The 57,671-nt window shown below is 57.2% G+C and carries 39 protein-coding genes and 2 tRNA genes (2 of these 41 running past the window's edge); 19 read left to right on the forward strand and 22 right to left on the reverse strand.

The window, feature by feature from the left end; translation table 11 throughout:
- The 4 genes from SH410x_RS19535 to SH410x_RS19550 form a co-directional block, all read right to left on the reverse strand.
- Positions 1–1,352, reverse strand: partial view of an acyl-CoA dehydrogenase family protein gene (locus SH410x_RS19535; RefSeq protein WP_473670088.1) — the 5' portion only. The gene continues 655 nt to the left of window position 1, outside the view; only the first 1,352 of its 2,007 coding nucleotides appear in the window; it begins with the start codon at positions 1,350–1,352; the stop codon falls past the left edge of the window.
- A complete protein-coding gene (locus SH410x_RS19540) occupies positions 1,349–3,592 on the reverse strand; it encodes a 3-hydroxyacyl-CoA dehydrogenase NAD-binding domain-containing protein (protein WP_473670090.1) in 2,244 nt (747 codons plus the stop codon). Before SH410x_RS19540 ends, SH410x_RS19535 begins: the two co-directional genes overlap by 4 nt.
- 132 nt (positions 3,593–3,724) lie before the next feature.
- Complete coding sequence (locus tag SH410x_RS19545; RefSeq protein WP_473670092.1) at positions 3,725–5,029, reverse strand: thiolase family protein; 1,305 nt, start codon at positions 5,027–5,029, stop codon at positions 3,725–3,727.
- Positions 5,026–6,828 carry an AMP-binding protein gene (locus tag SH410x_RS19550; RefSeq protein ID WP_473670094.1) on the reverse strand — a complete coding sequence of 601 codons (1,803 nt, stop codon included), beginning with the start codon at positions 6,826–6,828 and terminating at the stop codon, positions 5,026–5,028. Before SH410x_RS19550 ends, SH410x_RS19545 begins: the two co-directional genes overlap by 4 nt.
- Before the next feature lie 524 nt (positions 6,829–7,352).
- On the opposite strand from SH410x_RS19550, the gene SH410x_RS19555 reads away from it, so the two are divergent.
- Complete coding sequence (locus tag SH410x_RS19555) at positions 7,353–8,312, forward strand: Gfo/Idh/MocA family protein (RefSeq protein ID WP_473670096.1); 960 nt, start codon at positions 7,353–7,355, stop codon at positions 8,310–8,312.
- 333 nt (positions 8,313–8,645) lie between these two features.
- Positions 8,646–9,680 carry a DUF1207 domain-containing protein gene (locus SH410x_RS19560; protein ID WP_473670098.1) on the forward strand — a complete coding sequence of 345 codons (1,035 nt, stop codon included), beginning with the start codon at positions 8,646–8,648 and terminating at the stop codon, positions 9,678–9,680.
- Between the two features lie 394 nt (positions 9,681–10,074).
- Here SH410x_RS19560 and SH410x_RS19565 read toward each other — a convergent pair whose 3' ends face one another.
- Both SH410x_RS19565 and SH410x_RS19570 read right to left on the reverse strand, forming a co-directional pair.
- Positions 10,075–12,183, reverse strand: coding sequence for an esterase/lipase family protein (locus SH410x_RS19565; RefSeq protein ID WP_473677356.1), 2,109 nt, complete (start codon positions 12,181–12,183; stop codon positions 10,075–10,077).
- A 267-nt stretch (positions 12,184–12,450) separates the two neighbouring features.
- A complete protein-coding gene (locus SH410x_RS19570; protein ID WP_473670100.1) occupies positions 12,451–14,355 on the reverse strand; it encodes an AAA family ATPase in 1,905 nt (634 codons plus the stop codon).
- 206 nt (positions 14,356–14,561) lie between these two features.
- Between SH410x_RS19570 and gyrA the strand changes: the two genes are divergently transcribed.
- Positions 14,562–17,462, forward strand: coding sequence for a DNA gyrase subunit A (gene gyrA / locus SH410x_RS19575; protein WP_473670102.1), 2,901 nt, complete (start codon positions 14,562–14,564; stop codon positions 17,460–17,462).
- A 203-nt stretch (positions 17,463–17,665) separates the two neighbouring features.
- On the opposite strand, the gene tgt is transcribed toward gyrA, so the two are convergent.
- The 3 genes from tgt to SH410x_RS19590 form a co-directional block, all read right to left on the reverse strand.
- Positions 17,666–18,775, reverse strand: coding sequence for a tRNA guanosine(34) transglycosylase Tgt (gene tgt / locus SH410x_RS19580; RefSeq protein ID WP_473670104.1), 1,110 nt, complete (start codon positions 18,773–18,775; stop codon positions 17,666–17,668).
- Positions 18,776–18,780: 5 nt separating this feature from the next.
- Positions 18,781–20,112 carry a tetratricopeptide repeat protein gene (locus SH410x_RS19585; protein WP_473670106.1) on the reverse strand — a complete coding sequence of 444 codons (1,332 nt, stop codon included), beginning with the start codon at positions 20,110–20,112 and terminating at the stop codon, positions 18,781–18,783.
- A 98-nt stretch (positions 20,113–20,210) separates the two neighbouring features.
- Positions 20,211–20,284, reverse strand: a tRNA-Thr gene (locus tag SH410x_RS19590).
- A gap of 205 nt (positions 20,285–20,489) precedes the next feature.
- Here SH410x_RS19590 and SH410x_RS19595 point away from each other — a divergent pair.
- Positions 20,490–20,563: transfer RNA gene (locus SH410x_RS19595), tRNA-Arg, on the forward strand.
- Positions 20,564–21,072: 509 nt separating this feature from the next.
- Positions 21,073–21,345, forward strand: coding sequence for a hypothetical protein (locus SH410x_RS19600; protein ID WP_473670108.1), 273 nt, complete (start codon positions 21,073–21,075; stop codon positions 21,343–21,345).
- Positions 21,346–21,354: 9 nt separating this feature from the next.
- Here SH410x_RS19600 and SH410x_RS19605 read toward each other — a convergent pair whose 3' ends face one another.
- The 5 genes from SH410x_RS19605 to SH410x_RS19625 all read right to left on the reverse strand — a co-directional run bounded on the left by SH410x_RS19605 (position 21,355) and on the right by SH410x_RS19625 (position 27,002).
- Positions 21,355–23,838: a S8 family peptidase gene (locus SH410x_RS19605; protein WP_473670110.1), complete on the reverse strand. Its 2,484-nt coding sequence runs from the start codon at positions 23,836–23,838 to the stop codon at positions 21,355–21,357.
- A gap of 15 nt (positions 23,839–23,853) precedes the next feature.
- Complete coding sequence (locus tag SH410x_RS19610; protein WP_473670112.1) at positions 23,854–24,840, reverse strand: AAA family ATPase; 987 nt, start codon at positions 24,838–24,840, stop codon at positions 23,854–23,856.
- 7 nt (positions 24,841–24,847) lie between these two features.
- A complete protein-coding gene (locus SH410x_RS19615; protein WP_473670114.1) occupies positions 24,848–25,132 on the reverse strand; it encodes a hypothetical protein in 285 nt (94 codons plus the stop codon).
- Positions 25,133–25,437: 305 nt separating this feature from the next.
- Entirely contained in the window at positions 25,438–26,559 is a 1,122-nt protein-coding gene (locus SH410x_RS19620) for a transposase (RefSeq protein WP_473670116.1), read from the reverse strand.
- 86 nt (positions 26,560–26,645) lie between these two features.
- Positions 26,646–27,002: a hypothetical protein gene (locus SH410x_RS19625; protein WP_473669212.1), complete on the reverse strand. Its 357-nt coding sequence runs from the start codon at positions 27,000–27,002 to the stop codon at positions 26,646–26,648.
- Positions 27,003–27,193: 191 nt separating this feature from the next.
- On the opposite strand from SH410x_RS19625, the gene SH410x_RS19630 reads away from it, so the two are divergent.
- From SH410x_RS19630 to SH410x_RS19640, 3 genes are all read left to right on the forward strand, one after another.
- Positions 27,194–27,418: a hypothetical protein gene (locus SH410x_RS19630; protein WP_473670118.1), complete on the forward strand. Its 225-nt coding sequence runs from the start codon at positions 27,194–27,196 to the stop codon at positions 27,416–27,418.
- Positions 27,396–27,893 carry a hypothetical protein gene (locus tag SH410x_RS19635; RefSeq protein WP_473670120.1) on the forward strand — a complete coding sequence of 166 codons (498 nt, stop codon included), beginning with the start codon at positions 27,396–27,398 and terminating at the stop codon, positions 27,891–27,893. Before SH410x_RS19630 ends, SH410x_RS19635 begins: the two co-directional genes overlap by 23 nt.
- A gap of 116 nt (positions 27,894–28,009) precedes the next feature.
- Entirely contained in the window at positions 28,010–28,483 is a 474-nt protein-coding gene (locus SH410x_RS19640) for an HNH endonuclease (RefSeq protein ID WP_473677357.1), read from the forward strand.
- Between the two features lie 191 nt (positions 28,484–28,674).
- Here SH410x_RS19640 and SH410x_RS19645 read toward each other — a convergent pair whose 3' ends face one another.
- Positions 28,675–28,935 (reverse strand): hypothetical protein, encoded by a 261-nt coding sequence (locus tag SH410x_RS19645; protein WP_473670122.1) that lies wholly within the window; start codon positions 28,933–28,935, stop codon positions 28,675–28,677.
- A gap of 719 nt (positions 28,936–29,654) precedes the next feature.
- Between SH410x_RS19645 and SH410x_RS19650 the strand changes: the two genes are divergently transcribed.
- From SH410x_RS19650 to SH410x_RS19670, 5 genes are all read left to right on the forward strand, one after another.
- Positions 29,655–30,791 carry a hypothetical protein gene (locus SH410x_RS19650; RefSeq protein WP_473670124.1) on the forward strand — a complete coding sequence of 379 codons (1,137 nt, stop codon included), beginning with the start codon at positions 29,655–29,657 and terminating at the stop codon, positions 30,789–30,791.
- Between the two features lie 210 nt (positions 30,792–31,001).
- Positions 31,002–31,565: a hypothetical protein gene (locus SH410x_RS19655; RefSeq protein ID WP_473670126.1), complete on the forward strand. Its 564-nt coding sequence runs from the start codon at positions 31,002–31,004 to the stop codon at positions 31,563–31,565.
- Positions 31,562–32,347: a DUF1573 domain-containing protein gene (locus SH410x_RS19660; RefSeq protein WP_473670128.1), complete on the forward strand. Its 786-nt coding sequence runs from the start codon at positions 31,562–31,564 to the stop codon at positions 32,345–32,347. The genes SH410x_RS19655 and SH410x_RS19660 overlap by 4 nt, the downstream gene beginning before the upstream one ends.
- A gap of 23 nt (positions 32,348–32,370) precedes the next feature.
- On the forward strand, positions 32,371–34,122 hold the full coding sequence (locus SH410x_RS19665) for an ArnT family glycosyltransferase (protein WP_473670130.1): 1,752 nt from the start codon (positions 32,371–32,373) through the stop codon (positions 34,120–34,122).
- 50 nt (positions 34,123–34,172) lie between these two features.
- The gene (locus SH410x_RS19670; protein ID WP_473670132.1) at positions 34,173–35,117 is read left to right on the forward strand and encodes a DUF1559 family PulG-like putative transporter; all 945 of its coding nucleotides are present in this window, start codon (positions 34,173–34,175) and stop codon (positions 35,115–35,117) included.
- A 512-nt stretch (positions 35,118–35,629) separates the two neighbouring features.
- On the opposite strand, the gene SH410x_RS19675 is transcribed toward SH410x_RS19670, so the two are convergent.
- Positions 35,630–37,456: an SLC13 family permease gene (locus SH410x_RS19675; RefSeq protein ID WP_473670134.1), complete on the reverse strand. Its 1,827-nt coding sequence runs from the start codon at positions 37,454–37,456 to the stop codon at positions 35,630–35,632.
- 437 nt (positions 37,457–37,893) lie between these two features.
- Positions 37,894–40,938: a c-type cytochrome domain-containing protein gene (locus tag SH410x_RS19680; RefSeq protein ID WP_473670136.1), complete on the reverse strand. Its 3,045-nt coding sequence runs from the start codon at positions 40,936–40,938 to the stop codon at positions 37,894–37,896.
- Positions 40,939–41,539: 601 nt separating this feature from the next.
- On the opposite strand from SH410x_RS19680, the gene SH410x_RS19685 reads away from it, so the two are divergent.
- The 4 genes from SH410x_RS19685 (at position 41,540) to SH410x_RS19700 (ending at position 47,646) form a co-directional block, all read left to right on the forward strand.
- Positions 41,540–43,774 (forward strand): DUF1549 domain-containing protein, encoded by a 2,235-nt coding sequence (locus SH410x_RS19685; RefSeq protein WP_473670138.1) that lies wholly within the window; start codon positions 41,540–41,542, stop codon positions 43,772–43,774.
- Between the two features lie 10 nt (positions 43,775–43,784).
- Positions 43,785–45,128, forward strand: a complete 1,344-nt coding sequence (locus SH410x_RS19690; RefSeq protein WP_473670140.1) for a DUF1501 domain-containing protein — start codon at positions 43,785–43,787, stop codon at positions 45,126–45,128.
- Positions 45,128–46,864, forward strand: a complete 1,737-nt coding sequence (locus tag SH410x_RS19695) for a PPC domain-containing protein (protein WP_473670142.1) — start codon at positions 45,128–45,130, stop codon at positions 46,862–46,864. Before SH410x_RS19690 ends, SH410x_RS19695 begins: the two co-directional genes overlap by 1 nt.
- Before the next feature lie 149 nt (positions 46,865–47,013).
- The gene (locus tag SH410x_RS19700) at positions 47,014–47,646 is read left to right on the forward strand and encodes a DsbA family oxidoreductase (RefSeq protein WP_473670144.1); all 633 of its coding nucleotides are present in this window, start codon (positions 47,014–47,016) and stop codon (positions 47,644–47,646) included.
- A 324-nt stretch (positions 47,647–47,970) separates the two neighbouring features.
- On the opposite strand, the gene SH410x_RS19705 is transcribed toward SH410x_RS19700, so the two are convergent.
- Positions 47,971–49,695, reverse strand: a complete 1,725-nt coding sequence (locus tag SH410x_RS19705; protein ID WP_473670146.1) for a LamG-like jellyroll fold domain-containing protein — start codon at positions 49,693–49,695, stop codon at positions 47,971–47,973.
- 47 nt (positions 49,696–49,742) lie between these two features.
- Positions 49,743–50,282, reverse strand: a complete 540-nt coding sequence (locus SH410x_RS19710) for a sigma-70 family RNA polymerase sigma factor (RefSeq protein WP_473670148.1) — start codon at positions 50,280–50,282, stop codon at positions 49,743–49,745.
- A 240-nt stretch (positions 50,283–50,522) separates the two neighbouring features.
- Here SH410x_RS19710 and SH410x_RS19715 point away from each other — a divergent pair, with 240 nt between their 5' ends.
- Positions 50,523–53,510 (forward strand): DUF1553 domain-containing protein, encoded by a 2,988-nt coding sequence (locus tag SH410x_RS19715; protein ID WP_473670150.1) that lies wholly within the window; start codon positions 50,523–50,525, stop codon positions 53,508–53,510.
- An 8-nt stretch (positions 53,511–53,518) separates the two neighbouring features.
- Positions 53,519–54,961, forward strand: coding sequence for a DUF1501 domain-containing protein (locus SH410x_RS19720; RefSeq protein WP_473670152.1), 1,443 nt, complete (start codon positions 53,519–53,521; stop codon positions 54,959–54,961).
- Between the two features lie 277 nt (positions 54,962–55,238).
- Here the strand turns inward: SH410x_RS19720 and SH410x_RS19725 are convergent, their stop codons facing one another.
- The 3 genes from SH410x_RS19725 to SH410x_RS19735 form a co-directional block, all read right to left on the reverse strand.
- Positions 55,239–56,078: an alpha/beta hydrolase family protein gene (locus tag SH410x_RS19725; protein WP_473670154.1), complete on the reverse strand. Its 840-nt coding sequence runs from the start codon at positions 56,076–56,078 to the stop codon at positions 55,239–55,241.
- A gap of 105 nt (positions 56,079–56,183) precedes the next feature.
- Positions 56,184–57,314 carry a mandelate racemase/muconate lactonizing enzyme family protein gene (locus SH410x_RS19730; protein WP_473670156.1) on the reverse strand — a complete coding sequence of 377 codons (1,131 nt, stop codon included), beginning with the start codon at positions 57,312–57,314 and terminating at the stop codon, positions 56,184–56,186.
- 57 nt (positions 57,315–57,371) lie between these two features.
- A protein-coding gene (locus tag SH410x_RS19735; RefSeq protein WP_473670158.1) for an MFS transporter crosses the window boundary here: on the reverse strand, positions 57,372–57,671 show its final stretch. The gene runs 945 nt beyond the window's last position; 300 of the gene's 1,245 nt are visible here — the last part of the coding sequence; its start codon lies beyond the right edge, outside the window; it ends in the stop codon at positions 57,372–57,374.

Raw genomic sequence — 57,671 nt, forward strand, 5'->3', positions numbered from 1 at the left:
TCACCGAACAAGTGACCTTTGAGGAATGACCTTCCCCCGTGCGTTTTCATGAACAACTCGATCGCGGCTTCCTTTTGCATTTCACTGCCAAAGATCTTGGCGATGATGCACTCCATTTCACCCCGATATCCCTGATCGAGCAGCCCCGAACACCAGGCCGTGAGGGCGTCGCAGGCGACGATCATACCGGCGAGCCTGCCGACGCGGCGACGAACCAACTCGCGACGCTCAATCGCCAGCCCATAGGTTTGTCGGTATGCCGCCCACGGCAGTATCTCAGCGAGCATCCAACGCATCGCCCCCGCCGCATTGGCACAGAGTGAAACCCTGCCCAGGTTCAGCCCATGATAGGCAATCGTCAATCCATCTCCCTGGTGTGGGATAAGCAGATTTTCCTTGGGCACGCGAAAATTTCGGAATACCAATCCGTTGTTATGCGCCCGACGCAGGGCGTAGATATCGTACTGATTCAATGAGAAACACTCATTGGTCTGCGTCGGCAAGTCTACAATCAGAACACTCGGTTCACCGTCAATCTTGCAAACCAAGCCAATCGTGCGGCCCGGGATTGCGTTGGTGATGAAGAGTTTTTCCCCGTTGACAACATAGTCGTCGCCGTCGAGTACTGCCGTGGTCCGAAGCGCCGTCAAGTCGCTACCCGCACCGGGCTCGGTAAGCGCGAACGCGGAGAGCGCGCGACCATCGGCGAGTTTTGGCAGAAATCGAGATTTCTGCTCTTCACTACCGAACGAGCGGACGGGATCAACTGCGCCAATGCAGCCGTGAACCGATGCCAGTCCCGCGACGGTGGGATCGATCGTGGCCATCCGTGTGATCATATCGGCAAACTCTCGCATCGTCGCGCCGCTGCCGCCGTACGCGCGATCAACTAACAATCCCCAATAGCCTACCGATCCCAACTCCGCCAATACTTTATTGGTGATTTTGCCATCGGTGCCGAATAGGGTTTCCTCGTCGCGGTGTTTGCGAACGATCGTAAGCGCTTGCTCGACGACCAGCGCGACCGACGGCGTCGATCGCAGCGGTGCCGACTCGAAGAGGGCGGTGTCGTTCTGTTTCTCCCATACCGCTCGATGCACCGGGCTGTTGACGGTTTGATAGCGGGGCGCGAAGAGCGCCTCGACCTCATCATCGGCGTTGTCCAACACCCCCGTTCGCTTGGCTTCATCCGCCGAGGCGCCACCGAGGCGCAAGGCGACTTCTGCGAAGGAATCGCCCCGGGGCGTCTTCCCAGTCGTGTCAGTCGGTGCCGCGGATCCGCTCGCCCCCGAGATAGACGATCCCGGTGTGGCGGGTTCAGCCGCTGGCTCTTTTCGGAAATCAGTACTCATCGCAAACCCCTTGAAGAAGAAGACCCGTTACCACGTGTCGCACGCTTCGATTCCGTCGCATCGATCGAACAATCTCGAACATAAAACCGTTGGTCCGCTGCCACCATCGCCGCGATCGACTCGGGTGGTGAGAAGCGTTTGCCGTGCATCACCTGAAGACGTTTTAAGTTCTCGTGCACGGATTTCACCCCGATGCTATCGATCACTCGCAGCGGTCCACCGCGATGCGGTGCGAACCCGGTCGCCAGAACCATCGCAAGATCGATCATCCAATCTTCCCGGACGATTCCCTGTTCTTTGCAGAGTACGGATTCGCGGAGCATCGGATAGACCAATCGGCGTTGGATCACGCTCAGCCCATCGTCGGTGAAGCCATCACCGGCTTCGGAAGAATGTGGCGCCGACAACGCGGCGACTTTGTGCGGGATCGCTTTCCCATCCTGATATCGATAGAACCCACTGCCTGATTTCTTACCGAGTTGACCGCGTTGAACCATTTCGGTGAGGACGTCAATGACCGGGTCGAGCCCTTCAATCACGTCTCCGAGCGAAGTGGCGACATGTTTGGCAATATCCACACCGACCTGATCGATCAGTTCGAGCGGCCCCATGGGCATCCCAAAACGCCGTAGCTCGCTGTCGAGTTCCGAAGGCGAGTAGCCTTCCCCGAACATCATCACGGCCTCGCCCAAATACGGAAATAAAACCCGATTAACGAGGAATCCGGGGGCGTTCTTGGTGACAATCGGTGTCTTGCCCAGCGAACGTACAAACGCGACCAAACGAGTGATGGTGTCATCGTTGGTATGCTCGCCACGCACCACCTCAACTAATTCCATGCGATGCACCGGATTGAAAAAGTGTAACCCTGCGACTCGCTCAGGATGCTCCGTGGCCGTCGCGATCGCGTCCACCGAGAGCGACGAGGTATTCGTCGCGAGTATGCAATCGGTGGCAACGAGCCCATCCAAACGGGAGAAGATCTGCTGTTTGACGTCCAGTCGTTCGACCGCCGCTTCGACGACGAGGTCACACAGTACGATCGCATCATCGTCGGTCGACATCACAATCCGATCACTCAGCTCCCGCCGCTGGTCGGCGTCCAACCGATTGCGATTCGAGTACGTCTTCATCAGCGTTTCGACACGAGAACGGCCCTGCAGCACGGCGGACTCGTCCACCTCCCGAAATGCCACGTCGTACCCGCGGGTGGCCGCAAACTGCCCGATTCCTGCCCCCATGGCACCAGCGCCGATGACGCCGACTCGGCGAATTTCATGGAAATGAATGTCCGCTCGGTCCGGACGGGTCGCCCACGTCTTGATGTCTCGCGCCGACTCCCGAGCGAAAAAGAGATTCAACAGATTGCGACAGGTGGGCGTGGCGAGCAGTTTGACAAACTCGCTGCGCTCGGTCACATAGCCGGCGCCCTGTTTCTGTAGCCCGGTCTCGATCGCACGGATCGCCGCCGGCAGGGCGGGGTACTGTTCGACTTGGGACCGGATTTTTGCACGCGCTTTGTGGAGTATCCAGGTACGGCCCGGTTTCGTGAATTCTAAAAACCGCCTCGCACGCATCCGCAGCGTTCGATGGGAGCGCAGGTTGCCTCGCAACACATCCGCTATAAACCGCTCGACGCCGTGTTCCCAGTCGTCGGGCGAGATCGCCCGATCGATCAGTCCGATCTTGGCGGCCGTGTGGGCCGACACCATTCTGCCTTGCAAGATCATGCCGAGACTTTGGACGAGCCCCACCTGACGCGGCAATCGTTGTGTCCCGCCCCAACCAGGAATCACCCCAAGTTTGATCTCGGGCAGACCGATCTTGGTGCTACTGTTGTCCCGCGCAATGCGGTAGTCACACGCCAGAGACCACTCCAGCCCTCCGCCGAGGCAGGGGCCATGGATCACGACCAAGGTCGGCGTTTTCAGATGATCGATGCGGTGAAAGAGTTGTTGCCCCGCATCGATCAACCGGCCCGCTTGTACCGGTCCATTGATCGCCGCGATGTCACGCACATCCGCGCCAGCCATGAATCCACTTTCCTTTTCGCTACGGAAAACGACCAAACGAAGGTCGGAGCGAGATTCGATATCGCTGACGATCGCTTCCAGCTCTTCCATCACGTTTAGAGTGAAGACGTTCATGGGCCGCTGGGGAACGTCGATTGCCACAGTCATCACCCCCTCGGCGTGGGTCGTGACGTGAAAGGCCTCGTATTGTTTCTCATTGGGATTCATGATTCTCTCCTGCTGGTAGGATACGCCTGCAAATTAGCTGCCAAACTTTCGATTTCGATGCGGCGGAGACGCTTGCCGGCGTCTGACCGCACTCGTCGCATCGGACTCGGATCGATGGGGTGTGCATTCGATTCACCGCGCCTCGACAACGATGGCGACTCCCTGGCCACCGCCGACGCAGAGCGTGGCGAGTCCTCGGTGTTTTCCTTGCTTGCGAAGTGAACGGAGCAACGTCAGTACCATCCGTGTGCCCGTTGTGCCCACGGGATGGCCCAGAGCAATTGCCCCGCCGTGAATATTGACGCGGTCCATCGGCAGTTCCCCCACCGCTTTGTCTTGGCCGAGTTCCTTTTGAGCAAACGATTTCGACGCCATGGCACGCTCGCAGGCAATGACCTGGGCAGCGAAGGCTTCGTTAATCTCGATCAAGTCAAAATCGGCTAGCGACAGACCGGTTTGACGAAACAGTTTCGCCACCGCATAGACAGGCCCCAGCCCCATACGTCGCGGGTCGCAACCCGCAATCGCGTAAGCCGTCATGTAGCCGAGTGGTGGCCGCGAAAAACGTTCGAGGCCGGACTCCGATGACAAGACGAGCGCCGCCGCCCCGTCAGTAATCTGGCAGCTATTCCCTGCCGTGACGGTACCGTTTTTAGCGAAAATGGGCCGTAGTTTCGCAAGTTTCTCGACCGTCTGCCCCAATCGAATCCCATCGTCCTTCTCGAACGAGCCACCATCCGCCAACGCGACGGGCGTGATCTCGCCCGAAAAGAAGCACTGTTCCTGCGTCTGCGCCGCTTTGACGTGGCTGGCCGCGGCAAATTCATCTTGCTCGGTGCGGGTCACGTTGAACTCGGTGGCCACCAACTCAGCGGTTTGGCCCATACTCATCCCGCTGACCGGATCAGTCAGCCCCAACTCAATGCCAACGATCGGTTTGAAATGATGGGGCCGGAAGTCTTTGAGCACCTTCAGTCGAGCCATCATCGTCTTCGCACGCGAGAGTCGTGTCCACAATCGGGCCGCTTCCGGGCTGACCAGCAGCGGGATCTGCGACATCGACTCCGTGCCTCCCGCAACGACAGCAGTGGCTCCCTCATAATGAATCGCGTTGCCCCCCGCGATCAGCGATTGCATCCCCGAGGCGCAGTTCCGATTCACCGTATGTGCGATACGCGACTGCGGCACACCGGCCTTCAATGCAATCACCCGCGCGATGTTCGCCGCGTCCGCGGGCGATGACACATTCCCAAAGATGACCTGGTCGATCGCCTCAGGTGCCAGCCCACAGCGGCTGAGTGATTGCTCGACGGTGATGCGTCCCAATTCCACCGCCGAGACGTTGGCGAGTGTGCCGAACGCTTTGGCGAAGGGTGTGCGAATGCCGTCGACAATCGCAACGGGGTGAAAGGCTTTCATTGTTCCCGGGGTGGTCATGAGCTTGCTCCTGGACGGTTCACGGGTTCCGTTTCTCGCAGTTTTCTACGAATGACTTTGCCTAGAAAGTTCTTGGGAAGTTCATCCGTGCAGTGTTGGTAGACGCGAGGTTGTTTGTGCTTGGAAAGATGCAACTGGCAATGTTCACGCAGCGCTTCCTCGTCCCACTTCACGCCGGGTTTCAGAACCACGATGGCTTTGACAATCTCCCCACGCTGCTCGTCGGGTTGGCCAACCACTGCGACTTCCGCGACGCCCTCCGCCATTTGCAACACCGCTTCGACCTCAACCGGATAGACGTTGAATCCCGACGTGATAATCAAATCTTTCTTGCGTCCGACAATCGTGTACCGGCCACTCGGATCGCGTGTCGCGAGGTCTCCGGTGCGCAACCATCCATCGTCAATGACAGCGTCCGTATGCTCGGGATCTCGCCAGTACCCGAGCATCACCTGGGGTCCGCGGATGATCATCTCGCCGACCACGCCGCAGCCCAGATCGTCGAGGGACCCATGTTCATCAACAATTCGGCATTGTGTTTCGGGCAGCGGCAGACCGATCGTGCCGTAACTCGGTTCCGCGTACAGATCGCCGACATGCGTGACCGGTGAGGCCTCGGACAATCCGAACCCCTCGACGACCAACGCACCGCAGTGAGACGCGAATTTCTCGCCAATCTCGGCGTCCAGCGGCGCACCTCCGGAGATCACCCAATGGAGCGACTTCAGATCGGCAGGGTAATCATCGAGCCGTTCATTCATCGCCGCCAGCATCGCTGGCACCGCATGCAGAACAGTCGGCCGATGCTCGACCATTAACGAGATCACTTGCCGAACGTTGAAGCGGTGATGCAGCACCAGCGTCGCCCCCATCGCAGCGCCGCCCATCACCATCGCCGACATCCCATAGCTGTGAAAGAACGGCAACACCGCCAGCATGGTGTCTTCGGCGAATCGCCTATGCGTCCAAACCAACTGCTGCCACGCATTGGCGACCATGTTCTCATGGCTCAGCGTGACCGCTTTCGGGGCGCCCGTTGTCCCGCCGGTCGGCAAAATGTACGCGGGATCCTTGTGGGGATCGATTGGCACCGCTTTCCACTCCCGACACGTGGTGGCCATTTCTTCACGCAGCCAATGATGAGTATTGTCCGATGGCAGTGACCATGCCCCCAGTCGCTGCTGGCGCATCCAGAGATAGCCGATCTGCTTGAAGGCTGGCAAATGCTCGCGGATGGAAACATAAAACGTATGCTCCAGTTTCGCTTGGCACGGGGTGAGCAAGTGTGCGAGCATGTCCAGCGTCACGATGACCTTGCAGCCGGTTTGCTCAACGAGCTTGTCAATCTCCCCGGCTGCCATCAACGGACTCAGCGCCACCGTCACGCCGCCCGCTCGCCAGATCGCATTGGCCGCCACGATGAATTCGGGAACGTTCGGCAACAGCAATCCGACGCGATCACCGGGCTCGATACCGTAGGCTTGAAACATCGCCGCACAGCGAACGATGTCAAAGTTGAGCTCCTCGTACGTCCAACTCCGTTCCCCATAAATCACCGCAACGCGGTGCGGAATCACTTCGGCAGCGTGGCGGACCAATCCATATGCCGGCAGACCTTCGTAATGCTCGATCGCCGCGGGAGGCTCAGCCTGCCTGCCCACGGGCGCGGCCCGGTCCAGACCCTTCGCCCAAACCACCTCATGCAGACCAACGGCTTCCTCGGCCCCGCGGCCCTGAGAATTTGCAATCGCGCTGGATGCGGGAACGACACCGTTTGCTACGGGAAGGAGATCACCCATCATTCGACTCCTACTCAGAGAGTTGGATCTATTCGAAAGAGTGGCTAGACCGTTCACCATCGATGCGATTTCACGCCCCTGCGGCGGTCGCTATCAAAGCCGGGCCCATTTCGAATACGGGTCTTCCGTGACGTTCTGCGGCAAACGAGCCCGCTTGATGGACGGGTCCGCTCCGCTCCTGTGGCGGTGTCCAGCGAGGCGAACCCAGTATTCATCGAACCGTGAAGGCTCAACTTGCTGAACATCTCACTATACGCAGGCAACACCACAAAGGGAAGTAAAATTCCTTAAAAAACCGACTAGGAGACAATCAGCAACCGCAACCACACATCCCAACTACCTGTGCAGCAGCGTTTTCAGAAAAACACGCGGCCGAACATGCCAGCGGTCGGAATCACCGACCGCGCCGGATGGGACACAAAAAATCAGGCCGTGATTTCCCGCTCACCCGCCGGGTAGCCTACCATGGCCCATTTCCAGGCTCGATCGATGCGAGCCGCAGCATCACTGAGGAACAAAACAGAATGACCATTCGCTGGGGACTGATCGGGGTCGGCGACATTGCCAATAAACGCGTCGCGGCAGCCATCCAAGCGGACCCCCGCTCCGAACTGGTGGCCGTTTGCCGCCGCAGCGAGACGCCGTTGCATCAGTTCGCCGACCAATTTTCAGTACCCGGTCGCTTCACCAACGCTGACGACTTGCTGGCGATGGAGGGCATCGACGCGGTTTACATCGCCACGCCGGTAGACTGCCATCTGCCGCAGACCATCGCCGCCGCTCGCGCTGGCAAACATGTTCTCGTCGAAAAGCCGATGGCACTCGATCCTGACCAGTGCGAGCAAATGATCGCTGCCTGCGACGACGCCAACGTGCAGCTCGGTGTGGCATATTACCGCCGCTTTTATCCCGTGGTGCAGCGGATCGAAGGGTTGATCAACTCGGGGAAATTGGGACGCATCCTGTCGATCGCCTGCGTCACCGGAAACCCCAACCGATTTCCCGCTGATGATTGGCGTGTGAACCGAGAACGCGGCGGTGGCGGGCCACTGATGGATATCGGCAGCCATCGCATCGATGTGTTTCTGCAGCTGATGGGAGACGTCAAAACCGTCCAATCGAGCATGATGGGCTCACCCGACTTCGACGTCGAGCAGGTCGCGACGGTGATGGTCGACTTCCAAAGTGGTGCCCACGGACTGCTGCAGTGCTACTTCGGTACCGTCGACACGCCCGATCGACTCGAAGTCATCGGCACCGACGGCCGCATCACGGTGGAGGATCTCAATCAGGGTGAGATGACGCTGTACACGGCCGCCGGGCAAACGCGAGAATCACACCCGCCCGCGAGCAATCTGCATGGCCCGTTAATCGAAGATTTTACATCCGCCGTTTCGCAAAACCAAAGTCCAGCGATCACGGGGCAAATCGGAAAAAAAACGAATCTTATCCTGCAGTCGGCATATGAGAACGCACAGGGCTAGGCCCCTTCGCAGGGCCCCCTGCGCGGCCCTTGTAGGCCCAGGGTGTGTGCGATTTATTTCCTGAAAATACTCACGCAGGCCACCCAAACCGTCCGACCATTACAACCAGACTCACCTCGGTAACGACGGGAAATCTTGCCGGATCGTTGTGTTTGTCTTGAGGGAAAATCTGGAAAAGTGTCGGATTGCTTGTACCGAGCAATCCGCATTCTTACTCGGCACGTCGCAATCCTGTGCAACGTGCGAACCTAGAAAACCGAGAGGTTCGTAACGATGGCAGATGGGAGCATGCGACGATCGACGCTACCGCTGATGTGTCTTAGTCTCATTGCGATGACAACGGCGCTCGTGGCTGCGGACACCGCCCCATCGAGCAGCGATGAAAACCTCGCCGCCAGCGACGAGCTACCGTTATTGTTGAGCAAGAATGCGTCTCCGCCAGAGATCGTCTTGGTGGCGCCGCTCCCCGATCCCGTCACCCCGCTGGTGGACGAGCACTTCGGGGCGCATCTCGACACGAGCGTTGATGGCGCCATGCCACAGCGTATCGACGTCAGCGAACAGGTTTTTGAGCCGGCGGTCGCGGCGTCTCACCGGGCGGACGAAAACTGGGAGTGGATTCTCTTGCCCGATGGCTTGCTCTGGCACTCATACCTCGCCGGGCCGCAGGAGCCGCGCATCTCAGCGTTGTTGTTCGGGGACGACAAAGGCGGGTACTTCTGGGATGCCACATTGGGCGGTCGTGTCGGATTTCTGCGATACGGGACCCCGGGTGCCAAAGATCCACACGGTTGGCAGTGGGATCTCGAGGGGGCCGCGATCACTCGCTTGGACCTCGATCAGCAAACGGATATTGAATCAGTCGATTATCGCTTTGGCACGGAATTGACTTGGGCGGAGGGCCCGTGGGCGATGAAGGCCGGCTATTTTCATATCAGCTCACACGTCGGCGATGAATATCTCGTTCGGAATCCAACCTTCGATCGCATCAACTACGTTACCGAATCGTTGATCTGGGGCGTCAGCTACAAACCGACCGAACCGACGCGGGTGTACGGCGAGGTCGCCTACGCCGTGCACCGATCCGGTGGTGCCAGGCCGTTTCAATTTCAAACCGGGGCGGAGTGGACGCCCGCGCCGACGCGACCACGCTGGCTGGCGCCCTTCGCGGCGGCTAATTTGGGATTCTTCGAAGCGACCGACTTTCATATGCAGACGACGCTCCAGGCCGGATGGGGATTCCAAGGGCCTCAATCCGACAATCGGCTGCGGTTCGGATTGCAGTACGGCGACGGCCCGAGCAACCAGTTCGAGTTTTACAACCGCAGCCAGGAGTATCTTGGCTGGGGCATTTGGTACGACTACTAACGGCGTGCTGATTTCATGAGCCGAGTCGCCCACGGGGCTCGCATGGCCCCGATGCCGTGCAGCACTCAGCTTCCCCATTGCCGGTCGAGCGTCGACTCAGCCAACAGCCTGCTGCGCGACCGCGAATGAATAACCCGAGTCGCTACGTTCGCCAGAACGTGGATTCCACCGTCTCGCGACGGTAGCTAGTTTTGATTCGACGCGTATTTTTGTCTCGTTGTCGCTACGCAGACCGGACGGCGATCTGCTCGCGAAACCGAGTCGGCAGCGGCCCAAAAGATGCCGAAGGGCGAGTCCCGCTGGGCTCGCTTTCTGTTTCCATGCCCCGCTTTAATCGGATGAGCCCTTTAATCGCGGGGATTCGCGTTTGGGGTATGCGGGGGCATCCCTGCATCTAGCGCAACGACGCATCCTCACGAAGGGTGCCGCTGATCTGGAACGCAGACTTTTTCTCAAACCGAAAACGAGGGTCTGAGATCAGCCCGGCCGCGCCTTCGGCCACCAGTGGCGAGCGGTTTGGCGCGTCCCAGGCCAAGCGATCCTCAGAGTCGACCTCTTCGAGATGCTCCAAGAGAATCCGCCGAACCTCAAAGATCGATTTCCCCGTCATGTGGATGCTCGTATGGGTCGCGTCGACGACCAACTCACTTTGCACGTCTTCCATTTTGGCGCTGGCGTATTCAACCACACCGTCACCCTTGTAGTTCCGCCCCGCCAACATCGGTGGGTCATGAAGCACGCCGATGATGTTGTGGTAGCGAATGTCGGGCGACGTCTTCGCACGCAACATGACTGGGAAGATGGGTGAATCCGGTGCGAGTGAGTCGACCGCATTGGCTTCCGTGAGCAGCCTCGTGTCGCGAAAGAAATTTGGGTTGGCGCGAATCAGGCGCGTGCTGGTCGAGAGCGCCATTTTCGGCAACTTAATGATCTTGCCCGCCAACCACCGTGTCGCACTATTCGCCAGATCGCTGCCCCGATGGGGGGTGCCTATCGTGATCACACGACTGATCGATTGATTGGGACGAAACTCCAACGCGCTGACGAGTTTGTTCACGTCCTGCGGCGGTCCACGCAGCTTCTCTTTGGGTTGGTTGCTAACGATGTGCCAGAAATCATCACCACTGTCGATGGTTTGCATCCGCGAAACCAACCCGCCCATGCTGTGGCCGACCAAGACCATATTGTCGACCGCTCGGTCCTGTCCGGTCGCATCAAACGTTTGACGCATCGCAAATAGATCACTCCGCAACTGCGTGGCACTCAACCAAAACGGCTGCCCGGAAGGATACAAATAGAACCAAAACTGGTAACGCTCGCGAATCTCGGGGAAACTCCGCAGGTCATTGAACATATCCATCCAGGTCAGGGGACTCGACCAGAGTCCATGCACCATCAGCACGGGAATGCGATTGGGATCATACGGTTCGAGCATGTACAACCCACGCTTCTGCTGGGCATCGTCGGGATCGAGCAACCCTTCGGTGGCCCGGTCTCGCTTGCGATATTCCGGGCTATCAAGAAAATACGCTAGTGGCGTCGTTAAATCGGTTTCCAGGGGCACCCAGTCACCGCCGAGCTTGATCTGATTGGCTCGCAACGGATCAAAGAACTCCAACACACAAACAGGCGTTTCATTGGGATCGTCAATCGCCGGAGTGACCCTCGGTACTCGGTGGTTGGCCAAGCGAATATTTGATTTTGATTCCGGCAGCAACTCTCCCGTCGCCGCATATTCCGACCCGATCTCCGCTTCGGTCGAACAACGCAGCAGCGCTGTCACGGCATAACTCAGCCCGTCCGGATAATAGTTCTCACGAGCGTTGTCGCCCCCGCGAGGTTTTCGCACCGCGATCAGCGGCACCCCCAGCCCAAACGTCGTGTGACGGTTGCGCAGCGTTTTAATATCGAAATCACTGACGAATTCATAACGATCGAATTCATCCGGTTTCCACCCACCACGCATCTCGGTGCGAATCACAAACTTGCGATCTGCGGTCTGGATCGTGTAGGTCTGCCCCGGACGCAGTTGATTCTCGGCGCACAAGATTCGCAGCAGGTCCTCGAGTGATTCGTTGTATAGATCACAAACAGAACGGAACTGTGGATCATATTGATTGCGAACATCGGCGAGCTGTTGACCAAACAGATACCGATAGCTCGTCGTCAGCGCGATACCGTAGTGGTTCATCGCGGTACTGGTTTCGCCATTGCGTTCGGCAATTTTCCCCTCGACGTAGGCTAGCTCGGAGACCGCATAGGTCAGCTCGGGATCAAGGTTCTGCCGATTGAGTGTCCGCAACTTAGCAATGCAGACATCACTATTGCTCTGATAGGTGTCGCTGAGCCCGTAGCGGCGGAGGGTGTGTTGGGTGCGCTCGCTGACCTCAGGCCCCTGCCGGCCCAATAGCTGTAGCGAACTTTCAAGCGCATTGGCACGGATCGGCCGGTCTTGCAAATATCGCGCAGTGACGCAGCCTGTCGACATCCCCATCAACACCATCGCCGCGGCGCATACCAACCACAGCACGCTCGCACGTGGGGGAGGTGAGGTTCGCTGGGAGGGTGTGGGACAGTCCATGCGCGAGACCTTAGAGAAAAGTGCCACGCCACGTCAACGAAAGATAGGCAATCTACATCAGCAATTCTCGTATCTCTGTTTTCGGATCGATTGCCTTTCGCTTCGGTCCCGCGTCTCGCGTCCCGTGCCTCGCGCCCCGCGACGGGCGCCTCGCGACGGGAGAGGGCGTGGACGGTTTCACGATCCGATTCAGCCCTCCGACTCTCCATTCGGCAGGGCCTCTGCGACCCGTGCGGCTGGCTCGGGCACCTGGCGGTCCACGACGGGGCTCCCCCAGCTGACCATGAAGTCCTCTTTGCACGCCGAGCACGGCACCTCACTCCCGAGAGTTTTGTCGTCGACGACCTGCGGGGCTTCGCAGTGATCGCAGAGCACACGGATCAGCCCATCCGATTCGACGAGCGCCGCGAGTTGTTCGTCAGTAACGTCCGGCACCTCAATATCAACGGCCTGCATGGTCATCAACAATTCCCGCGTGATTTCGGGAGCCGACGCGATCCGGTTGGCCAGCCGGCGGACGCTTCGCTCAAACGAATTTCGCGACATCCGCCCATTGCCAAAGTGGCGATCGCGATTGATATACAGATGAGTGAATCCACGCAGCAGGCGCCGCCGTGTCTCGCCAGGCAGTTCATACTTGGCTTTCGAAGCAATCAATTCAAAAATTCGGCACAGGGCTTCGGGGTCGTAGTCATCGAAATGCATCGTCGTGCCGACACGCGAACTCAGCCCCGGATTGCTGCGGATCATCCCCGTCATTTCACGTGGGTAACCGGCCAGAATCACGACGAGACGCTCACGCTGGTCCTCCATTCGCTTCAACAGCGTCTGCACCGCTTCACGCCCATACTGGTCCTGACCGTCCTCGTCGACCAACGTGTAGGCTTCATCGATGAACAACACCCCATCGAGGGCCTCGTCGATTTTCGCGTTCGTTTTGGGCCCCGTCTGACCGGCGTATTCCGCCACCAGACCGCTGCGATCGGTCTCGACCAGGTGCCCCTTTTCGAGCACGCCCAGGGCACCATAGATCTCGGCGATAATCCTTGCGACAGTCGTTTTGCCCGTGCCAGGGTTACCCACGAATGCCATGTGCAAACTCGGACGCATCGTTGGCAGCCCCAGCTCGGCACGCTTGCGTTCCATCTTGAGAAAGTTCGCCAACGTCTGGATTTGATTCTTGATCGCATCGAGGCCAATCAGCCGATCGAGTTTTGCCCGTGCACCGGCGAGCCGCTCTTCAGCGGTACGCTCGTCGACCTCCCGCTCAGCAGGCTCCTCCCGCTCGGCTGGCACGGCCTGCTCGGAGTGGACCGCCGGGCCCGGCGTGGGACGTCTGCCATCGATTGACCGGGGCGTCGACGGGCCAGCCTCATCTGGGCTGGCCCCAGATCGATCGGGGTTGCCCTCGCGCAGTCGTTTCGCTTCACCGCGCAGCCAATGGATGGCGTCGCGGGCTTGGTCGATGTCGGCCTGGTGATCGCCCTTGACGGGCGCGACCGTCGGCGTCACGGCGTGCTCCCTCGGCGCCCCGCGTGAAGACGTGTGTCCCGAATTTGCCTGTTGCTCGGCGGACTGCAAATCGCTCTGAATCTTTCGCAATCGATCACGGTCGGCTGCATCCTCATCGCCATCGATCACCGCGATCATCGTTGCCAAGCGGGCTGCCATCGTTTCCACCTCGCCCCATGAATCACGCAGCGATGGCACTTCGAGAAACGGTCGAACAACGTCATACCAGCTCAAATCACGCGCCGTCTGCAGCAACCAATCCATCGATTCACGAAGGTGGCTGCCCATCACCGGTTGATTCCAAAGATGCTCCAACAACACGCGTCCGAGTTGCCGCTGCTGCATCGTCTGCACACTCGGGCCGGGCAGCGTCTCGGCGAAGACCTTCATCACAAATCCCTGATGCAGATCGTCCATCTGCGCCGCCATGCTCGATGTGTTGTCAGCCTCAGCACCGGCTAACCACCCGTAGCTGCCATCGGCGAGTCGGCCGGCCTCGACATAAAGCTGCCGCGTTTGCTCAAGCGCTTCACGAAACAAACGGATCGAACGCAGGATGGTTTCGTCATCAGAGCCAGACATGAACATGGACTTCCGGAATTGAGCGGCGGTGGTACGCAAATCGCGAGGCCCTAAGTATTTGAAAACCAAGACCTTGCGTCAATCACACAGAGTGTCCGTCCCGTTGTGAACGCGACGCCGATCAGCTATACTCTCATGCTCAACCGCGGGTGACATTCGCGGCGATTTTGACCTTCTTTTCTCACGCATTTCTACCGAGCAGACACTTGGCTGACGACCGCGATAACTCAGACGACATCGACAATCTCGACGACGACTCGGGCGTCAACGGCGATGCCAACGCCAACACATCGGGCGACGACCAGCCGGGCGACACAGCGTCCGATGACACCGCATCGGCTGGCTTTGGCTCGCTCGGTGGCGGCGGAGGTGCGGGCGGTGCTCCACCGCGAGCCGGGTTCCCCGGCGATGGCACCCCCGAGGGTGGGCGGGATGAATCCGGTGGATTCGGCGCCTTGAGAATGGTCGACTTGCCGATCGAGGACGAACTTCGCGACAGCTACCTGACCTACGCGATGAGCGTTATCGTCAGCCGGGCACTGCCGGACGTTCGCGACGGGCTCAAACCGTCCCAACGCCGCATCCTCGTGGCCATGAACGACCTCAACCTCGGCCCGGGCAGTAAACGCGTCAAATGCGCCAAAATCTCCGGCGACACTTCGGGTAATTATCACCCGCACGGCGAAAGTGTGATCTATCCGACCCTCGTCCGGATGGCTCAAGAATGGAATATGCGGGCGCTGCTGATCGACAAACAGGGTAATTTCGGCAGCGTCGCCGGTTTGCCCCCCGCCGCCATGCGGTATACCGAAGCGCGGATGTCGGCCGTCGCCGCCCAGATGCTCGACGACCTCAAACTCGACACCGTCGATTTTGTGCCGACCTACGATGAGGCCCGCACCGAACCCACGGTCCTGCCGAGCCGGTTCCCCAACCTGCTGATCAATGGCTCGGGCGGGATCGCCGTCGGGATGGCCACCAGCATCCCGCCTCACAACCCAACGGAAGTCTGCGACGCGCTGATCAAACTCGTCGATGATCCCGATACCACGATCGACGAACTGTGCGAAATTATCCCCGGACCTGACTTCCCAACCGGCGGCATCATCTGCGGCCGGGCCGGTATCCGCCGCGCTTACAAAACCGGGCGCAGCACGATGGTCGTGCGCGCTAAATGCCAAGTCGAAGAAATGCGGGGCAACCGCAGCCGTATCGTCGTCACCGAGATCCCGTACCAACAATACCGTGACCGAATCATCGAAAAGATCGCGGCGCTCGTTAACGGCGATCGCATCAAGGGTATCTCGGGGATCCGTGACGAGAGCGATCTGAAGGAACCCGTGCGCCTGGTCATCGAACTCAAACGCGGTGAAGATCCGGACGTCATCCTGAACCAGCTCTACCAGTTCTCGCCGCTGCAGGACACGTTCTCGCTGATCTTCCTCGCACTCGTCGATGGCAAGCCACGTGAACTGACCATCAAAGAGATGCTCACCGAGTTCCTGCGGCACCGCGGGACCGTCATCCGCCGCCGCACCCAGTTCCTGCTCGCCCGCGCTCGCCGCCGCAAACATAGCGTCGAAGGCCTGCTGCTCGCACTGGCCAATATCGACGAGATCATCCGCACGATCCGCACCTCACGCACCCAGCCTGAGGCCAAAGAACGGCTGATGGAAATCCAGTGCCCCGCCGCCATGCTCGAACGGGCACTCGGCGAGGATGGCTTCAAACAATTCACCAGCGAGCGCGGCAAGGCCGACAGCTACACCCTGACCAGCGTTCAAACGGATGAAATCCTGCGGATGCGACTCGGCCAATTGGTCAACCTCGAGCAAGAAAAACTCTCCGCCGAGCATGCGGAACTGCTCAGAGAGATCATCGATTACCTCGATATCCTCGCGACCCCGCAGCGCGTCAGTAACATCATCAAGGAAGACCTTGAGGAGATGAAACGCCGCTTCGGTGATAAGCGGCGTACCGAAATCAGCCACGAAGAACTCGGCAATATCGATCTCGAAGACCTGATCACCGAAGAACCGATGGTCGTTTCGATCAGCCACCGCGGCTACATCAAACGGACCCCCACGAGCGTCTACAACACCCAGCGACGTGGCGGCAAAGGCCTCAAAGGCGCCAAAAGCGATGACGAGGATCCGATCGAGCACCTGTTCGTCGCCAGCACACACGCCTACCTGCTGTTCCTCACGACAACCGGCAAAGTCCGCTGGCAAAAGGTATACGACATCCCGCAACTCGCCCGTGACGCCAAGGGCCGCGCGATCGTCAACCTACTGCAAATGGAACCGAACGAACAAATCGCCCAGTGCCTTGCCGTTCGTGACTTCAACCAACCCGGGCACTATGTCGCAATGGTGACGCGGGGTGGCCTGGTCAAGAAAACTCCGCTCGAACAATACAGCCGACCCAAACGCGGCGGGATCATTGCCATCAAACTACGCGAGGATGACGAACTTATCGATGCCGTCGTCGTCGGCCCCGGCGACGAGATGATGCTCGTGACCGCTGCCGGAATGGCGATCCGATTCCGGGAATCCGATTCCCGCCCCATGGGCCGTAACACCTCCGGCGTCAAAGGCATCTCACTGATTGGCGATGACCGTATCGTCGGCATGGTCGTGACCAACCCCGATGCCACGCTCCTGACCGTTTGTAAAAACGGCTACGGCAAACGAACCCCGTTTGGCCCCAATGCATTCGACGTGCCCGATACCGGCGAGGGCGATGAAGACGCCGCCGAAGCAAACGTCGACGACGAAAACTCCGCCACCAGCGGGTCGGCTCGCTACCGGACCCAGAAACGCGGCGGCAAAGGCTTGCGGGACATCAAGACCAGCGAACGCAACGGCAACGTCATCGGCATCGCCCGCGTGACAGACGACGACGAACTCTTCATGATGACCGCTAAAGGCAAACTGCAGCGCATCGCCGCGTCGGACATCAACGTCATCGGACGCAACACTCAAGGCGTGCGAATCATGAGCGTCGACAAAGACGATGAACTGATCGCAGTCGTCCGCGTCCCCGCTGAGGAAAAATCCGAAGACGCCGCCCCAATCGCACCGGCACCAGAAACGTCGCAAGAATAGCCACCCGTAGCTCGGGACCATTGTCCCGAGCGAGCCACCCCGCGACTCCCCTCATCACGCCAACAACCAGGCACCCACGCGCCCCCCCCCGAGCAACCGGCTAAGGGAACGAGCGGGAAACTACCGCCTGATACTGTGGCCGAACGCTCCGTGGTCGACCCTTCCGACCGCGGAGCGTTCGGCCACTTATCTTCCGACCGTTCCTAAACCACCGGCTCAAAACCCCAGCCCGTGAGCTTCCCGCTCGCGAACGCACCAAACTGCCCGGCTTCAATCGCCGCGCGAGCCTCACGCATTAGCCGACCGTAGTACATCAAATTGTGATGCGATAGCAGGATCGGCCCCAGCATCTCCTTGGCATTGAAAAGATGTCGCAGATAGCCTCGGCTATGGCGACATGCCAGACAGGGACAATCGTCCATAATCGGGCGAAGGTCTTCACGATGCACCGCATTCCGCAATTTCAGTGGCCCCTCGTCCGTAAACGCCAGAGCGTTGCGTCCATTGCGAGTCGGCATCACACAGTCGAACATGTCGATGCCCCGAGCAATGTTCTCGATCAGATCACGAGGCGTCCCCACCCCCATCAGGTACCGCGGCTTGTCGGTCGGTAAATAACGCGTCGTCACCGCTGCGGTGGCGTACATTTCCTCAGGGGATTCACCCACGCTCAGACCGCCAACGGCATAGCCCTCAAACGGCATCGAGGCCAGTTCCGTTGCACATTGCTGGCGCAGAACGGGATCGAGTCCACCTTGGACGATTGCAAACAATGCCTGCTCCGGCCGATCCGCCGCCTCTCGGCAGCGGCGCGCCCAACGGATCGATCTCGCCAGTGCGTCCTCGACCTCCGCGGCCGATGCCGGCAACGCGATCACGTGGTCGAGCACCATCGCCACATCGCTTCCGAGGGCCTGCTGAATCTCGATCGAATGCTCCGGCGTCAAGACAATTTTTGCGCCGTCGAGGTGCGACTGAAACGTCGCCGCCTCCTCGGTCACCCGATTGAGCGCCCCCAGCGAGAAGACCTGAAAACCGCCTGAATCGGTCAGAATGGGGCCTTCCCAGCCACACATCGCATGCAGGCCACCGAGCTTGGCGACCGTTTCATGCCCGGGGCGCAACCGCAGGTGATACGTATTACCGAGGATCATGTCCGCGCCTGTTGCGGCGACCTGATCGATAGTCAGCCCCTTGACGGTCCCAACCGTACCGACGGGCATGAACGCCGGCGTTTGCACGTCACCACGGGGCGTGTGAAGCACACCCCGGCGAGCTCCTTCGCTTTCTTGCAGCAGATCGAAGTGAAACACTCCGATCAATCGCCACGCATTTTCAGGCCGAGATCAGCAAGCTTTTCACGCACTTCGTTCAAGCTCGTCACCCCGAAGTTCTTACACTCGAGCATGTCGTCACCCGTCTTACGGATCAGCTCGCCGATCGAATTGATCTGCAACCGGGTCATGCACTTGCGAGCACGCACAGACAGATTCAGATCCGCGATCGGACGCTCCAGCAACGCTTGCTCGTCCGCCGACATGTGCGACGTATCGATCGGTGGGTCGCTGGCCTTCTTTTCGCCGGCGAATTGACCGAGAGACAAGCCCTTCTGCTGCAGCATCTCGCGAATCTCAACGAGACTGGTTTCGCCGAAGTTCTTACTGCCGAGTAGCTCTTGCTCGCTGTGACGAGTCAGTTCACCGATCGTTTCAATGCCCATCTTCTGCAAGCAGTTGCGGCTCCGAACGCTCAGTTCGAAGTTCGTGACCGGCATGCTGAGAATTTGAGTCAGACGATCGTTGCGACGCTGTGCCTCTTCGTCGTAGAGCATATTGCCCGTGGCCGACGCATCTTTCATGTAAAGTGCCGTCCGCGGGTGACCCGGGAAGCAATCCAGAATACGCTTGTAGCACAACTGTGCCTTGTCATATTCGTTGCGATCCTCGTACATCACACCGAGGTTTGTCAGTGCTCCGAGACCGGTTGGGAACGCCTTGGCAGCACGCTCGTAAAGCTGCAGAGCCTCCTCGTCGTTGCCCAGGCGATCGTTCTCCAACGCGAGACCGAACAGAGCCCCCGCATGGTTTTCGTCCGTTGAGACAGCTCGCTGGTAGAGGTTAATCGCCTCATCCATCCGGCCACCGATCAACGCTGCGGTCGCCGCACGCTGATACATGTAGTCCGCCGATTGCTCAGCGGGGCCAAAAATATCGTCGAGGATATTCATCGCCTGTTCGATTTCGCCCGAATAGCGTTTCGCTTCGGCGACACCGATTTTGCACTGGTCCTCGTTGTAACCCGAAACCTTGGCACTCTCGTAAGCCTTGATGGCCTCCTCGTATTGCCCCAGTTCAAAGCGGCAGCGAGCGGCATAGAACAACGCCATCGCACTGCCGTCTGCAGCGCTCAGCGTGTCCAAGGCGCTTTGGAAACGCCCCAGCAAAAACTGGCAAACACCCATTTTGGTGCATGCCGCTGGGGTCAACGCTTCGTCCTGTTCCAATTCTTGCACGGCATCGCGAAGTTCCGAGAAATGACCGTAATTCTCGGTAATCGCCTTGCGAATCTCACTGACTTCATTCGGCCCGAAGGCATTGCTCGTGAGTACCAACTGCTTCAAGTCGAGCACATCGAGATCGACTTCGCTCATATGTGAGATTCCCAAAAGGAAAGGAGTTATTCGCAATTCCGACATGATTTTGCCGTCGAATCCCGTTCCGCGATCAGAACGGGACTCGAATGCATAGAAGCCAGCGGCCGGATTTGAACCGGCAACCCTCGCATTACGAATGCGATGCTCTGCCAATTGAAGCTACGCTGGCGATTGCGAAGCGCGTAGATTATCGAAACTCACGCAAAGTCGTCAAGCGGTCCCCTGCCCGCGAAAATATTTTGCACCCTCCCCCAAAAAAATATCTGCAGCAAAAGCCAACTCCCCCTTGCCAAGCAACGGTGGAATCTCTACTCTTCCCGTCCGACGGCAGGCCACCAGCGACCGCGAATATTCGCACCGCTCATCCCGCCCATGCACCCCTAGCTCAATTGGATAGAGCATCGGTCTACGGAACCGAAGGTTAGAGGTTCGAATCCTCTGGGGTGTATTTTCGTGCGCTCACTGCCCCCATCGCGACCCCGCAAAACCCCGGTTTTGGCGGTTTTGTTCGTGCCTTCGCAGCCTCGGGACTGGTCTAGGCACTCCCCAGATGTGCCTACGGAATCGCCCGCAGGCACAACTGGAACGCCAACCGCAGCAACATAGTCGTCCTCGGTGACTTGCAGGTAGTGAGTCTCGGCAACCGCCCCAGAGTGACCGAACCATCTATTGAGCACGTGGTTGGCAAATTGCCCGGTCGCTCCAGCTCAGTCCGGCGATTCGCTCGCTGTGCCATGAACGCCTTCTGGAACACCGCCAAGCCAGCACACCGCACGATCTTGTGGAACGTGGTGCGCAGGTTCGCCTCGCTGCATCGGTATCGCTGAATCACGTATAGGCCGTGACCATCGAAAGTTGCAGCAGCCTGGTCTGTACGTGACATTCAGTCCGCCTGGACTTCGGTTCTTTCTTCGAGCACTTGGTCAACCTGGCCAGAATCCGGAGGCACTTCCGTTCATGGAAATCAATGAGAGCTTGTCACCCGAACTTCGACCGAGTCTGGTCGAAAATGCTCACGCACGTTTGTTCAAAAACCCATTTGCCGAAGCCACTTCGAGGCTCGCTTCTGAAATTGAGGACGTTCGGTCGGAGAGCGAAGGCAAAGTCGACGACCTGAAGTCGGAAATCGAATCGCTGCAAACAACCATCGAAGAACTTCGAGAGCAAATCGTTGAGTTGCAAAATTCGCCGCCGGACGAGAGTGGAGACGAAAGCGACACGGCGACTTGACAGCCTTGGCTAAAGATCAGTCGTTGTTTCAATTGCGGTTTTGGCTTGGATTCTGTTTTCAATTTCATTTGCAATCATACTGACCAAGTCGGCTTTGGAGTCATCAGTTGAGATGGTCGCGATCAGAGAGTAGCGAGCTTGTTTCTCTACGACCGACTGGTCGCGACGATAACGCCACCATCCGGTGACGGGGTACACCGCAATCAAATTAGATGAGGCCAACTGAGCTGCCGTTCCACTCCAGTAGTCAGAGTGAACTGAACCTCGCGTTGCGACCGTTTCCTTCAGTTCCCAATTGCGGTCGTCGCTCACGGTTCCCGGAGAGTGCTTTTTCCCGTCTTCACCGATCGGCCATAGTGCCCGCGACAATCGCTGAGTCATTCGCTTTGGAGTCTCCTGAGGGCGGCGAACCGAAAACCGTAGCCCATGAGAAGCGTATTGGTACTGAGCAACATACCCACGACGCGGCGGGTTCGGCTCGATGAAGTAAGAGAGCGTTACTCGCATCTTGATTTGAGTGCTGCCTAATTCTTCAAGCACTTCTCGCGGTAACGGCAAGTCATGCACGTGCATCTCGTGACTTTTGTTCTCAGACGATCCATATTTGAATGGCTGCAAGCGATCCTCGATCACCATCGTTGCGATTCCACGAGCGGAGCGTTTCGCCCGCTGCAAGTCGGGAACGCCCATCCCATAAACACGAACGCGATTTCGACGATCGCTGGTTGGGAATTCTCCGATCATTTGTGGCGTCCATTCTGCTGAATGTACGATCAATCCTCGAATTGTTTCTGGCCAAAAAGCTGGGTACTCGGCCTGCAACGTTGCCGCCATGTGGGCAGCCTGTGCCGTCGCGGCACTCGTGTCTCTTGTCGTCCCAAGCAATGCGTTCGAATTGGGGTCAGAGCGAGTCGTGAGTAACTCAAGGTCATCCGCATTCGTGATAAACCCACTTGCATCCGCTGCGTAGTTACCCCCCTCGAACACGACGTCTGGTTTGTACGGCCACGACGATTCACCCCAACACATCGACGTACGACTTCCCGGCGAAAGCGTTCCCGGTTTGGCGATCGGCGAATAGCCTTCCAGGCCCGGTTCCTGCATCCAAGCAAGCTCGGTGTAGGCTCCAACAGTCAGAGCGTTCCAAGATTGTGACGGGTCCTCAATACTGGAAACGTAGTTCTCGTGCGGATAGTTCTTGCCGGTATCCTCGCGAATATTGCCGGTGGAGATCGCAATCAGGCGACGAACACCGTCGTTCGCACCGCTGGCTGCTTGGTCGATCGACGCCGACCACAGCGTCGGTCGCCACTGATCATCGCCGGGAGCAGTAATTGCCATGCAGTAAACGCGATTGTTGTTCGGCGAAACGATTTCCGCGAGTGCCATGGCCCCAACGCTAATCGGCCCATAGTCGGGTGCATCGTTTGATCCTTGCGGAGGAAGAATCTTCACTGATTCGAGCCGATGCTTTAGTTCAACCCCCTCATCGCCGTAGAGCAAATCACGGAGCGATCCATACAGGCAAACCCCCGCCATCTCCGTTCCGTGCCCGTCATGGTCACTGGCTCCCCATTCAGCTTCCCACGTTTGCGTGTCTTCGGTGGTCAAAGACTGTTCCAACAACGGATGACCACGGTTCACACCCGTGTCGAGAATACAAATGCGTCCCTCGTTCGCCGAGGCGACGGTTGTCCTGCCGATCAGATTGTTGATGAACTCCACTTGTCCCGATGGCGGCAGGCTTGTGAATTCGCCCGCGACAATATTTGCCTTGCGTAGTTCGGCTAAGAAGTTGAGCAAGCCGGGGAAACTCCGCCATTGGTCAAAACTCGCGTAGCCGAGAATGACAATCCTGTCCGGAAAACCAACTTGCTGCGAACTCACAGTGATTTTTTGCTTGCCCGCCGTTTCCCGAAACCACGCTGCAACATCTTTGTCAGCGTTTTCTGTGTTGAGCCAAACCTCCCACCATAAAGCCTTGTCGCTTGTTGGCAGCGTTTCAGAGGCATCCGTCCAATAGTCCTCTAGCTCAGCGGCGTCGATCTCGGTGATGCTTGACGCCAGCTTTTCGTTCAGCGGAGTCTGCTTCTTCGTAGTCTCTTTGTCTCGATAGTCCCTGAACTTGTCAGCAAACTTGCTGACTTCGCTATTGGGCACGGCGACGAGGAATTCTTTCTTTCCGTCCCGTTCCTTCGCACTGACGATCCGTGTGCCCGATGAGGTGTTTTCGAGCTGTTCAATCTCAAGGGCAAAGACGGAACTCTGGTCGAAAACCATGGGAATGAACTGAAGCCCTTCTCTTGCTGGCTCAGTTGATTGACGAGCGGTCGCTGTCTTCTCCGCTTGCTCCAGCGACTTCAGAAGTTGATTGGCGTGAGTTTTGCGTTCAGGGCGTGGCGGACTGGTCTTTGGAGTGCCGCCACGATTGACCGCTGTATAGTCCACCGATTGCCGCGTGTCCTTCAGAACAAAGTGAGGAGAGTCAGCCATTCGTTTTTTCGTTGCCTATCTGACCGCTTGTTTTCGTTTACTGAGGGTCGCGATAGCACAAGCCAAATCATCGGGACCGATGTTTCGTCGATCTGCCAATACCGCAATCTTCGCTGCTTGGTCGCATGCTCGACAAACTTCAGCATGGCTCAATCCCTCTGCCATGCTCGAAGCTTTCTGAATGCTTCGCTGATCAAATGAAAACGCAGCCAACCGATTCTCGATGAGAAGTTCAAGCTCCGGTGCCTTCGGAAGCTCGTAGCGTATGTAGTCGTCGAACCTCCGGAACAACGCATCGTCCAAGATCGCTTCCAAGTTCGTTGCGGCAACGATGAGGCTATCCGATTCATCCTGCTCAAGGAACTGAAGAAACGAATTGAGCACCCGACGAATTTCACCAACATCGTTGCTGCCTTCACGCATCGAACCAATCGCATCGAACTCGTCGAATAGGTAAACGCCCCGAGTGTGCCGCATCGACTCAAAGATCGCGAACAATTTCGCTGCCGTTTCACCCATGAACTTCGTGATCAACGAATGCAGTTGAACCGTGAAATGGGGAAGCTTCAATTCACCGGCCAGTGCCCAAGAAGTCATTGTCTTCCCGACACCTGGCGGGCCAACCAGCAGCAGTTTGCGGCGTGCCGACAAACCGTGTTCTCGTAGTTTGGACTGTTGGCGGTATTCGTGTAGAACCAGTTCCAACGACTGACGTTGCTCTGGTGCCAGCACCATCTCTGAGAGCTTCGTTCCCGGATACGTTGCCGACAGCAGGGTCGCCAGTTCGCCAGCCGGTCGCGAAATAGGAACCGACCCGCCGACCTTTGCTTCTTTGTGTTTGATCTTGATGTCGTCAACTAGACGCTTGATCTCAGTTGCAAGTCTTCCCTTACCTGCCTTCGCTTCGTGCGCAGCAATCTGCAATGCAATCGAGACGAACATTTCGCCATCGGCTTCGCTGTAGCTTTGAAGCAGTGCTTTGAGTTGTTGTGCGGTAGCCATCTTGGCTTCACCCTCTCTGATTTACGTCGCTTCGCAATCGTTGCGTTCCGTCTTCAATTAACATAGCGGCAACCTGCATCGGACTGACGCGTCGGGAATCCGTGCTGACAGAGTCAGCAATCAATTCCAACGTTCGCAGTGTCTCGTCGTTCATCGAGAGCTTTCGCTGAACCGTCCACGACGGGTCGCTTGGTCGCCCCGGACGCTCACCCTTGCCCGGTTCCAATCGTCCGCGAATCCGCCTCCCCAGTTCGTCCAGGTGGTCAGTACCGAACTTCAGAGCGATTGCCATTGGAATTCCTTCGAAAGCGTTGCCTATCCATAGTATCGGACTTTCGGCACCGAAAGTGAATCCCCGGAGCGAAAAGCGAAAAGAGGGCCACCCAGAGGGGAAAAGAGCGGAAAAGACGAAAAGAGCGAAAAGAGGGCCACCCATTTTTCAGTCCGGGCTGCGGCTTGTTTTTCGGCCGATTTAACTACGATCGGGTCCTCGCAGAATGCCGCCACCGAGCATCTGGCTGATTCTGATCCGATTTTCGAATAGCGGCGCAGCAGCGACCCCGGATGGAATCAAAGTGGAAGGTTTTCCGAAGACGGTCAGGCCGAAGATATTCCGAGTGGGTTGTCACGGGCGCAGAGCCAACCTTGACCGCGACGGCTGGCTTCCTCGGCGAGGTGTTTTGGGCTACCCGCTGCTCGCTTGAACACCCGCCCAAATCGGCTCACGACGTCACACCAGGCATGGGTATCCAAGCCGATGCGTGTGAGGATCGGCTGCAAGTGCGAGGGGATCGCACCGACCTTGTCACTGCGGAGTTGACGGCCCGTCCAGTCGAGCAATTCCAGATAGCTCGCCAACGAGACACTTAGGAAACCTTTCAGGCTGCCTCGTCTGCCCGAATGGTCCAGGTGCGGCCCGACGGGGTCGCTCTGCTCGTCAATTTCGATCGGACTCATCCAGCCGCTGCGATGGCGACCGCGGCTTCGCTCCCAGTCATGGGTGCTTTGGCGGGTTCGATCGGAGCATCGAGTCAAGTCATCAATCCGGTCCTTGGCGCCGGTGTACTCGCTCGATCCAGGCGTTTCCGCCATGGCGGCACGAATCGGGTTGAGATCAACGTAGGCTGCACACGCCAATAAACTCGCTTCATCGAGGAGTACCTGTGCCCGAAAACGACCTTCCCAAAAGTGGCCGCGAGCTTTGTCCTCGGCGTTGCTGCGGCGAGCAATATGCTCGGCGAGACAGCGCATATACCAACTCACGTCCGACAATCGCTGACGCCGCGAGGCTAGAATCTCCGGCTGATTCAGGACCGTATTCAGTTCCGCTGTCGTCGGCACAGAGGGGCTGCCGTCGGGGTTGCGACGTGCGGGGAACAGTCGCAGCCAACGCTGGGCGACCTCCTCGTCCGACCACGCCACGACGACGTCCGGGCGACTTCGTAAAACGAGGTGCAGGTGATTGCTCATGATCGAAAAGGTCAGGCAATCGATACCGAACGCCGATGCAAGGAACTCCATTCGGTCGCGGATCCAGCCCCTGCGGTGTTCAAAACACTCTCCTGTAACGGGATCGGTTCCGCAGAGCCACGCCTTGCGGACGCACCTCTCGATACAGTGGAGGATCTGAACCTCATTTGGATCGATCACTTCCCCACGAGCTTGCCTGGGCATCTTCATCACCTCCGTCAGCGTCACGGTTTTGAGCAGCGAAGCCATCGGCAATGGTACGCAAGCCACGACCGAAGGCAACTATTTAATTGCCTGTCCCTATTCTCGTTGTGGCTTCAACGCGAAGCGCCAATTCAGCGAGCCGAGGGAAAAAAAGACCGGCGACATCGCCGGCAATAGAAGCCTTCGTTGATCCACTCGACTTCACCGCGAGCGGATTGAATGATCATCGGCTCGTCGTCGTCAGGGTCGTGCGGCTTGGGCACGGCTTTGCACTTTGGACAGCGAATGGGCTTTTCTTCGTCGGGCAGATCCTTGGCCGAATCGTTCAGTGCCATCGAACTGAGCAGATCGGTTAGGGCATTGGTTTCGATTTCCAGCTCATCGAAGGTCTTGGGCGTCCCGTCGTCGTGGTAACGACCACCATTGATTTCATTTAATTCCTTGGCGAGCTCGAGCGCTCGAGCGCGATTCTTGGGTGAAATGGCCATCCTAGCCCTCCTGGTTTATCCGAAGTGAACCGTGAAACCGGGATTCTGACCGATCTACAGATCAAAGGCCATGCCAATTGCAAACCGTCAGGTGCACTCGGGGGCGGTTTTCATTGCGCACTGATCTTGCGGCAGACCGTTAGAACCAGCACAATCGGTAGAACCGGCATCATGCGAACAGGAGGTTGCAAATGAAGGTTTCGATCGAAACTCGGGCCGTTAAGGCTCTCGCCCAATGGAAAACCACTTTTGCGGACGAAGTGAGCGAGCAGGCGAAGCAAATCGCCGCCCAAGGTGGCTCCTCAGATCGTGTAACGCTACAGCACTATCAACAGGCGGCCCCGGCTGTGTTGCAGTCGCTGATGGCCGCAATCGCTACGGAACAGACCGCCGATGTCAACCGAAAAGCTGCCTAGCGAAACAACCGATCCGGACAGTGAATCCATTTCCGAGGATCAAGATTTTTGGTCGCGGCAGTTTCTCAAGCACTTTGAGTTCAACTTGCTGGACTCGGTCGCTCCGCTATCGGATAACGCTACCCTGGAGGAATATCATTCGGCGACGCTTCACGCGGTCATTGAAACGCTTCGGGAATCGGGAATGGGAATCACGGAATTCCCTGAATTGGCCGCTAAGGCGATCGCGGCGGTCCAAAATACGCACGCACCCGATGTGAAGGCGCAGTGGACTCCTTCGATGAATGATCGTCGAATGGATCTGATTGATGGGCAAATCCAAGGAACAATCACGGTTGTGGAGCAAATTGAACTGGCTCAATTGACGGAGGCAATGCGAGCGGTCGTTGATTCGGAAGCGAATTTGCCGATGGCGGGAGCGAGAGCTCTGCACCGAAAGCTGCTTTCAATGCGTCGTGGGGAATCAGGCGGTTGATTTTTGATTATCCCGCCCCAAACCCGACCCGCCGACATGGCCCGGTCGGTTACCGAAGCTACGAATCATTCCGCCCTTGGCTTCGCGATGATTTCTGCTTTCGATGCGTCTATTGCTTGAACCGGGAAGAGTGGGGGCAGGTGACTTCGGATTTCGAATTAGATCACTTCGATCCTCAGGCATTGGCACCTCAGCGGAAACTGGATTACGCCAACCTTGTCTATGCGTGTCGTCGCTGCAACTCGGTCAAAGGGAGCCGTCGAATCAACGATCCAATTGTTTGTTTGACGAGTGGAACCGTTACTTCAGTTTCGGACGGTACGCTTTTAACCAATGATCCTGAAACCAAGCGGATGATTCTGCAGCTTGACTTGAATTCACCGACGCTTTGTCGTTGGCGACAACGCTGGTTGCGAATCGTTCAATTGGCTGAACAAGATGATCCAGAACTGCTGCTTCAATTGACCGGTTTCCCGTCGATCCTTCCCAATTTGCGTCTTCTGCGGCCGCCTCGAAACACGCTACCCACAGGCGTTGACCAGAGCTGGCACGCCAAACGCGAACGCGGCGAGCTTCCTGACCAATACTGACGAGCTACAGAAGAGGAAAAGGGCCACCCACTTTTCAGCCAGGCCTTCGGCTTGTTTTTCGGCCGATTTAACTACGATCCGGTCCTCGCAGAATGCCGCCACCGAGCATCTGGCTGATTCTGATCCGATTCTCCGATATCGGCGCAGCAGCGAGCCCGGAGGGAATCAAAGCGGAAGGTTTTCCGAGCGGGTCAGGCCGAAGATATCCCGAGTGGGTTATTACGGGCGCAGAGCCAACCTTGACCGCGACGACTGGCTTCCTCGGCGAGGTGTTCTGGGCTGCCCGCTGCTCGCTTGAACACCCGCCCAAATCGGCTCACGACGTCGCACCAGGCATGGGTATCCAAGCCCATGCGTGTGAGGATCGGTTGCAAGTGCGCGGGGATCGCACCGACCTTGTCACTGCGGAGTTGACGGCCTGTCCAGTCGAGCAATTCCAGATAGCTCGCCAACGAGACACTTAGGAAAGAACCCGCAGCTAGCGCCGTCGTCTCACTAAGTTTACGCCATTCGAGTTCCGGACACCTTTGACCTCTCCGGTCTTCCAGCCTTAAATAAGCGATCCGAATGGAACAAGAGCTTAGCGACAAACGTCTCGCGAACGCTGCTATTTAGGATCTGTCAACTGCATCCATGATCAAAATTTCCCTACCGCTCTCTACGAGTAAATGAACTCACCTTAAAAGAAGTCAACGGAATAATCCACCCAGCTACTTGACGTCGGCGGGGGGGGGTATACCCTGACGTTTACTCGTGTTTCAGCGGACATCGTGGAGGCAGGCGGGTTGAGTCGTTTAGCCGGTAGCCGTCAGTTTCTTTCTTAGATCACAGGGGATATGAAAATTTATTTGCAACGACCTATTCGTCCACTTCTAGTGCTCGGTTTTGGTTTGGTGGCATCTGTTACTGAAGAATGAGCAACAGTGTTTGAGCCGTTTCAGCAATCGGTTGTCTACAACGATTCGGAAGCAGTAAAACGGCAAGATACGGTTCGCGACACTTTGATACATCGCGAACAGCAGCGATGGCGAGAAGCGTGCGTTGCGGTCGGCTCATATTCGCCAACCTTTTTGTCGTATAAGACCTGTGAATGCGAGTTGCGGTGAAAATTGGTTATGGACAAATCCACCTTGGCACGTTGCTCCCGTCGACCCATGCTGGAAGGTTAACTATGAATCGATTTTTTGTTCCGATGATTGTTATGCTAGTCGCCGGTTCTACGACACTCGCGACGGCAGAAGACGGCGATCCATCGCTCAGGAGACTCTTGACAGGATGGAAAGACTACGAGGGCGTTGCGATTACCGCCAAGGCAACGCATTCTGTCCCGGGCAAGCCGACGGAACAGATGCGATTGAGAATAGTCTATGGAGTATCGAGCGACGTCCAAAACCTACGTCCGGTCAGCGTTGAGTCACTCGTTCCGAACCCCGGGGAGCCTCACATCGACGACGACGAAATAGCGGACTCTTTCGCCGTCGTCACCGATGGCGTCGTGGGAAATTTCAAGAGAAAGTACATCTCTCAAGAACCGCCGCGACTCCGTACGAGTCAAGTGATCATGACTGCGGGTATCGGCTTCGGTCATCTACCGTTTAATCACTACCATACTAGCCTGCAAACGGGAATCTTTAGTGGCCCGATGGATCGGTCTTTTGGCACATTAGACAAAGCCGAAAGGAACCTCAGTTTTCAAGTGCTCGGTAACGATGAATTTCTCGGATTTCCCGCGAAGCGAATTCGATACAAATACAGTGAATCACTTCGGCCTAAGGCGGGCGGAATGACCGTTGAAATGTTGGTTGCGACGGAACCGACCGTACAAGTTCTCAAAGTTTTGAGTGTCAAGTCGAAGATTCCAGCGGTGGAGAAATCGACACGAGAGGCTCTCGAAGCACGTTCGGTTCTCGCGCTCGACGTGATCGAAGGCTTGCTGATCCCAACCGAGGTTGAGATCAAGTTTGGCGAACAAAGATTTCATGTCACCGTGGAGCACGTGGAACGATTGCCCAAAGACTACCACGGTTTGTGGGAACTCGACGTCCCAACGGGAACCTCATTTGGTGGCCCCGCACAGTCTTATGTGCAAAATTTCAGTAGTCACGAGAGTGTTCGCCGGGGTTTCAGCGAAGTCCCTTTTACAACAGCGGAAAGCGACAAGATTCGACAATATCTCATCACTCACCAAGTCCCTGTCTCTTCTGAAATTTCATGGGCAAAGGTCCTTCTGTATTTGGCGAACATTGCTGCGATCACGCTGCTCGCATGGGTAGGTTACCGCCGCTTTCGAAGCCTGCCAACTAAATGAGATTAAGATGATCAATCTCACTTCTAACCGGTTACCCACGACCCAAACGGCATGGATGCTCCTTGCTGTTTTGTCGTTTTGGGCCCTCCTCAGCGGAATTCCGTCTGGCGCAGAAACGGGTCAAGGCGTAGAAGTGGAATCGAAAGATATCATCAATAGCTCAGATGGTCGGGTAAGCTGCCACGAACAATAAGTGACGGGTTTACCGTAGTGGATCTTGTTAAAGATCCTGTTCTGGATGGATCTTTAACAAGATCCACTACGCCAGTTATTGATCCCGCGTTCCTAAGCTGCGGTGCCGAGGCAATGGAAATGGTGCTGGAAGCGTTTGGTTCCGACGAGAGACTGCCGCCGAAAACACATCAAGCCAAGGCGATGAACCTCGCAACAACGCGTAAAACGATTCGTCGCTTGAAGAGTCACGGCTGCCAAGCAATGATTCTCTTGCCTGCGGAAGACATTTCGCGAACAGATGCAGAAGTACCCGGACATTTCTATGTCGTCAAAAGTTGGGGTGATGAAAACGTGATCCTGATCGATCCTGTCTGGGGTTCAGATGTCGAGTTGACGCTTGAAAAACTGACGTCACTCAATCACCCGGCGAAAATCCAATTCGTTTACCGCCCCTATGACTCATTTATCCGAGGAAAACTGAGCGTTCTCCGTGCAACTGGACTAATTTTGTGCATAGTGGGAGCATTGTTTCTTTGCTGGTGGATCTCGGCATCGAGAACACTGGCACCAACTCCTACCGGTGAGAGTGAATCACTGTGAATTCTGCAAATCGTTTGAAACCGACCCTGCTGCTTGCTGCCACCCTGTTCGGCATTGCGCAGGTGATCGGATGTGGCGCAAAAGTCGATGTCCAGCCTGGTTCGGTTCGAATGGAGCAAACTCAAGTTGACTTTGGTACGGTTGATGAAACTTCGCGACCCACCAAGCGAATGGTGGTGATCAATGACAGTCAGACTTCTGTTCGAGTCAATCAGATTGAACTCAGTTGCGGGTGCTTGTCATCGAATTTCGAACCTTCGATCCTCGATTCAGGTGAACGCCTCGAGTTCGAACTGGAGCTTTCCAAGCCGCAGGTAGGTGCGAGCGTTCAATACGGAGAGTTGAAAACGGCACCGGTTCTCGCTGATTCACTCAAGTTTGAGGTGACCTATGTGGTCACACCAAGTTCTTATGTTGAACCAGAGTCGCTGCTTCTGGGGACAATTTGGCCGTCGAGTGACGAGATGCCATCGGTGTCAACGCTCCATTTTGGTGGATTCGCCCGGCCGATCCAGCTGGTGAGTTCGCTACGTCTCGAAGTAAGCCAAAATGAGAATAGGCCGAGCGCAGGTGACTACTTCATCCCGGAAGTTTTTTCCCTCGACAATGATCTATCCATCGACCTTTATGTAGTACCGAAGGACGGTGCCGCTGGGCCGTTCACCGACCATCTACGGTTGGTTGGCGAGACCGAGGACGGGCAGTTGAGTTACCACTTTCAAGTGTCGGGTCGGATTGCAACGGATGCACTGGTCGCCGCCGATTCGACGACTGTTCCATGACCCTCGCGCCGAATTGCCGTAGAATGAGACTGATCGCACTCGCGGCGATTGTCTCTTGTCAGCTACTGACCATGCTGCCACAGGTGTTTCGCTGGTCGGCAACGTGGGACGAACCGGGACATCTTATATCCGGCGTCAATCATTGGCGAACGCAAGATTTTCGCCTGTATGCGGTCAATCCGCCGCTGTGCCGCATGTGGGCCACGTTGCCGGTGTCGTTTTTTCCGGGCTACGACTGGCCCGGACTGGCTCAATCGGACGTGCCATCGATGCGAAAAGAGTTTCTTTTGGGGGCTCATTTTTTCTCGACACAACCCGTCGAAGCGATTGCCGCGTTGCGCGTGGCGAGGCTTGCGAACTTGCTCTGGCCGTTGGCAGGCACTGTTTTACTGTGGTGGGTGGGCGTTCAGATTTTCGGTGATGCGGCGGGATGGATTGCGGCGCTAACCTGGGCATTTTGCCCGCTCGTGTTGGCACATGGGGTGTTGATTCCTCCGGATATTGCTGCAGCGGTGATGCTAGTGGCGGTTGCCGTGTTGACGTCGCGCTGGTGGCAAACGCCGACACTTGGTTCCAGCGTTGCTCTGGGGACAGTGGTCGGCATCGGCCTATTGGTCAAAACAACGCTCGTGATTGCTCTGCCGATAATACTGATCGGTGGCGTGGGGTTGAAGCTTTTCGAACGATCGGAGGTTCGTTTTCATTGCCAGTTCGGCGGATTTGGGGTGCTTTTATTCTTGGTCATTCTTGTCATCAATTTTGGCTACGGCTGGCAAGGTTCCTTCACGCTCTTCGGCGAATACGAATTCGTCTCGCATCGGCTCAATGGTGCGTCTGGTAACCAGGCTCGACTTGGAAATATTTTCAACGATCGATGGTTGGGCAACGTACCCATTCCGCTGCCACGCGAGTTCGTGCGAGGCATTGATGCCCAGTACTACGACTTCGAACGCAACGCCTTTTACCCGTACCTTCTCGGCCAGTGGAAAGCCGACGGGTTTCCGCTGTTCTATCTTTGGTACTTTTTCCTAAAACTTCCGACTGGGATTTTACTTCTCGCTACTCTTGGCGGCGCGGCACTTATTTTTAGAGTTATCTCACCCCGTGACAATCACTTATTGCTGTCAATTGCGTTGCTCGCGATCGGCGCGTTTATTTTTCTGAGCTGGCGAACGGACCTAAATTACTGCCAGCGTTATGCATTGATTTCGCTGCCTTTGGTTTGCATTGCCGCTGGCGGATCTTGGTATGCGTTCACGAGTATGTTCCCGCGATCTTTGATTGCACTGGTCGTCGCCTTGAACGTCATGACGGGAATTTACTTCTCGTCTAGCTCCATATCGTACTACAATGCGATCGCAGGTGGTCCCAAGAACGGGCGGTACCTGCTGCACGGAAACGCTACGGACTGGGGCCAAGACGCGTTCAAAATGGGTCGCTGGTGCCGCGAAAATCCCGCTTGCCGACCGTTGTCGATCGCAACGGTGGGCTATCCGAGCGACCTTTCTGGCTACGGCGTTGTCGCGGACCACGTGCGATTCGAAGGGGCTGTGGATACCGACCTGGATGAACCTGTGATGGGGACGACTGCGTCGGTGAAAGGTTGGCACATGGTGAGCATGGTACACTTACTGGATCCGCGTAGCCCCTACCACAATCTCAGATACAGACGACCCGACGACTCAATCGGGAACACGCATCTCGTCTTTCATCTCGATGACGCCTTGGCCGACCAGTTTCGCGATGGCACTTTGCCGCGTCTGCCGGTCGAGTGAGCGGCATTTTTATCGGCCACTTAACCAGGGTTAAAAATGAGGATGCCACAATGAACGACAAAGAAAACCGATCAGCGTTCACGATCATTGAGTTGTTGGTTTCTATTTCCATCACGACCATCCTAATTTCGTTGCTGCTGCCCGCAATGCAACATGCTCGGGAGAGCGTTCGAACAATGAGTTGTTCGAACAAGTTGCGGCAAATGGGAATCGGATTGCATAGTTTCGAAGCAATGCATCGTCAGTATCCATCGGATGGTTGGGGATGGGGTTGGGTGGGCGACGCCCAACAATCAGGAACCGGTGGCCAAGACGGTCCAGGTGGCTGGATTCACGGTTTGCTACCTTTTGTTGAGGAACAGACACTTTGGGAAGAAACGAAGAGTCGCGAGAGGAGAGATCGCGCGATCCAGGTTCCGCTCGCCTTGTTCCACTGCCCGTCTCGCCGTGACGCCAAAGCCTACCCATATACTCAGCAAACCATTCCGATCCGGAATGCCACGACGCCCTTGGTCGGCAGCCGATCGGATTACGCGATCTGTGCTGGCGACCGGATCGTGAGTGTCGGCCCCGGCCCCCGAACCGTCGCCGAACTGCGTTTGCTGCCACAACCACGACGAACCGCTTTTTCTGGAATCTCGTTTGTGCGATCTTCAATCTCGCAACGCGACATTTTTGATGGTACGTCGCAGACCCTTGCGGTCGCGGAAAAATTGGTGCCAGCCGGTTTGTACGAAACCGGTCAGTCACTTGGGGACGATCAAACGATACTGATTGGCGATGACGCGGACATTCGTCGGTGGACGCACTTCACCCCACTTCCCGATGCCGTCAACATTGATGACATCGAGCGTTTCGGCGCGGCACATCCCTCCGGCATCAATGCCCTGTATTGCGACGGTTCGGTTCGATTTGTCGGCTACGAGATCGATGGCAATCTTTGGCAGGCCATGGGCAATCGCAAGGATCGTGAGTCGTCCGGCCATTCACCCTGAGAGAATCGCTCCAGCGGTCCTTCGAACAAGAAGATCGTATCGATGCCCGGCGGGGTGAGCGCATTTAATTTCCAGCCGGAAGTAAGAGAAGTAAAAAGCAGCAAACAGGGCCACCCAAGAAAGTAAAAAGGGCCACCCAGCATTTAGTTTGCGCGTGCGCGGAGGCCAAAGCATTCTGACTGAAAAACGTGACCATTGATGGCAAGTTTGAATCATTGGCTCCTGTGGCATGTGCAAGGATCGCTGAATAGCGCCCCACCGCGCAGCAGCCATCCCAATACAATCCCGAAATCGGATGATTTGCTATGCCGTCAGACCGATGAGAGGCCCAACGGGTTCTCTCGAGCACAGAGCCAGCCCTGACCGCGTCGACACGCTTCACTTGCAAGACTCTCAGGCGTACCCGCCGCGCGTTGGAAGATGCGACCATACTTACGCACCGCATCGCACCAACCATGCGTGTCCAAACCAATCCGCTGCAGGATCGGTTGCAGATGCGTTTCCAGCAATGTTCACGGATCGAACGGAAATAGAAACGGCACGGTGGCGAGTGTCGCAAGGAGAATCAGCAGTTGGAGCGGCACGCCGACCTTTAAAAAATCAGTGAACCGATAATTCCCCGCTCCAGCGACTAAAGCGTTAATCGGTGACGCAACAGGCGTGGAAAATGCTGTCGAGGCAGCCAAAGCGACCCCCATCAGCAAGGGATAGGGAGAAACGCCAAGCTGCTCGGCAAGATCGAGTGCAAGTGGAGCAATCAACACGCTGGTCGCGGTGTTTGAGATCGCTTGGCTCAGTAGTGAAGTGACCACGAATAGAAGCAGCAGGAGCATTCGCGGACTGGTTAGTCCAGGGCTTTCCACAATCGCATCAACGACCAAATCAAATACCCCTGTCTTTTCCAATGCGGTTGCGAGCGGCATCACAGAGGCGATCATCACAATGCTCTCCCAATTGATACTGTGGTAAGCGTTGGTGCCGCGAAACGCTCCGGCAATCACCATCAGTGTGGCGGCGACGAGGACGGCCGTTACGTTTGCGACGACGCCGGTACTCATCGCAATCAGCATTCCAATCAGGATGACGACGACCCAGCGGCCAGCGGGAGCAAGCGGCGTCTCTCTTCGTTCGGCCTGTTCGCTGACCAGCAAGATGTTGTTTCGGGATCTCCTCAGCCTCTTCAAAGCGCTTGGATTGGCGGCGACCAGCAGCGTGTCGCCTGGCCCGAGCGGAGTGTCCGATGTCCGAGTCCTGACGGGCTGGTTTCGAACCTGCAGTGCCAGCACCGTCGCTCCGTAAACGCGAAAGAAATCCACGTCGCGGATCGTCCGGCCGACAAACTCCGATCGCGGCGGAATGATGATTTCGGCCAGATGAACCTCCTTCGGCAGTGCCGCCGGTGACGCCACCAGTTCCATCTGCCCTTCCCGAATTAGGTTTGCAATGGCTGCCTCACTGGATGCTTTGATAAACAAAGTATCACCGGGTTGCAGAAGCGTGTCAGGATCACATTTGCGCACCACTGGTCCCCGCGCACCTGCCCCTGTCGCACTGGGCGTAGAAACCGCCAGCACGCTGACGTGATAGGTGGTGCGAAGCCCTAGCTCGCGCAGCGTGCGTCCGGCGGAAGTCGATCCGTGAGGGACTCTGATTTCGCAAACGTGACCGTCAACACCGTAGCTGTGAATGAGTTCGGGACGTGAAACGAATCCTTGATTTTGCGGCGCATCATCTCCGGCACCAGCCCGGCTTGCTGGAAGCAGACGCGTGCCAAGCGTACACATGAAAACAATGCCGAGACTCAGCATCAAAATTCCGGCGGGGGCAAATGAAAAGAAGTTAAACGCTTCCTGCCCCGCATCGCGTAGTTCCTGATTGACGACCATGTTCGGTGGCGTTCCAATCAGCGTCAACATGCCTCCCAATGAAGCCCCGAAGGCGAGGGGGATCAGCAGTTTTGACGGCGAGACATTGGCGCGGCGACAGAGGCTCAGCACAACCGGCAACATCACAGCTACGGTCCCGGTCGAACTGAGAAATGCGGACAACAACGCGCTGGCGAGCATCACGGTCACGGTTAGTCGGATCGTGGATGTGCCACCAACTCGGCCTAACCAATTGCCCGCCAAATCGGCGACGCCGGACTTCAGGATCGCACCACCAACGACGAACAGTCCCGCGATCATCAGGACCAGCGAGTTCGAGAACCCTGCGGTTGCTTCCGTTGGCGTCAGAATGCCAGTGAGTAGCAGCGTTAGCAGGGAGACAAAAGCAACGATGTCCAACCGAAAACGGTCAAACAAAAATGCAATGATCGTCGCCAAAAGTATGCAAGTCACTATCCAAATATCATTAGTCATGCGCACAGTTTAACAACAAGGTGATTTCGGAGATAAGGATACCATGAACAATAAGTGACGGGTTTACCGTAGTGGATCTTGTTAAAGATCCTGTTCTGGATGGATCTTTAACAAGATCCACTACGCCAGTTATTGATCCCGCGTTCCTAAGGCGTCGCGTGAACGACAAGTGTCGCGAAGAAAAGGTGCGAGAAGGAAGGGTGACGGGGGGGAATATCTCCGGGGCAGCAAACTGAGATGGTACGGCGATGACACAAATGGTCAGGCCGCTGGCCCTCGGGAGAATTTCATGGACGCGCAAACCAGCCCGTTGGGCTGGGCTAGGCAAACCGATGGACCTTCGGTCCGAAGAGTTAAGCCAATGGGAAAGAACCAAATGCGACGGGGGGCGTTCGCAGGGAAAACGCCCTGCCTGCTTACTTTGACTCGGCAATCAGTTTGCCATCGGCGAGATTCCAAATCCGCACGACACCGCTTTGACCGCCAGCGATCAATTGTTTTCCGTCCGGGGTGACCGCGATCGCAAACAGAAAATCTTTCGCGGCGTCGAAGCTGCGGACTTTGGCACCGTTGGTTGAGTTCACAAGCCGTACTTCGCCACTGCCACATGCCGCCACCAATTGGTCGCTGGCGTCCACAAATCGAATTCCCGTCACCTCTTTCTGAAAACCGCTGACCGTTCGCGATGTTTCTCCCGTCTCGGTATTCCAGATTTTGACCGTTTGATCCGCTCCGGCCGACGCGATGATCGAACCGCTGTCCTGCCATGCAATCGACAGCACATGATGTGTGTGGCCCTCCAATCGGCGGGTCGTTATGCCGCTGGCGACATCCGTCAATCCGATCGTTCGATCCGCTGACGACGACGCAAGTGTTCGCCCATCGGGAGAGAAGGCCAAGCCGAGTATCGTGTCGGAGTGAAGGTCGCCTAAATCGCGAAGATGCTCGCCGGTTTGAACGTCAAAAATCTTGACGGTCCCTGATCGGCTGGGTTCGCCCGATCCGATCGCCACCGTCATGGCATCGGGTCGAAAAGCGATGGCGGTGACGCGATCCACAATTTCTGCGGGATTGTTGAATGCCCCGATCGTTCGTTCGAGCACCCATTGTTGTTGCAGCGGCCAGCACTGCAGGGTGCGAGAGCCGACGAGCCGGTAGAGCTTGTCGCCCACGACCGCGACGCTCGATCGCTCGCTGCCGTCTGCGCCCGACACCTTGTCTGAGAGCGCCGGCGGAATTTGACTTAGAGGCTGGCCGTCGCTAGTGCGTAAAACGCGTGTCGAGCCATCTCGATGAACCGTCGCGATGCGACTCGCATCGGGGCTGAAGGCAACACCGCGCACCGCGAGTCCAGGTCGCGTCAGATTTGCGTTGACCAAGGCCAACTCAGCATCGAGCCGAGTGAGCCGGCGAGTTTCGGCATCGACAACACGCTGATGCTCCGGAATTGCATTAGCGGCTCGCGTTTGGGCGGCCGCGGCCGCGTCGGTCAGACGCTGTTGCTTGACCAACTCCGCCTCACTTTTTGCCTTTTCGGCTTCGGATTTCTTGAGCGCTGCACGCTGCGTCTCAAGTTCCTTCGCCGCATTTTCTAGCAACGCCTTACCGCTGGCGATGTCCTTCTCGACCGCTGCCCTGTCGGCTTTGGCCTGCTCAACGGTCATTTGCAGCTCGGCAACTTGTTTCGCTGTGTCAGGCTGTTCCGCGGCGGTGACTTCGTCGCTCTCTGCCTCCTCCTCCGATTTCTCCGTTGCGGGTTGGTTGATGGCTGCCTGGCGTATCTTCAGTTCGTTGCTGGCTTTCTCGAGTTTCGTCTTTGCTTGATCGAGGAGCTGTTCGGCCGCCGTCACGTCGGCTGTGTTTTTTTCGATCGTGGCCTGCGTCGCAGCGACCAATTCTGCTGCGGCAGCACGCTTGGCTTCATGGGCGTCATTCGCCACGGTCGCGGCATCACGTAGTTTCGTGATTGCCGCGAGTGCGTCGTTTTCTTTTTTCAGTAGCTCCTGAAGCTCTTTCACTGTACTGGTCAATTTCGCCACGAAGGTCTTTTGGCGATTCGCGTCGCGAGTCGCCTTGGCTAACGCCAACGCATCCTCGACGCCCGCCGTATTCGCCGCTAATTGTTTCCCGTCGGCTAAATCCCAAACGGCAACGACCGCATCACGATTGCCTGTGACCAGATGCGTTTGATCCGTGGAAACGGCCATGGCGTCAACGATTGCCCCCGCTTCGAGAGTGCGAGTGACTTGGTTGGTCGCGGCGTCGATCAGCAAGACGCCGCTGGACTCAGTCGCGACCGCAACCGCCAGCGTTGGCTTGGCGATTAGCGCAATCGCGGTGGCATCGGAAATATCGCTCAGAGACTGATGCACGGTCTCGATCCCAGCCGGGGCATTGTCAGCGGCCGCGACAAAACGCAGTAGTTGCACGGTACCGTTTGTGGTTCGCACAGCGGCATGCACACCGTCGCCGCAGGTGGTCAATTCATTCAGAGAGACATCCAGTTGCCGTGAGGCGAGTTCGCTTCCATCATTGGTGTCATGAATGGTCACGCGACCAGCGTTGTCAGCGGTGACTAAATTGCCGGTCGATCCGGCCCAGGCCAATCCAATCAAGGGATCTGAGTGTCCAGGAATGATTGCGTGCCGCTCGGTTGTCGTGACGTCCCAGACCTCGACATCACCGATCGCATTGACGAGTGCCACGGCGGTACCATCCGGGTGCGCCGACATCAACTGGGCAGGCTTTCGCCACAACGCGTCCGTCAGCGAAAGGGGTGCATGCGTTCGCTTCCACAATCGCAGCGTTCGGAATCCTCCGCTGGCCAGTCGACGTCCATCGGGTGAAAAGGCAATCGCTTGAATCAAATCGACGTCCGCAATCCCCGCCTCACCCAATTCGGAATCCGCGAGCAATACGTTTTCGGTTGGCGTGTTCGTGTCAGCGACGAACAAGCGATTGCCACGGGCAAAGGCGAATTGCTGTCCGTCCGGTGACACGTCCATCGCATAGACGACGCGCAGGGACTCGGGAATAGGCTGCCACGTGAGCGACTCGGTTTCACCGGCACCGGATCCTATTGCCCCCTGCTGAATCCACAATTGCCAGAGCCCCAACTCCTCGGGGGTCAGCGGAGTCGCCCCGACGTCATTATCTTCGGGCGGCATTAGCGGATCTTCTTCGCCAGTCGCTCGCATCAGCAACAAGCTCGCCATGGCGTCTTTGGCAACCACCGCTGGCCCCGTGTCACCTCCCTTCATCAGCGACGCGTACGACTCGAGAACCAAGCCCCCTTCCGCATCACCCTGATGATGACACGCAACACAACTGCGTTTCAGGATCGGGGCGATCTCGGTAGCAAAATCAACGGGGGTTGTCCGCTCTAAGGGGGCAATCGGTAGAACGGGTTCGGCCGTTGCAGCCAACGTGGTGCAGCACACCAATGCAATCCAAACCGCCATGGCTTTGCCGAGCCCAACCCAAAAGCGAGCCCCGCAGGCAGAATGTTCGCGTGCACAGATACGGGAGCAAGAAAGTGGATCCAACATGGTGGTTTGATCGATTGATCTGAAGGTGGGAGATGCGAGGCGGGAGTGCCAGTTTACTCAAACCAAGTGTCTCACGAGTGTCCCGACGCAAAAACAGTCTGGAATCAGAACGCTGAACGGGCGGCGACCTGGACGACTCATAATTTGACATCTTGACCAGGAAGCATTATCTTGGCGGTCAAGTCTGGTGGTTGGTTCATTCATTTGTGCACTCCCTGGACTTCCCGCCCCCGATTCCGACTTCGGAATTCCCACCCACAATTGTGACACTCGCATATGCGATTCGACGCAACCTTTCGCGAGCCTTCGAAAGTGCCACCTATCGCTGCGGTAGCTCGATGATTGAGCCTCGGCGAGTTCACGCGTCTCAAAACGCGGTCACCGTCACCTCCAAACAGGTCATCGCTTGCGACGACTATATCGCTGTTTTTTTTAATCCGGTCAATCTTTCTGCCCACGTCTGCTTGCTCGACATCCGGCTTCTCCTACCTGATCTCTCTTAACGCGTACCGCTATGCACAAGATCACCCGACAAAGCTGCCTTTGGATCTGGGTATGCAGCATCGCAATCGCTTGTGCACCGACTCTCGCGGCCGATGCTCCGGTCAGTTTCGAGATGGACGTCCAACCGATCCTAACGGCCCATTCCTGCAACTCTGGCGGCTGCCATGGAAAACAGCGCGGCCAAAACGGGTTTCAGCTCTCGCTGTTAGGCTTTGATCCTGAATTCGACCACGCTGCGGTAAGCCGCGATGCGCGAGGCCGGCGGATTTTCCCCGCGTCCCCCGAAAACAGCTTGCTACTCCTTAAGGCAACAGCCGAATTGCCACACGGCGGTGGACGCAAAATCGAACGAGACTCGGAAGACTACGAAACCTTGGCGCGGTGGATCGCCCAAGCTGCCCCGCGCCGTATCCCCGACGAGCCGACGCTGGAGCACGTGACGCTCGAGCAAGATTCGTTTTCGCTCACTCCCTCGCAGTCCGAATCGCTGCGGGTTACGGCCCACTACAGCGACCATTCAACGCGTGACGTCACTCGCTTGACGACATATTTGTCGAACGACGACGCAGTGGTTTCGGTTGACGCAAACGGGACCATCCAAGCCGGTTCGCTGCCGGGTGAAACCGCGGTGATGGCCCGCTATATGTACCACATCGAAGTCGCCAACGTGGTGATCCCGCAAACCGAACCGCTACCAGCTGCCATCTTTGAATCGCTGCCCCGCCATAGCTTTATTGACGAACAGGTTTACGAGAAATTGCAAGCTCTGGGGATCGAGCCCTCGCCGACGGTGGACGATCATGTCTTCTTGCGACGCGTCAGCCTGGACTTGATCGGGCGGTTGCCGACGGTCGAAGAGGCACGCGAATTCCTGGATGGCACCGAGGGCGAAACAAAAGACCAACGACGAGCGAAGCTGGTCGATCAATTGCTCGATCGACCTGAGTTTGCGGATCATTGGGCCGGGTACTGGGCCGATATGCTACGCCCGAATCCTTATCGCGTCGGCATCAAGGCGGTGATGAATTATGACAACTGGATTCGTCAACAATTCCGCGATGACGTGCCCTACGATTCCTTCGTTCGGCAGCTGGTCACGGCGAAGGGAAGCACCTGGCAAAACGGCGCTGCGACGCTGTATCGCGATCGACGCAGCCCCGACGAAGTCGCACCGATGGTCAGCCAGTTGTTCTTAGGCATCCGGTTGGACTGTGCCAAATGCCACCACCATGTGTTTGAAAAATGGAGCCAACAAGACTTCTACCAGTTCTCGGCCTACTTTGCCAAAGTCGGCTACAAAGGCACGGGGCTGAGCCCACCGATTTCCGGTGGCGAAGAAGTGATCTTTACCTCCACCAAAGGCTCGGTGTCGCATCCGCTGACCGGCGAGACGATGACACCCACGCCGCTGTTTGAGCTACCCGGCAGCGAGCCGGTCGATGCAGTCAAAGAGACCGATGGCGAACCAGTTGATCCACGCGTCGCCCTTGCCCGATGGATGACATCCAAAGAAAACGACTCCTTTGCCGAAGTCCAAGTCAATCGCACCTGGGGGATCCTGATGGGTCGCGGTCTGGTCGAACCTGTCGACGACCTTCGCGCGACCAACCCGGCCACCAATCCAGCCCTGCTGAGCGCACTGGCCGACGAATTTCAAGCGTCCGACTACAGCTTCAAACATCTTTTGAAAACGATCACATTATCGCAAGTCTACCTGCACAGCTCCGAGCCAACGCCCTCGAATGTTTCCGACCGCTTAAATTATTCACGTCACTACCGACGGCGATTGCGGGCCGAAGTTTTGGCTGATGCGGTCGCCGATGTGACGCAGACGACCGATTCCTTTCAGGCGATGCCGCCCGATTCGCGAGCCAACCAGGTTTGGACGACGCGGGTTGATTCCGTTTTCCTGGATACCTTTGGCCGTCCCAATGAGAACCAAGATCCGCCGTGTGAACGGATGCCCGAGTCGACGGTCACCCAAGCACTGCACTTGATGAACTCACAACAACTCGACCAACGCGTGCGGTCCGACAACGGGCGGGCCGCGAGTTTGGCGGCGAGTGAAAAATCGCCGCAGGAAGTCGTCGATGAGCTGTATTTGTCCACCTTCACGCGTTATCCGACCGCCGACGAACGTGACTATGCGGTCAATCTGATCAACGCCGCCGCCGATCGCCGCGGCGTCATCGAGGACCTGATGTGGGCGATGCTCAATAGCCCTGAATTCTCAATCCTGAACTAGGTACCGACGTATGAACCTGCAACATCATCGCAATTGCGAAGGCATCACCCGCCGCGACGGACTGCAACTCGGACTGCACGGCTTGCTCGCCGGCGGACTTGCCGGTGCCCTACGTGCGACGTCGGCCGAGGCATCGGAAACGCCGCCCGCACTCCTTAAAAAACAAGCGGACGCGTGCATTCTGATTTGGATGGATGGGGGACCGAGTCACTACGAGACGTTTGATCCGAAACCTGATGCCCCGATCGAAATCCGAGGCAAGTACCAGCCGATCGCCACGCAAACCCCCGGCACTTATTTTTCCGAACCGATGAAACGACTCGCCGCGATTTCTGACGATTTGGCGATCGTTCGTTCCATTCGGCACGATCAAGGCAATCATGGTGCGGGCAATCACTACATGATGACCGGTGCACCGCCACGGATCCCCGTGGGCTGTGGTGCGTTCGTCAGTTTTCACCCCAGCCTCGGCAGCGTGGTATCGCAACAAATCGGTGCTCCCGATGGCATTCCCGCTTACTTCTCGATCCCCAGCATGTCACGCTCGGGAGGGCCTAACTTTCTGGGTGCGAAACACGCTCCCTTTGTCGTCCCCGATAATCCGAACAGCTCGTCGTTTCAGGTCCGAGATGTCACCATCCCCAGCGGACTGACGGATCAGCGATTCTCGACCCGGCAACAGATCCGCACTCAAATCGACCAGTTGCGGCGAATCAAAGACGCCGCGGCAGGTGATCCGGTGATGGCAGCCGACGAGTTTTTCGCTCAAGGCATGGAACTGGTCAGCAGCCCGGAATCGCAAGCCGCGTTCGATATCCACGCCGAACCCGACAAGGTGCGCGACGCCTACGGCCGCAACACGTTCGGTCAACAAGCGTTGCTGGCACGCCGATTGGTCAGCGCCGGAGTCCCCTTTATCACCTTAGTGCAAGGCGGCTGGGATCATCATACCGACCTGTTCAACGCTTACGACAAAAAGATGCCGCCGTTTGAGGCGACGATTGCAGCTCTGGTGACGGATCTCAAAGAACGCGGCATGCTGGAGCGGACGCTCGTGATCGCGTTGGGTGAATTCGGACGCACCCCCAAAATCAACGGCGATGGCGGCCGTGATCATTGGGCGAATGCCATGAGCGTCATGTTCGCGGGCGGTGGGACCTCGGGCGGCCAAGTCATTGGAGCCACCGATCGCCATGGATACGCAGCGGTCGAACGCGTGCTCTCACCCGAAAACTTTGTCTCGACCGTCTATCGGAAACTCGGTATCGATGCCGGGCAAATGCTGTATTCCCCCGAAGGCCGACCGGTCCACTTGGTCAGCGACGCGACACCGATCTCGGAATTGATGAGCTGATGCAAAACATGATGGAACCACGCCCCACCTTTCGCCTGCACGTGCTCGCTCGTTCCCAACCAGACGGCTTGCGCCGGACCGCGACGTTGAGTGGAAGCGTTTGTCCCGCCGCGTGCCTTTCCCTCGTGCTTAGCATGGTGTGCTGCTCCCTGGCATGTGCACAAGTTCAACTCGATCGTTTCTACCCACCGGTGGTTAGCGTCGGCAGTGAAACAAACATCAAAGCCGAAGGCAAATTCCCCCAGTGGCCTGTGAAGGCGACTGTCGATCGCGAAGACGTCGAACTGGTTGTGGGGAAAGAATCCGGTCAACTCAGTCTCAATCTGCCCCCCGACGCCGCCCCCGGAATCGCCTGGGTTCGCCTGTTCGATGAAACCTCCGCATCGAAACTCGTGCCACTGCTGATCGAACCAACGGCAACGATAGAGGAAGTGGAACCGAATCAGAAAATCAACGAAGCGACCGCGGTTGATCTGCCCGCGGCCGTGTACGGTCGATTGGCCAAATCCAATGACATTGATACCTATCGCGTTCGTCTCAAGAAAGGGCGAACCTTTGTCGCATCGACGCTTGCCCATCGGCCGCTGCGTTCGCCGATGGACGCCGTGATGCAGTTGGTGGATGAGGGCGGCAACGTGATCACTCAAGCCGATGATGATCACGGCATCGATCCGCAACTCGTTTACCTGCCCCAAGAAGATCGCGAGTTATTTGTACGGATCTTTGCATTTCCCGAAGTCCCCACAGGAACGATTGGTTACGCGGGCGCCGCATCGTTTGTTTATACGATTCGCATGACCGACGACGCCTACGTCGACCACGTGTTGCCACTTGTCCACCCCCTCAATTCTGCGTTGACCGCCAGCACAGCGTTCGGTTGGAATCTGCCACCCAAATACGAGATGCAGCTACAAGACGCGACTGACGCGTCGCCGCGGATCGCTCATACTCCATTGTCTCTCGGATGGCAGTGGCAAACGTCGCTAGCGCATGATGCAGTCGAGATTGCGGAAGCGGGAGGCAATGATTTCGCCACCGCTGCCTCGCTGCCCTGCGTTTTCTCTGGCCACATTAGCGAGCCGAACGAAACGGATCGTTTGCGTTTTACGGTAAAAGCGGCAACGCGTTATGAAGCTGTCATGCATTCGCGAGCTCACGGATTCCCACTCGACTCGGTCTTGCGGGTTACGAACGTTTCCGACGGCAGCGAACTGGCCCGAAACGATGATGCGGTTCGCAATCAGTATGACTCCACCGTCACGTTCACTCCCAAAACGGCGGGCGAGGTCGAAATGCAGGTTTCGGATCTTGTCGACGGTCACGGTCCCCGTCACGCGTACACTGTTGTGATCGGTGAAGCGGGTCCGATCGTGGAACTGACGGTTGGTGAAGCAGAATTTGCGATCAACAAAGACGGCAATGTGGAGATTCCCATCGCGATTGCCCGGAAGCACGGTTTTGACCAAGAGTTGACGATCACCGCCGAGGGTTTGCCCGAAGGTGTCCGTGCCGAATCGGTCGTCTCGCAAGTGAAGGGCGATACATCGAAGTCGGTGAAATTGAAAATCAGCGCCGACAAAGCCATCAGCTATCAGGGCCCCTTCCGCATCACGGCCACCCCCACAGCAACCGACGACAAACCGTCGCCCGCGGCACTCTTCACGGCAACCCATGCATTGCGAGAGGCGGTGCAGATCGAAACCTTCTGGCTAACCGCACCAGCAGCCAAGGACTGACGCTCATGTTTCGGTGACCCCCGTGCCGGCGTGATTCACCTCGTACTTCGCAACCGCTCCAACGGGATGACCACGCCTGCATCACGTGGGTTCCGTACAGGTGTGTCGCAGATGCTTACATTGATTTTTTCGTTAAACCAAGATCTGTCATGAATCTTACCGTCGATGTGATCTCTGACGTGATTTGCCCATGGTGCTTCATCGGAAAGCGGCGACTGGAAAAGGCCATCACTTCCTTCGGCGACCAGCACGACGTGCTGGTTCACTGGCACCCGTTCCAACTCAACCCGACGATGCCAAAAGAGGGAATCAGTCGTCAAGAATACCGCACAACGAAATTCGGAAGCGCTGAACGATCAGCGGAACTCGATGCCAACGTAATCGCTGTCGGTGAAACCGAAGACATTCACTTTGCATTCGACAAGATGGAACGAACTCCGAATACGGTAGATGCTCACCGGATCATTTGGTTCGCCGGTCAGAATGGCTGTCAGGATGCCGTCGTCGAGGCACTGTTCCTAGCCTACTTCACCGAGGGGCAAGACATTGGCAATCCTAAAACGCTGATCGACATTGCGACTGAAGCCGGATTGGATCGGCAATCAACCGAAGGCCTGTTGAACAGCGATCTTGGAATGGATGCCATTTCAAACGGCAGAGAGATGTCACAGCGGCATGGCGTCACAGGCGTTCCCTACTTTATCGTCAACCACGCAGTGTCTTTGTCGGGTGCTCAGGCATCAGAGACATTCGTTGATGCGTTCAAGCAAGCGATTACTTGACTGAAATGTGACTCATCAAACGACGAACCGAACTCACCGATCGAGACGGCGGGGAAAGGGTGACGGGCAGGGAAAAAGGTGGGCAGGGAAAAAGGTGACGGGGGGAATATCTCGGTCCATCCGGGTTCATTGTGGGTTCATCCAGCGTGTTCGATTTTGAAGTCATCACGATGCCCAGCACCGCCCAAGTGGAGAGTCCGAACTGCATGACGAAGCGGCACCACCTCATACCGCTACGCGGGGCGAGTCGAGTTGATTGACCGCATTGCAACCATGCCGGTTGCCAGAGTGAGCGACGGCAGGGGACACGACCCCAGAACGAAACTAATTATCGATCGATTCGTGGGCGGAATCGATCGTGTCGGCGGGCAGGCCGGTGACGTTGTTGAGCACAAGACGCGTGCCGGCGATGACGGGAGTGATCGATTTCCAGCGCGCGATCGACTGCTGTTTTGGGTCAGAATCAAAGTACGATTTCCCATCCACTGCGCGTTGGTAGTGGGCGGAAATCTCGTCGGTGGTGAGCGCAAAATCATACAGCGCGACTTCATCTAGCGTGCCATCGAACGCCTCCGTCTTGGTCCAATCACTGTTACCAAGACTTGCTTTGGCCGGACCGCCACTGATGGCCAAGATTCCGACTGGAACCTGATGTTCGAACCGCAGTCGGCCATCAATGTATATCCTCTTTTTACCACTGAAGCTGTCGTATGTTGCGACCACGTGGTGCGGTTTGCCATCGGTCAATTCCGCAACGCTGGGCCGCCCATCGACGGCGTCCAGCGGCATGTCGAGTTCGCTGTAGCCAAGCTGGTCCAAATGCAATCCAAACGACAGACAGGGACCATGGGCAACGCTTGGTAAAGCATGGCCGCCGACATTGTCGTCGTTCTGAAAACTGAGCAGAATCCGATAGTCGCCATCTTCTTTGCGAAAGAACTCGGCGTAGTCTTTGGGGTTTGCGCTCCACTGCGAGATGAACATCGCTTCGATCGAAATCCCGCTGCTGCAGGCCATCGTTCCGGTCCCAACGCTTGCCCCCAAACCTTCGTCGATCTGCACATAAGCGTCTGCTGAATTGTCAAAGTGAATGGCACCGTTGCCAACAATTCCGGCGGTACGTGTCGCCTTGCTGCCCAACGTCAACCGAGTTTCCAGGGCAGGTGCCCCCTTCGCTTGGGATGGTTCGTCGCTTTCGAAGTCCCAGTAGAACAGCGGCAATCGAATCCGCGATTGCACGTCGACGCGTCCATCGAGCACGCGAACGGCGATTTGTTGGTCGTCGATCGCATCGACTTCAAATTCCGTTCCCACGTCGAGAATCCGCAAATTCGCCGTCGAGATCGAGAAGTTCGAATGGCCATCGTTCGACTTGACGAGCACCGAGCCTTTGTAGAGCACACCACTGGCGGCGGAGTTGATACCCAACAACGCGGGGCCTTGCACGCGTAGGCTTGCACCACTGGTCGCTCGAAACTGCGTTGTACCTTGGTGAACCGCTAGCGTTACCGGACCGGTGGCGTCTCGGCTTTTGCCGATCGTCCCTACGGTCTCCAGCGATCGCTCGCGATGGTCGTAGCTGTAGGACACCGGATGGGCCTCCAGGTCTGGCGTGACGGCAGCCGTCGGTCGCGGCGATGCAAGCGGATCACGACCCCATCGCAACCCGACGATGACCAGCACCGAGGCCGCAACGGCGAGGGCGATCGCCGAGGGCCAACGGACAGATCGATGCGGGTTGAGGCGCGCGTCCGCCACCGCCGCTGCGTTCGCCACTGCCGCTGCGTTCGCCACTGCCGCTGCGTTCGCCACTGCCGCTGGGTTTGCTGCGGGCGGACGCTTGTTTTGGACACTGGGCATCGCAGGAATTGTCATGCCAATCTGTCCATGCACCAGCGTGTAGCGCAGGTACGCCCGTTGGCTCTCGGGATCGTTGGTCAGTATCGCCTCCAATTTCGCCGCCTCGGCGGCTGACGCGGTGCCGTCGATTTGCAGGTCGGCTAGATCCAGCAAACGCTGCCGAGCGGTCGAGTTTTCGAGCGGTTGCATGTTCTCAGTTCCCATTGTTCGCAGGCGCGTTCATGTTTGAGACGACCTCAAGCGAGATCGCTTCCTAATTTCGACTCGACACACTCGGACAAAGATCGTCGCATCACTTTCAGTGACTTGTAAACCGCGTGCACCGATCGATGCCATCGGGCGGCTATTTCCGAAGCCGATTGACTCTCACCATAAAACAGTTGGATCAGTTCTCGCTGACGTTCGCTCAGCAACTTGACGCACTCATCCATCGCATCCTGTCGGTGACTGATTTCGGGCCCCAACGCTCGAGCCGTTGCCGACATTTCCTCCATCAATGCCTCGCTAAAGACATGTCGGTCGCGGTCGCGTGTTCGCCAATGTTTGAGCAATTGATGACGCGTGACCCCCAACGCCCAGGCCGCAAAATCATCCTCCCGACGGAAACTGCCAAAGCTTTGCCATAGTGCGAGGCACGTTTCCTGATACACGTCATCGACCGCACAGGGTTGGTAGATCAGCGAGCGGATATAGGCGAGTACGCGGAACTGGTCTCGCAAAAACAGCCGTAAAAACAATTCGTAGTCGTCGTGATCGGTCGGCGTTTCGTTATCCATCCCGCAAGATTTCGATTGCACCATAAGAGGAAATGTAAACTCAGACGCCAGTAGGTTGAAAGTTCCCCGCGTGACGCGGCTTTCGCGCCGTCGGCTATCAAGGATGGCGCGTCGGACGCTGATTTGATACCTCCCCCCCAGAAAAATTCTTCTGTTGGGTACCAATCCCGCTCTCGCCGGGTCATTTATAGTTATTGCGGAAGACTCCCTCCATTTATCCTCCGAACTCGGGTCGAGAGATTGTTATTGCCAGAAGCAAACCGATACGCGACGTGGTGGATGCTGCTGCTGATTTGGACTGTGGGCTCCCTCTCGCTTGGTAGGGTGGAGGCCGGAGGTGGCGACGAATTGTTTGAACAGCAGGTTGCACCGCTACTGGCGAGGCGGTGCCTGTCGTGTCACGCTGGCGAGACGCCCAAGGGGGGCTTTTCGGTGCAAGATTCAGCAGTCTTTTTTGCTGACGGATGGATCGAACCGGGCGATTCGGCAGCTAGCCATCTGTTGGATTTGATCTCTCCGGAAGACGGCAAAGCGGAGATGCCCAAGGATGCGGACCCCTTGGCCGCCTCGGAGATCGCGGCGATTACGAAATGGATCGACGACGGGGCGGTATGGCCCGACGGTTTTGTGTTGCAGGAAGCCTTGGTCGATGATTTCGATTGGTGGTCTTTTCAGCCGATCTCGCGGCCCCGAGTTCCCCAGTCGGACGATCCCTGGGCGCGGTCTCCTATCGACCAATTTGTACTGCGGACATTGAACCAAAAAGGGCTCACGCATTCACCGCCTGCAGACCGGCGGACGCTGATCCGTCGTGTCACCTACGATTTGATCGGGCTGCCACCCACGCCAGCGGAGGTCGACCGTTTTGTCGCCGATCCCGATTCCGATGATAGAGCTTACGGAAAACTGGTCGATCGATTACTGGAATCTAAGCACTACGGCGAGCGATGGGCGCGGCATTGGTTGGACGTCGCCAAGTACGCCGATTCCAATGGCTACGACAAAGACAAACTGCGGCCGAACGCTTGGCCCTACCGCGACTATGTGATTCGATCGTTCAACGAAGACAAACCATACGCACAGTTTGTCCAGGAGCAGATCGCGGGAGACGTCTTATTTCCCGGCACCGCCGACGGCACGCTGGGGTTAGGTTTTATCGCTGCCGGGCCGTGGGACTTCATCGGACATGTGGAAGTTCCCGAAGCGAAGCTGGATGGCAAAGTCGCCCGTAATCTCGATCGCGACGACATGGTCGCCGGCGCGTTGAACACTTTCTGCAGCGTGACGGTGCAGTGTGCGCGCTGCCACAATCATAAATTTGACCCCATCACCCAGCAACAGTACTACGGGTTGCAAGCGGTGTTCGCCGCCGTCGATCGTGCCGATCGAACTTTTGATACTGATCCGGAAGTCGCACATCGACGTGAGCTGTGGAACGATCATTTGGCCGCCGCCCAAACGCTGCAAAAAATGGTCGACGATGAGATCACCGCGTCGGGTGGTACCGAACTGGCCGAACTCACCACAAAGATCGCCGAGCTGAACAAGAGTTTGGAGCCGATCAAAGTCGCCGAGCATGGTTATCACAGCGAGATCGCTGCGACGGAGGATTCCGAGAAGTGGATTGAGGTTGAATTGAAGGCGGAAGTGCTGGCATCGCGAATTGTGTTGCAAGCCTGCGAAGACGACTTCAACAAAATTGGCAAGGGTTTCGGATTCCCCAAACGCTTCAAGATCGAATCGATTGATGACGCTGGCAACCGGACGACGATCTCCGACACAACGGCTGCTGATTTCCCCAACCCCGGGTTGATGCCGGTCGAGTTTTTGATTGCCGATCAACCTGTTCGTCGCGTTCGTGTCACGGCGACGCGTCTCGCCGAGCGTCAATCTGACTTCATCTTTGCCCTCGCTGAATTGCAGATCTTTTCCGCAGATAAGAATGTCGCGATTGGTGCAGCGGTGCACTCGCTCGATTCGATCGAAGCACCGATTCGTTGGCGGCGGCAGAATTTGACCGACAATCAATGGCCGCGGATCGGAGATCCTGACGCGACTCGGCGAATCGCCGAAGCCACACGAAAGCGAGACGCCATCCTCACCGCAGCGACCACGGCCGAGCGTCTCATCCGGCGCAGCGAAGCGGAACGCAATATTGTCGATGCTGAGACCCAGTTGGCTGCGCTGCCACCGCAGCAGACGGTTTATGCGGCGGCGACAAACTTTGTGGCTCAGGGGAATTTCAAGCCAACCGGCGGCAAGCCACGCGATGTGTTTGTTTTGCACCGTGGAGAGGTCTCGCTTCCGGGTGAACCTGCGGTACCCGGCGTGATTCCGCTGGCAGGTGATTCTCAGTGGCAGTTTGATGCCGACCTGAGCGAAGCCGAACGCAGAGCGGAATTGGCCGCGTGGTTGACCGATCCGGAACATCCATTGGTTTGGCGTTCAATTGTCAATCGCATTTGGCAGTATCACTTCGGCCAGGGAATCGTCGCCACCCCAAACGACTTTGGACGGATGGGAGCTGAACCGACACATCCCGAACTGCTCGATTGGTTGGCGACAGAGTTTCGCGACGGCGGTCAGTCGATGAAAACATTGCACCGCATGATCGTCACCAGCAATACGTATCAACAGACCTCGGCGGACAATCCCGCCAATTCCGCTATCGACGGTAGCAATCAGTATTGTTGGCGTTCCAACCGACGCCGACTTTCCGCAGAAGAGCTTCGCGATTCCATTCTGTCGGTCAGCGGATCATTGGACACAACGATGGGCGGCCCGGGGTTTTATCTGTTTGCCTTGGAGAAGACGGATCATTCTCCTCACTTTGAATATCACAAGTTCGATCCCACGGACAAACGATCGCATCGCCGCAGCATCTACCGGTTCATCGCTCGCTCGCAACCCAACCCTTTCTTGACGACACTCGATTGTGCCGACTCGTCGCAGAGCACCCCGCGTCGAAATGAAACGCTGACCTCGCTACAGGCGCTCTCGCTGTTGAACAATAAGTTCAATTTGGTGATGGCCCAAGCGTTTGCAAAGCGACTGGAGTCCGAGAGCGACGATCTTGCCGAACAAGTTGAAGTTGCGATGCAATTACTCGCCCAACGACCATCGACAGCAGGCGAACGTGACGACTTGGTCGCCTATGCACAGGTCCATGGACTCGACAATTTGTGTCGCATTTTGTTCAACCTAAGTGAATTCGTGTTTGTAGATTGAAAATTAGAATGCAAAATCGACGAGAATTTGTCCGTCAAGCCGGCACCCAGTTTGGTGCGTTGGCGATGGCGGCGATGCTACAAAACGATGTGCAATCGGCCAGTGGTGGTGCGGTCGAAGTGCTGCATCATCCGCCCCGAGCGAAACGTGTGGTGCAGTTGTTCATGGCCGGCGGTGCCAGCCACATCGACCTGTGGGATCACAAACCGCTGCTGGAAAAATTTCACGGGCAGCAATCGGACTTCGGCGAACCCGTCGAAGCGTTTCAAAACGGTTTGGGACCGTGGATGAAGTCGCCTTTCAAGTTTGCCCCCTATGGGAAGACAGGCAAACAGCTGAGCGATGTTGTAGCGCCGTTGGGCGAGTGTGTTGACGACATCGCTTTTGTTCACAACATGGTCGGCAAAACCGGTGTCCATTCGCAGGGCACCTACCTGCAAGCGACCGGCTTCCAACGCCCTGGATTTCCCGGTATGGGAGCGTGGGTTAGCTATGGGCTCGGTTCAATCAATGAGAACCTGCCGACGTTTGTCGTGTTGCCCGATCATCGCGGCTTTGCCAGTAACGGCCCTAAGAACTGGGGCTCGGCATTCCTGCCCGCCAGTGCGCAGGGGACCACCATCTTTCCACAACGCGAGAACCCGATCGATGACCTGACCGCGCGTGCCGATTTCATTACTGCCGCCGGCGACCGCGACGGCTTGGCGGTTCTGGATCGGATGAACCGCCGCCATCTACAGCATCACGCTGGCGACTCGCGATTGGAAGCTCGGATTCGATCTTACGAATTGGCGGCGGCAATGCAGTTGAGCGCGCCCGAAGCGTTGGACATCTCGGGCGAAACTGCAGAGACGATGAAGTTGTACGGATTGGATCGGATTGGGGCCACGTATCCCGACAAGATTAATCCAGCCGAAGAGGCGGAGTATTTTGGCCGCAAGTGTTTGATCGCCCGCCGATTGCTCCAACGCGGTGTTCGCTTCGTACAGATCTGGTCGGGAAATGACAACGGTTTTCCTCGCCGCAACTGGGATTCGCACGAAGATATCGAGCGTGATCATCGACCCTTGGCCAGTGGAATGGCCGTGGGAACGGCCGCGCTGCTGAAAGACCTCAAGCGAACGGGCATGTTGGAAGACACGATCGTGCTATGGACCACAGAGTTTGGTCGGATGCCTAGCACGCAGGGGAGCAAGGGGCGCGATCACAATCCGTATGTGTTCACCAATTGGATGTGCGGGGGAGGGATCCGCGGTGGAGTCACGTATGGCGAATCGGATCAATGGGGATACAAGCCGTTGGACCGTCTGAACCCCACTCAAGTCTACGACATTCATGCGACGATCCTGCATCAATTGGGGATCGATCACAAACGCCTAACGGTCCGCCACGATGGCGTTGACCGCCGCCTGACGGACGTCCATGGGCACGTCCTCCACGATCTGATTTAGCTTCCTCATTGCTCGAGACGGCGCACCATGTGGTCTCCTTTGGCTTCCCGATACACCTTCGGTGCGGCTCGTTGATAGAGACCCGGCAGGGCGACAGGGGGCACGCCGTCCGGCGATGGGTTGTCCGGTGCAGACAGGTGTGATCCCAGGCCCCCGATTCCGCTAAATGGATCTGCCCCGGTCGTTCAGTGGAGCGATGACGAAGGGTTGTGTGACAGTGATGGGGCTTTTTGAATTGGGCGATCACCGCGGAGGCGAGTCTGCCGCGTCATGATCACTATTGTTGTCCGCCCGGCTGCGGTACCCGCGAATCCGCTTGGCAGGCGGCAATCACAAAATCGAATGCTCGCGTCGTGTCCTCGTAGTTCGTGCTGTGGCCTATCTCGGGACGATGGATACCGAGCACTTTCGGAGATTGTTTGCGGAGTTTCGAGAGTAGACGCTGAACACTTTCCGGCGGCACTACCTCGTCTCGACCGCCCGTGGTGGCAGCGACCGGCATCGTGAATCGGTCAGGAAAAAACTCTGCACTGCGGCGGTGATATTCCTCAGGAACCTCCCGCTTCGATCCGCCAAACGATTGGCTGATCGCGTCTTGGAATCGTTCGTACTCGACATGGTTTGCGGTACCGTTGAGGGCGACCACCCCATCCACCTGATCGGGATGCAGTGCCGCAAAGGTCAACGCGGAGGTGCCCCCCATCGATCCGCCACTGATCATGACGCGTTGCACTTGGAACTGTTGCTTCACGATACGGATGATCTGTAACACGTCGGCTTCGGCGGCGGGCCCCATCCACGATGTCTTGGCACGGTAGTCTGGCGAAATCATGAGCATGCCGTTTGCAGCGGCAACATCGCGTGTCGCTCGACACTCGTCTCGTCCTTGAGTGGCAAATTGCCAGCGATCCGCACCGTGCCCGTGCAACGCGATCAACACCGAAACCGGCTCGTCCGCAGCGAATCCATGGGGCGTCAGTTCGACGTACTTTTGCTCGCTGCCATCGAAGTTCGCAGTGAAGGTTTGATCGACCATCGACGCGAAAGAGGACGATTGATCTTGAGCCAACGCCATCGAGGGTGTCAACAGCACCAACGCGCATCTGGCGAATGACAAGCGGAATGATAGGCGATGAGGATGTCGTTCACGCATGGTAATTAGCAAGGGATACTTGAGAATTCGAAATAGGAAATCATATTGGTCGGCTCCCGCAGGATGCCGTTAGAGCAACTTCGCTCCGCCGGTGTATTTTCCCACGATGTCGCGATCAAGGTCGAGCCCGAGACCGGGGCGACTCGAAATGGCGAGCATGCCATCGGAATCGAGTTGGAAGGCGTTCGAACTCAGTTCGTCGATGAAGGGCGAGCCGGTCAAGTACTCAACCATGTCCGTGCCTGGGAAGGCCGAGGCAAGGTGCAAATCGGCAGCCAGTCCGACAGCAGTATTCCATCCGTGCGGAATGAAGCGGATACCGTGTTCTTGGGCCATCCAAGCGATCCGGCGTTCTTCGCTAATGCCACCAACCTTGGTGACGTCCGGCTGGACGATGTCCAGCGCTCGAGCGGCCATCCAAGGCATGAACGCTTGGCGGCGTGTGAGCACCTCTCCGCCTGCGATCGAAACCGGTGAATGCTCGCGGAGCTTGGCATAATCTTCGATGGCGTCGGGAGACAGTGGTTCTTCGAACCAGTGCACGTCGTACTCGGCCAACATGGCGGCGGTATTTCGTGCCCACTTGTAGCCGTTTGGCCAAAACGCGTCGCTGCCGCCGGCATCGACCATCAAACGGCAATCGTCGCCGATCGCTTCTCGCGCGGCTTCGACGATCGCGCGATCGGTCGCCGCACTGACACGCCCGAACGGTCCCCAACCAATTTTGAAGGCGCGAAATCCCTCGGCCTTCACCGCCAATAAGTGATCGCTTAGTTTGCTCGGCTCGTCCATCAGCAACGAAGCGTAGGGTTGCACGCGTTCGCGATACCGTCCGCCTAACAAGCGGCCAACCGGTTGTCCGCTCGCTTGACCGAGCAAATCCCACAACGCGATGTCGATGCCGCTGATCGCGTGGGTGACCGAACCGCCACGGCCGAGCCAGAACATGTGTTGATGTAGTTTCTCGCTGACACGCTCTGGTTCGAGCGCACTTTCGCCCCGGTACAATGGCTCGAGTAGGTTCAATGCAGCCTGCACCAACGCATCGTTGGTGAACACGCTCCCCAGCCCCACGGTACCTTCATCGGTATGGACCGCGATGAGCGTATGCACACAATCGTCGGGACGCAGTTCATTGCTCCAGCCGCCCTCGGGCGTTGCCCCACGCAGACCCGCGCAGCGTATTTCTCGAATTTTCATAAGATCATTTGCGTTGTCGTTAAAACTAGCGGTTTCGCTGCGGGTTGAGGGCAGGCGTTAATCGCGTTGGATGCGTTCGTAGTCTTTGGGAAACAGATAGATAATGCCGAGAATCAATAGCACGGCGGCCATCGCAAACGCTATCGACGTGTAGGAGAGCATCCGTTCGAGTCCGACCGATTCTTTCCAGATGCCACCGACCAATGGTGCAAAACCAGAGAGTGCGGCGCCACAGAAATTCAGTAAACCCACTGCGGAGGCACGCGTATTGGCGGGCACCACTTCAAAGGCGGCGGGGAAGACATTGCCAATGAAAAAACCGCTGAACAAGCCGAATCCGCCTGCCGCAATCCGTGT

It is taken from the genome of Rhodopirellula sp. SH410, assembly GCF_055811895.1.

What these genes read in the sequence shown, in the direction of transcription:
- SH410x_RS19540 (WP_473670090.1), bottom strand. Translation starts at nt 3,592, where the DNA reads ATGAATCCCAATGAGAAACAATACGAGGCCTTTCACGTCACGACCCAC.
- SH410x_RS19545 (WP_473670092.1), bottom strand. Translation starts at nt 5,029, where the DNA reads ATGACCACCCCGGGAACAATGAAAGCCTTTCACCCCGTTGCGATTGTC.
- SH410x_RS19550 (WP_473670094.1), bottom strand. Translation starts at nt 6,828, where the DNA reads ATGGGTGATCTCCTTCCCGTAGCAAACGGTGTCGTTCCCGCATCCAGC.
- SH410x_RS19555 (WP_473670096.1), top strand. Translation starts at nt 7,353, where the DNA reads ATGACCATTCGCTGGGGACTGATCGGGGTCGGCGACATTGCCAATAAA.
- SH410x_RS19560 (WP_473670098.1), top strand. Translation starts at nt 8,646, where the DNA reads ATGACAACGGCGCTCGTGGCTGCGGACACCGCCCCATCGAGCAGCGAT.
- SH410x_RS19565 (WP_473677356.1), bottom strand. Translation starts at nt 12,183, where the DNA reads ATGGTGTTGATGGGGATGTCGACAGGCTGCGTCACTGCGCGATATTTG.
- SH410x_RS19570 (WP_473670100.1), bottom strand. Translation starts at nt 14,355, where the DNA reads ATGTCTGGCTCTGATGACGAAACCATCCTGCGTTCGATCCGTTTGTTT.
- SH410x_RS19585 (WP_473670106.1), bottom strand. Translation starts at nt 20,112, where the DNA reads ATGAGCGAAGTCGATCTCGATGTGCTCGACTTGAAGCAGTTGGTACTC.
- SH410x_RS19600 (WP_473670108.1), top strand. Translation starts at nt 21,073, where the DNA reads ATGGAAATCAATGAGAGCTTGTCACCCGAACTTCGACCGAGTCTGGTC.
- SH410x_RS19605 (WP_473670110.1), bottom strand. Translation starts at nt 23,838, where the DNA reads ATGGCTGACTCTCCTCACTTTGTTCTGAAGGACACGCGGCAATCGGTG.
- SH410x_RS19610 (WP_473670112.1), bottom strand. Translation starts at nt 24,840, where the DNA reads ATGGCTACCGCACAACAACTCAAAGCACTGCTTCAAAGCTACAGCGAA.
- SH410x_RS19615 (WP_473670114.1), bottom strand. Translation starts at nt 25,132, where the DNA reads ATGGCAATCGCTCTGAAGTTCGGTACTGACCACCTGGACGAACTGGGG.
- SH410x_RS19620 (WP_473670116.1), bottom strand. Translation starts at nt 26,559, where the DNA reads ATGGCTTCGCTGCTCAAAACCGTGACGCTGACGGAGGTGATGAAGATG.
- SH410x_RS19625 (WP_473669212.1), bottom strand. Translation starts at nt 27,002, where the DNA reads ATGGCCATTTCACCCAAGAATCGCGCTCGAGCGCTCGAGCTCGCCAAG.
- SH410x_RS19630 (WP_473670118.1), top strand. Translation starts at nt 27,194, where the DNA reads ATGAAGGTTTCGATCGAAACTCGGGCCGTTAAGGCTCTCGCCCAATGG.
- SH410x_RS19635 (WP_473670120.1), top strand. Translation starts at nt 27,396, where the DNA reads ATGTCAACCGAAAAGCTGCCTAGCGAAACAACCGATCCGGACAGTGAA.
- SH410x_RS19650 (WP_473670124.1), top strand. Translation starts at nt 29,655, where the DNA reads ATGAATCGATTTTTTGTTCCGATGATTGTTATGCTAGTCGCCGGTTCT.
- SH410x_RS19665 (WP_473670130.1), top strand. Translation starts at nt 32,371, where the DNA reads ATGAGACTGATCGCACTCGCGGCGATTGTCTCTTGTCAGCTACTGACC.
- SH410x_RS19670 (WP_473670132.1), top strand. Translation starts at nt 34,173, where the DNA reads ATGAACGACAAAGAAAACCGATCAGCGTTCACGATCATTGAGTTGTTG.
- SH410x_RS19680 (WP_473670136.1), bottom strand. Translation starts at nt 40,938, where the DNA reads ATGGCGGTTTGGATTGCATTGGTGTGCTGCACCACGTTGGCTGCAACG.
- SH410x_RS19685 (WP_473670138.1), top strand. Translation starts at nt 41,540, where the DNA reads ATGCACAAGATCACCCGACAAAGCTGCCTTTGGATCTGGGTATGCAGC.
- SH410x_RS19690 (WP_473670140.1), top strand. Translation starts at nt 43,785, where the DNA reads ATGAACCTGCAACATCATCGCAATTGCGAAGGCATCACCCGCCGCGAC.
- SH410x_RS19695 (WP_473670142.1), top strand. Translation starts at nt 45,128, where the DNA reads ATGCAAAACATGATGGAACCACGCCCCACCTTTCGCCTGCACGTGCTC.
- SH410x_RS19700 (WP_473670144.1), top strand. Translation starts at nt 47,014, where the DNA reads ATGAATCTTACCGTCGATGTGATCTCTGACGTGATTTGCCCATGGTGC.
- SH410x_RS19705 (WP_473670146.1), bottom strand. Translation starts at nt 49,695, where the DNA reads ATGCAACCGCTCGAAAACTCGACCGCTCGGCAGCGTTTGCTGGATCTA.
- SH410x_RS19710 (WP_473670148.1), bottom strand. Translation starts at nt 50,282, where the DNA reads ATGGATAACGAAACGCCGACCGATCACGACGACTACGAATTGTTTTTA.
- SH410x_RS19720 (WP_473670152.1), top strand. Translation starts at nt 53,519, where the DNA reads ATGCAAAATCGACGAGAATTTGTCCGTCAAGCCGGCACCCAGTTTGGT.
- SH410x_RS19730 (WP_473670156.1), bottom strand. Translation starts at nt 57,314, where the DNA reads ATGAAAATTCGAGAAATACGCTGCGCGGGTCTGCGTGGGGCAACGCCC.